Genomic DNA, 54,790 nt, shown 5'->3' on the forward strand with positions numbered 1-54,790 from the left:
GGCTCGTCCACGCCGTCAGAGCGGTACCCGTAGCGGAACCGCAGGGAGCCACGCCAGCGACGTGCTTGATTGCCGGAAACAATGCCGCAGCAGGAGGAATGTCAGCCATGTTGAAGATTTCGACATAGCCTTCACGCGTGCCCGCGGCCTTGGCCGCCGTGGTGGCGAGCGGATTCAGGCGGGAGGTGATGAACGGCGTGCTGTTCAGCGTGGCCTTGCTGGGCTTGGTGCAGGTGTTGTCGGCGGTCGTCAGGTACGACAGGCCATCGGAGTTGGCGCTGATGTTGGCCGTCCACACGTCGCCAGGGGACAGGAACACCTGGAAGTCGAAAATATCGTCAGAGTTGGAAGCGCCGCGGAAACGCACCTTGACGGCCTTGCCGTTGGTGGTATCTGTATTCACGAGGCTCAGCAGCGTGCTGTTGCCCGATTGCGTGGTGAAGTAGGGCACGAACAGCGAGTGGCCGGTACCCGAGGTGCTCAGGCGCAGGTCCGTTGCGGTGCCGCTGATATCTGCGACCGTGATGGCATAGGCGCCGCTCACGAGGCCCAGGCCGGCAACGGCTGCTGCAATGCTCTTGGCGAGAACATTTTTTCTCATAAATACTCCAGTAAAAAAGTTGTTTGGCGCAACTGAAAGAGGTTGATTACGCCTTGTGATACTAGCATGTTGAAACGCCCACAGACTCAAGCAAATAGGCCATTTCGCGAAAATGTTGGCAACTGACAACATAGGCCACTGATTCCCTACTCGATAGGCGCCTCCCTGGGCAGTTTGCAGGGCATGCATGCATACCCCTTTGTACACATCACATCAGACATTGCGGCGGGCATGCGTCACAGCCGCTCGGCTATCCACCACTGGTCGCTCTCGCGCACCCAGGTCTCTTCGACATGGGTGGTGATGGTATCGCCAAATCGGGTGCCCAGGAATGGCTGGGCCTGGATTCGCACCGTGGCGACGCAACGCTCGGCACTGCTGCACTCGACCTTGACGGCCTGCGCCCCGATCCATTTCACAGCGGTTCCTCTGCGGCTGGTGTAGCCCTCGACGCTGGTGAGCGCGCGGTAGCCAGGGCTCGCGAAGCCGTAGGCGGCCTGAAAATCGCGGGCGACGAGCGCTTTCCAGCGTGCGTTGGCACGCGCGGCGACAAGCTGCTCGGGGGTTTGCGCAACGACCGACGCTGCCGCGTCCGATGCGGCTTGTCCGCCCTGCTGGGCAGCACAGCCCGCCACGGCCAAGGCAAGCGCCAGCAGGAGCGCATGGGCGGCGCCCGATGCGGAGTTCAGGTTTCTGTGAATTCGATGGTTCATATTCTTTCTGATCGACCTTGCAAGTACATAAACATAAGACATGGTGGAACGTCATGGAGCCGGTACGGACTGGGCGGGCGCGGCAATGGCGCCGCGTTGCAGGCCGCGCCATTCCGACAGCGCGCGCATGCCCTCGCGCAGTTCGCCGCCGACGGCACGCGCGTCCTGATCGGTGCGGACGACGCGCGGCGTGATGATGACGAGCAGTTCGGTGCGCCCGTTCTGCACCGTGGTGGAGCCGAATGCATTGCCGATGATAGGGATGTCCTGCAAAAAAGGCACGCCGGCGCGGCCGTTGGTGGTGTTGTCCTTGATGAGGCCACCGAGCACCAGTGTTTCGCCGGAACGCACCGCCACCTTGCTGGCGATCTGGCGCTGCAGGAAGGCGCGCTGGCCGGTGGTGCTGTCCGCATCGCCCACGTCGGTCACGGTCTGGCTGATCTGCATGGTGACCATGTCGCCCGCGTTCACCGATGGCAGCACGCCGAGCATGACGCCGGTGTCCTTGTACTGGTAAGTGGTGGTGATGTTGCCGTTGGTGCTGCCCACATAGCTGGTCTCGCCGGTCTTGATGGGCTGCTGGTTGCCGACCATGATGGTGGCGAGCTGGTTGTCCAGCACCATGAGCGAGGGGCTGGAGATCACCTTCACCAGAGACTTGTCGGCCAGGGCATTGAGCGTTGCACGCACGTTGCCCAGCGAGTTGAAAAGCGTATATGCGAATCCGGCACTGGCACCGGCCATGGCATTGGCAGCAGGCTGCCCCACCGTGCCGGAGCCCGAGTAGCCGCTGCGAGCCCCGTTGTTAAAGAACCACTGCAAGCCGTATCGGAGTTCGTCGTTGAGCGTGACCTCGATGATGCTGGCCTCGATCAGCACTTGGGTAGGGGGCACGTCCAGACGCCGCATGGCAGCTTCGATCTTGGCGTACTCTGCCTTGGTGCCATAAATGACGATGGCATTGTTTGCCTCGTCGGCAACGACGCGTAGATTCTGCCCATAGGTGGCGACGGTGACGCGCGGGGCATTCTGGCCGTTTTGCATGGCACTGCCGGCGGATGTGCCGGAGGACGGGGAGCCACCCATGCCGAGCGCCATGGACAGCGCCGAAGACGACGCGCCCGTGCTGGCGCCTAACGAGTTGCCGAAGCCGGAAGTGCTGCCCATACTTTGCGTCAAACCAGGGGCGACGCCTGTATTGGCGCTAGCGCCCTGGGCCGCAGTGGCGGAGCCGAAGATCCCATTGAGCACGCTCGCCAGATGGCTCGCATTTCCGTTTTGCACGGGGTAGACGTACAACTGCGGCTCGGAACCATTGTCGCTGGGACGGTCGAGGCGCTCGATCCACTTGCGAGCCTCGTCTAGGTATGCGGCATATGGAGTAACAACCAACACGCTGTTGATTCTTTCGATGGGCAGGATGCGCAGGGCGCCATACAAAGGATTTGTTTCGGACAGTCCCGCGCCAGCGCCCGCGCCCGCGGCCGCAGCGCCCCCCCCACTTGCCGCAGCAGCACCAGCGGCCGGCGCGCTACCGCTGGTTTTGGCTGGGGCTGTGCCGCCCGAGCCCATGAGTTGCAGAGCCGCTTCGACTTCCTTGGCCGTGATGTACTTAAGTGGGAACACTCCCACGGACATGCCCTTGAGAAGGTTGACGTCGAATGTGGAGACGATGTCCAGCCAACCTTCAGCCTGGGTGCGATTGCCCACCATGATAAGCAGGTTGCGCACGGTGTCGACGCGCAAGATGGCATCAGCCGCAGCCAAGGGGCGCAAAATGATGGCCATTTCGGCCGCGCCTATGTATTGCAGCGGGATGATGATGGGCCCGGTTCCCGGCGGCAGCGGGGTGTTGGCGACGGCTTGGCGGACACCCGGGACAATGCCCTTGAGAACCTCTGGCTTGCCCACATGATAGGTACCGCGTACATCGCGCGCCATGGCCAGACCATTGGCCTGTAGCGCACTTTCGAGCAGGAAAGCCGCCTGGTCGGGCGATACCGGGGCGCGGGTGGAGAGGGTGATGCTGCCCGCAATGGGCTGGTGCAGCACGTAATCGGCCTTGGCAATATCACCCAGAATGGTACGGGCCACTTCAGCGATGGGAGCTTCCTCGAAGTTGAAGGTGCTGGGCGCCCCGGCAATGGCAGGCACGCCGCCCTTGGGCGCAGCAATGACCTGGTCGCTGCCTCGGATGATGCGCGGCTCGCCGACCGGCGCGGGGGGCTGCGGGTCACCCAGCGCATCTGAGGCGGGCGGCTTGCGCGGTGTCGTTTGTCCAGCGGGTACGGAGGATGCCGCCGCATCGGTGTTTTCCTGCTGGGCCCAGGCCCCGTGGCAACCAGCAGCCAAGGCTATGGCGGCAAGCATGGTGCGTTTGAATGTCATTCTGTCTAGTTCGCTGGATGTCAATTGAGTGGACGCAGGCCGGCCGCAGCCCGCAATGCGTTGCGTCGCTGAAGAGTGGCGCGCTGACGCTCCTCTATCTCCTGCCGCTGCTGTTCCCCACCACCACCGCCGCCGCCGGCGGCGGCCCGCTGTTCAGCGGGCGCACCAGACACGGCCGGCGGCTTGGCAGTGCCCGCGGCCACTGCGGGGGGCGGGGGGGTCGCCATTTTCGCGTAGGAGAGGTGCATGGCGCGCACTTCCCCACCACGAGCGAATACAACGTCACGGCCCGCGATGGACTGGACGGTCCAGGGCCCGAGGGTGCCACCCAGAGGTACGCGCTTGTTTTTGCCGCCGATGCTGGCGATGATGCCGCCCGCCTCGCCGCCCGCATACATGCCGTAGAGGCGGATGTCAGCCAGCGGGTCAGATTCGGCCTGCGTGTTTGCCGGCGGCGGTGGAGGCGGTGGGCGGCGCGAGGGCGAGAACAAGGGGCGGTCCAGCGTGACGACGAAACTGGAGGTGCTCGCCGCGACGGGGGCCATGTCAGCGACCGGTGAGAACACGGGTTTTTGCGCGGCAGGAGGCTGCCAGTGCATGTTGCGCAGTCGTCCATCCGGCCAGAGCCACAGCGCAGCCAGCCCCAGCAGCAGTGCCAGGTTGAGTACGAGCAGCGCGGGTTTGATGTAGCGCCTCATGATTTGGCACGCAGCACGAAAAGGTCAAACTGGCCGGCTAGTTTCTGAGGCACATCGGCCTTGACCGCGCCGATGGCCTGGATGTTGAGGCCGTTGACGATGATGGCCGGGCTCTGGCTTGAGAGCACTGCGAGTGCACTCTGGAGGGCGAGGAGGTCGCCTTCGGTGCGCACGGACAGCGGTATGCGGTCGAAGTTCTTCTCGTTCGTGGACGCCAGAACCTGGCTGCTGACGATTTGCAGGCCAGCGGCGGAGAAGACGTTGCGGATGCGCTGCTGCGCGTCGTTGCCGGCCTGGGTGGGGTCTTGGCTGGCCGGATAGACGTAGCGGGCCAGAACTGCATGGGTCTGGATATTGGCCTGGGTGATGGCGTCGCGGCTTTCGCTCAAGCCCTGGAGGCGGGCATAGCGCGGCTCCAGCTCGTCTAGCCGCGACTGTGCCCAAGTGTATTTTTGCGCAACGTAGCCCGCACACAGCGCCAGAGGAACCAGCAGCAGTGCGAGGGATGCGGCCACGAGGAGGTTGTCGCGGTTCAGTAGGGTTCTCATGGGGGCGGGGACGCTCAAGGGGCGCGGGAGGGCGTTTTTTCCTGCGCCGGGGCTGTGGGCTGCGTCAGTTCCAGCTTTAGTTCGATGTTGAATGTTTCCTTGGGCGCTCCCAACGGCCGGGTGGCCGCAGAGGGAGCTTTGACGTCGTGAAAGTCCGGCTGCGAACTCAGTAGCTGCATGAGGGCCGCAGCATTGGCGGTCTGGCCAGACATGGTGATTTTCAGGCCCTGGATGCTGACGGACTGTAGATAGGTGTCATCGGGCAAAACCTGGGTGAGGCGCTCCATGATGCGCAGGGGGTCGATGCGCACAGCCAAAATCGTGCCGACGTCGGCCAATTGTTCGTTGCCCTGCGCAAGTTCGCTGCGCTGCTGCACGATGGGTTGGGTGCGAGCCACCAGGTCGTCGAAACGGTTGACGGCTTCGATGGCGCGGTGGCGCAATTGAATGACCGGGGTGAGCATGATGGCCAGCACCAAGACGACTGCGACGGCCAGCAGCCCGTAGCCGATGCGGCGTCCGCGCGCGTCGAGCCGGGCGCGCAGGGCTTCGCCAAAACCGCTGAGTACGACGGGGCGGCCGTCTTGCGCAATGGCCCATGCCTCTGGCGGGAGTGCGGCCATGATCGAGCCGGGTTCCTTCCGCTGGACAAGCATGTATTGGTCGATTTGCCTGCGCGAGGCCAGGGCGAGGTCCACGCGCAGGCCACGCTGGCCGGCCTCGGTGGCGACGATATAGCCCAGCGCAGTTTCTTCGCGTGCGAAGGGGCTGGCGTTATCCGCCTCCAGGGCAACGGCGTTGGCCACTTCGGCCGCAGGCATGGACGGCATGGTGAGGCGGCGCCAGAGGACGCGGTCATCCGGCACTTCCATCGCCCAGGCCTGAACTTGCGCGAGGCGTGCAGCGCGCGCGGGTGCAAGATTTTTGCCGATGGCCTGCCAGAGTTCGGTACCGCCGGGCTTATGCAGCAGCACGGTGATGGGGGGGGCGAGCCAATCCAGTGCAGGCCGTTGGAGCAACCTGCTCCATGCCTTGCATGTGTCGCGCCAGAGTCGGCGCAGATCGAGACCGAAAAGCTGGGTGCTGAAATCGATGGATGGCATGTCTGTCGTCAATTGGATGGCCTAGCCATACCGGGGTCTATGCGTCGTTCGGCATGCAATGTCTGCCACGGCGGCCGGCCGTCACGGGTGCTGCCATCCAATGTGATCGTCCTGGATACCAGTTGGCCGCCCCCGCCAGGGACCGGTACCCGCGCCTGAAGTCGAAATAGGCGTGAGGCGGTGTGGTCCAGGAAGCTGCCGTCCAGTGCCGTAGTGTCCACGCCGGGCTGCCCCGCCTCGCGGCTGAGGGCAATACTATCAGCAAGGGCGGCGTTGCCACGGGCCAAGAACAACAGCACTTCCCTGGGGGCCGCCAATGGATTGATTCTGCCGGTGCCGCGCAGGTCGGCCGTGATCCATGGGGCCACGCGTGCATAGAGTGCATAGCTCATTCCAGGAACTTGCAATAGATCTTCTACGACGTCGAAGTTCCGTGCGGCGCCCTGCCCGTTCTTCTGCGTGCGAAATTCGATGGTCGCGCGCGCGAGCGCGGCGGCGGTCTGCGGGTCCGCGCCGGCGGCTGTGGCGTACATCTGCACGAGGAGCGGCTCAGGAGCGCCGTTGATGTCCACCAGACCATTGAGCGGCGTGATTTGCACGGCAATGCTGTTGCCCATGTACTGGATGTTCAGATTCGTCTGCCGGTCGAGCCGAAGCACTTGCGGCTGGGCAGACATTTGCTGCAATACCAGCATGATGGCCGCGTCGCCCTGCGCCCCGGCCTGCGTGCCTTGCCGGGCCAGTTGGGCCAGACGCGCCTCGTCCCGCACGACGCCCCCTATGCTCAGCGTGATGAGGCTGAGCGCGGCAATGATCCACAGCACGGCGATCAATGCCAAGCCTGCTTGGGACGCAACGCCCTGAAAATGCCGTGTTCGGGTCATGGCCGAACCACCCCTCCACCGACCACAGTGCCTTCCCCCCCCGCACCGTCAGGGGAAACCGAGCGCAACGGCACGATGATGGCAGGCCATTCGTTCGCCCCAACAGGCTGGACCCTGAGCATGATGGCATCCGGAAGGTGTTTCGGGTCTTGCCATGCCGGCTGCCAGGCAGGCGGCTGCTCGTTCGCGTCGAGATAGGCGATGGTGATGGATTCAATGCCCCCGGCCAGTGAGAGGCGTTCGGCCCCGGCCCAATCAGGGAAGGCCGTCGCATCGAGCCTCCAGGGCGCATAGCGGATCGCCAGGGCGACCCCGTCATCGCCGCTTCCCATGGGCTCGAGCCCGAGATGGAAGAAATACATCCCGCCCGCACCATAGCGCGCAGGCATGACGCCGATCCAACTCAAGGTGTTCGCCCCCCCCTCGAACAGGAAATGCGCCTCGCCGCTTCGCGTGGCAGCGGTGAACTTGCGGGTGGAGACCCGCTCAAGGATGGAGCGCAGGAATCCGACGGCAACCCGCAACTGGTCGATGCGGGACGTGCGCATGTCGATTCGAGTTTCCACCTGGCCGGTGGTCCGCAAGGCGGAGTTCATCGCCAACATGATGAGCGACATTAGCGTCAGAACGACGAGGACTTCAAGCAGGGTGAAGCCTCCAGCCCTGCGCTTGGGCGCCGCGGCGCTCATCGCCCTCCCCCGCCAGGCGCCGGCTTGCGCTGCGGGCGCAAAGTCTGCAGGCGCAGCTCGCCGCCGCCGGGCCAGGTGACCTGCAGTTCTACCTGTTGCAGTTGTGGCGCGTTCAGATCCGCGACCGTCGTGGCAAATGGCTGGGTCTGCACGCGCCACGTGAACTCCGCTGACTTGCCCATCTCGTTCCAGCCATGCACGGGGATGGTTTCGGCCTGCGCCAAAAGGGAGTCTGCGAGTACGGCGGCACGCTGGTACTCCTCAACGCGAGCAATGTTGTTCGCGCTTGCGCCCAAGGCGCGATATAGCATGCCTAGAGCCATGGCCATGATGGCCGAGGCCACCACCAGCTCGATGAGGGTAAAGCCGCGCTGCGCGCGGCGGCGCGCCTGTGCCATGGTCACGGAATCAGTGCTTCCTGGCTGACACTGCCGGAAAGCCAGTCAACACGCAAGCGGATCCCGCTACCAGAAGGGCGGAGCACTTCGATGCTGCCGCCCGTAGCCCCTCCGTCGGGGAGGAATCTGATGGCAGCCTTACCGTCACTCCCAAGTTCGATACCAGCCACGATGGCATGGAACTGCAAGACGGCCGGCAATGGCTTCATCGGCCGCCCGTCAATGCCGTAGTTACGCGCCGACAGGTCGAGATTGAAGCGGATCTCCCGCCCCTCCAGCAGGGCACGGCTGCGCGCCACCCGCAGATCGCTGAGCATTGTGCGCAACGTCTCACGGTACTGCGCTGATTCCTGCAGCTTCTGGAACGCAATCGGTGCCAGCCCTAGCACCAAGCCGATGATGGCGAACACCACCAAGAGCTCCAGAAGAGTAAACCCACGGGCGCGACGCATGACCCCTCCCATGGAGGCTCCTGATCGGTTCATGATCCATCGACACGCGCAAAAAGACAACCAAGGAGCTTACTGCTTGTTTCGGATATCGGCGTTCTCCCCTTCTCCGCCCGGCGCGCCATCCGCACCAAGGGAAAGAATCTCCAGGGTGCCGCCCGTGTTTGTGTAATGGTAGGGATGCCCCCAAGGGTCGGTTGGAACGCTGCCCTTGAAGTACGGCCCTGCCCACCCATTGGCGGAGCCAGGCTGCTTGACCAAAGCATCCAAGCCTTCTTCTGTGGAGGGAAAGCGCCCCACGTCGAGCTTGTAAATTTCGAGCGCCTTGTCGATGTCCGCGATCTGCACGGCGGCCGTCTTGACCTTCGCGCCACCGAGTTGACCGAGGACGCGTGGCCCGACGAGCCCGGCCAGCAGCGTCAGGATCGCCAGCACGACCAGCAGTTCAATCAGGGTGAAGCCACGGATGCGCAACTGGCGCGCACGCGCGGAGGAAGAAATGCGCTGGGTGCGCGTAGTCTCCATAGGGTTGGTTCCTTACGAGGGGTGAAAGTTATACGGCAAGGTCATTGATGGAAAGAATGCCGAGCAGTATGGAAACAATGATGGCGGCGATCATGACGCCAAGCACCAGGATCAACACAGGCTCGACTAGGGTAAGCATGCGTTTGATGCCAATCTCGACATCACGGTTCAGTATGTTCGCCAATTCCAGCATCATGGGCCCGATGCGGCCGGTTTCCTCTCCTACACGGATCAGGTTGACCGCCAATGGTTCAAATATATGCGTCGCAGCCATTGCCTGGGCCATGCGCCCTCCGTCTTTGACAATGGGCGCGACGCGTCCGAGAGCCTGGCGCAGCACCACATTGCCGACGGTCTCGGTGGCGATATGTAAAGCGGTCAGCATGGGCACGCCACTGCCCAGCAGAGTGCCAAGCGATCGGGAGAAAAGCGTGAGCTGATAGCGCAGCGCCAGCCGTCCGATCAACGGCAAATTGAGCAGGCGCGACTGCAACCAAGTGCGCCCGTTCGATGAACGCAGCCAACGGCGTACCAACATGCCAACCAGTACCAGCACGACAAGTATCACGATGCCATAGCGCGTGAACCCATGCCCCATGGCCATCACTAGGCGAGTCGGCAATGGCAGCGCGTCCCCCATGTCCGTGAACAACTTTTCGAACTGCGGAACGACGAATCCCAACATGGCGATGAGGGAAAGGACCGCAACACCTAACAAGATGGCGGGATATATCGTGGCGGAAATGACGCTGTCGCGCAAAGCCCGTTGCCGCGCCATGTGCTCCACCAGCCGCTCAAGTACCACGGATATCTGCCCACTGGCCTCGCCGGAGCGCACCATGTTGATATAGAAGTCGCCGAACAGGTCGCGGTGCTTCGCCAGCGCCCGGCTGAGTGGTGTTCCGCCCTTGACGGAATCGAGAATGTTTGCCAGCAACGCCCCGACACTGGCCTTGTGGCTCATGTCGATGAGCACGCGCAGCGCGTTGTCCAGCGCCAAGCCCGCCCGCAGCATGATGGAGAGTTCGGCAGTCAGGGCGAACACATCAGCCGGCTGGACTCTGCCGCGGGCGCCGCCTCGCGTGGTTCTTCCTGGCAGGAAAGCCCGGTTCGCATCGCTGCCGAAGGGTTGCGTGGCACCTTCACCACCCACCCGCTGGGCTGCCGCCTCGATGCGCAGCGGCGTTAAACCCTGCTGCCGCAGGTGTTTCAATACCATGGCAGGGCTTGCCGCATTCAACTGCCCTTCAACGATTTGCCCAGAAACTGCAGCTGCGCGCCAAGCGAATTCAGGCATCCGACTGATCCTGGGTGACACGTGCGATTTCTTCGAGCGTGGTGAGGCCGGCGGCGACCTTGCACAACCCATCCTCGTACAGGTTCAACATGCCTCTTGCGCTGACGGCGAGTTGGTGCAAGGTGTTGGCGTCCTTTCCGTCAATGATGGCCCGGCGCATGGGGTCGTCGAGTATCAGCAGTTCATGGATTCCTATGCGTCCCCGGTAGCCGGAGCCTCGACAATGTTCACAACCGCGCGCACGGTAATAAGTCTGCACCGGCACGCCGAGGCGCGCCAGTCCGCTGCTGTCCAGCACTTCAGGCGGCAATTGGACAGGCTCCTTGCAGGATTCGCACAGAGTCCGCACCAGCCGCTGCGACAGGACGCCATTCACGGATGAAGTGATCAGATAACGCTCCACCCCCATGTCCTGAAGGCGAATCAGAGCGCCTGCGGCGGTGTTCGTGTGCAATGTGGACAGCACGAGGTGGCCGGTCAGTGCGGCCTGCACGGCGATCTGGGCCGTTTCACCGTCCCGCATTTCCCCGATCATGATGATGTCCGGGTCTTGCCGGAGGATCGCCCGTAGCGCATTCGCGAAGCTCAGGTTGATCTGCGGGTGCACCTGAATCTGGTTGATGCCTTCGAGTTGGTATTCGACCGGGTCCTCTACCGTGATGATTTTCTGAGTGTCCGCATTCAATTTTGACAGGGCGGCATACAGCGTTGTCGTTTTGCCAGAACCCGTGGGGCCGGTGACGAGGAGAATCCCGTATGGGCGGGCCAGCAATTGGTCCAATTTCGCCAGAATGTCGCGCTCGAAACCCATGGTGTTCAGGTCCAGCCTGACGCTGGCGCGGTCCAGCACGCGCATGACGACACTCTCTCCATGCACCGTCGGCACGGTAGATACGCGCAAATCGAGTTCCCGGCCCTTGACGCGGGTCTTGATACGACCATCCTGAGGCAAGCGACGCTCGGCAATGTCCAAATGCGCAAGCAGTTTCACGCGCGAGTTAACCGCGGCACTGTGCCGCGGGGGGACGATTTCCGCTTCATGGATGACACCATCGACCCGGTAGCGCACATGCAGCCCGTCATCGAAAGGCTCCAAGTGGATATCGGATGCGCGCAGGTCGATCACACGGCCGATGATGGCGTTGACCAAGCGAATGACAGGGGCTTCGCTGGCGATGTCCCGGAGATGCTCTACGAAATCCCCTGCATCGGAGTCAATGCCATCTATCTGTTCGCTTTCGCCCCCCTCGACGGAAACCTCCGGGGGCTCGGCAAGCGCCTTCTGGATGTCGCTTTCCAGTGCCAGGAAAGGACGAATAACGCAGCCGGTGGCCAAATGCAGGGCCTTAACGGTAAATACGTCTTGTGGCACGGCCATGGCCATGTCGAGTTGGCCATCGGCCTCACGCAACGGATAGGCGGTGTTTGCCTCCAGAAACTCGCGGCGCAAGCCATTGACCTCGGGCATCAGATCCGGGAAATGTTCCACCGGGACGAGCGGAAACCCCAACTGCACGGCAAGCATGCGCGCAACGTCGATCTCAGCAACCACCCCCAAACGCACCAGCACGTTACCCAGCATGCCGCCCATTTCCTGCTGCGCCGAAAGCGCGCGCTCAAGATCGCGCGCGCTCAACTTACCCGCTTGCACCAATAGCTCGCCGATACGCACATGGCCTGGGGCCGCTCCTTCCTCTCCTTGAGGCGCGAGCATTTCTTCGCCTTCTGCTAATGCCATTTGAGTGAATTCCAATATCAATCGAATACTTCGGCATTCAGGAAAGTCTGCGCGTTGGCGTCTTTCGCGGACAGCAAAGGGGCTCCATCGACTTCGCGCCACTGGATGCCGATGGCCGGGTCATTCCACGCAATGCAGCGCTCATGCTCGGGTGCATAGTAGTCCGTTGTTTTATATAGAAACTCCGCCTCATCGGTGAGCACCAGGAACCCGTGCGCGAAGCCCGCGGGGACCCACATCTGGCGGCGGTTGGCTTCGCTCAGTTGCGCGCCCACCCACTGGCCGAACGTCGGCGAGCTTCTACGAATGTCCACGGCCACGTCGAACACTGCACCGCGCACCACGCGCACCAGTTTGCCCTGCGGCTGCCGGACCTGGTAGTGCAGCCCGCGCAGGACGCCCCTGGCGCTGCGGCTGTGGTTGTCTTGCACGAAGCGGACATCGCGGCAGCCGATGGCTTCCTCGAATGCGCGCTGGTTGAAGCTCTCATAGAAAAAGCCGCGCGCATCGCCGAATACCTTGGGTTCGAGCAAGAAGACATCGGGAATGGCCAGGCGGGTTGCTTGCATGCTGCACCTCTCTCAGTAGATTTTCTTTTGCAGGACGTTCATGAGGTACTGCCCATAGCCGCTCTTGGTGAGCGGCTGCGCCAGGCCCTCTAGCTGGGCGGCGTCGATCCACTGCTGGCGCCAGGCGATTTCCTCGGGGCACGCGATTTTCAGCCCCTGGCGGCGCTCCAGCGTGGCGATGAATTGCCCGGCTTCCAGCAGGCTCTCGTGCGTGCCCGTATCCAGCCATGCATAGCCGCGTCCCAGGACTTCGACGCTGAGCCGGCCCTGTTGGAGGTACAGGCGGTTCAGGTCGGTGATTTCCAGTTCGCCGCGCGGCGAAGGCCGCAGGCCGCGGGCGAGTTCCACCACCTGCGGGTCGTAGAAATACAGGCCCGTGACGGCATAGCTGGACTTGGGCACGGCTGGCTTTTCCTCCAGCGAGAGCACCCGGCCCGCCGCGTCGAATTCCGCCACGCCGTAGCGCTCAGGATCCTGCACGTGGTAGACGAATACGCTCGCGCCTTCGGAGCGCCGCGCTGCACCGGCCAGCAGTTCCTGCAGGTCGTGGCCGTGGAAGATGTTGTCGCCCAGTACCAGCGCGCTCGGCGCGCCGTCGAGGAACCGTTCGCCGATGATGAATGCCTGCGCCAGTCCGTCGGGGCTGGGCTGCACCGCGTATTGCAGCCGGATGCCCCATTGGCCGCCGTCGCCCAGCAGTTGCTGGAAGCGCGGCGTGTCCTGCGGCGTGCTGATGACCAGGATGTCGCGGATGCCCGCGAGCATCAGCGTGCTCAGCGGGTAATAGATCATGGGCTTGTCGTACACCGGCAGCAGTTGCTTGCTGATGGCCAGCGTGGCCGGGTGCAGCCGGGTGCCGGCGCCCCCGGCGAGGATGATGCCCTTGCGGACGGTGTCGGGTGCGGTCATGGAGAGGGGCAGAGAATTTCAGCGAGCATGCGCGCCACGCCAGCCTGCCAGGGCGGCAGCGCCAAGCCGAACGTGGCTTGCAGCCTGCTCGTATCCAGGCGCGAGTTGCGGGGGCGCGCGGCGGGCGTGGGGAAGGCGCTGGTAGGTACGGGCGCCACCTCGGTTGCTCTTATTTTAATAGCATACTGCGCTTGCGCGGCCTGCGCCAGCACGTATTTTGCATAGGAATGCCAAGTGGTGGCGCCGGCGGCTGCCACGTGGTACAGGCCCGCGTCCTGGGGGTGCCGCAGCAGTTGGCGGATGGCGTGGGCGGTGACGTCGGCCAGCAGGTCGGCGCCGGTGGGGGCGCCCCACTGGTCGTCGATGACGGTCAGGCGCTCGCGCTCGCGCGCCAGGCGCAGCATGGTGCGGGCGAAGTTGCCGCCGCGCGCGGCATGGACCCAACTGGTGCGCAGGATCAGGTGGCGCGCGCAGGCGGCCTGGATGCGCCGTTCGCCCTCCAGCTTGGTGCGGCCATAGACGTTGAGCGGCGCGGTGGCGTCGGCCTCTCGCCAGGGCGCGCTGCCGCTGCCGTCGAATACATAGTCGGTGCTGTAGTGGACCAGCCAGGCGCCCAGGCGCGCGGCTTCCTCGGCCAGCACGCCGGGGGCCGCGGCATTGATGGCGTGCGCTTGTCCGGGCTCGCTTTCCGCCCGGTCCACGGCGGTGTAGGCGGCGGCGTTGACGATGATGCCGGGGCGCAGGGTGCGCACGGCGTCGGCCAGGGCGCCCGGTTGCGCCAGGTCGCCGCCCGCGTCGTCGCGGCCCAGCGCGGTGACTTCGCCCAGCGGCGCCAGGCTGCGCTGCAGTTCCCAGCCCAGCTGGCCGTTCTTGCCCAGCAGCAGGATGCGCGGTGCGTCCATCAGGCGGCGCTCTCCACATACTGCTTGTGCACCCATTCGCGGTAGGCGCCGCTCTGCACGCGGGCCACCCAGTCGGGATGGTCGAGGTACCACTGCACGGTCTTGCGGATGCCGGTCTCGAACGTCTCGGCGGGGCGCCAGCCGAGTTCGCGCTCGATCTTGCGCGCGTCGATGGCGTAGCGGCGGTCATGGCCCGGGCGGTCTTTCACGAAGCCGATCTGCGCTGCGTAGCGCTGCCCATCGGCGCGCGGGCGCAGTTCGTCGAGCAGGGCGCAGACGGTGCGCACGATGTCGATGTTGGCCCGTTCGTTGCAGCCGCCGACGTTGTAGGTCTGGCCCGGCGCGCCGGCTTCGAGCACGCGGCGGATGGCGCTGCAATGGTCTTTCACGTAAAGCCAGTCGCGCACCTGCTGCCCGTCGCCGTAGACCGGCAGCGTCTTGCCCGCCAGCGCGTTGACGATCATTAGCGGGATGAGCTTTTCGGGGAAGTGGTAGGGCCCGTAGTTGTTGCTGCAGTTGGTGGTGAGCACCGGCAGGCCGTAGGTATGCGCCCAGGCGCGCACCAGGTGGTCGCTGGCGGCCTTGCTGGCGGAATAGGGGCTGTTGGGCTCGTAGGCGTTGGTTTCGCTGAAGGCCGGGGCGTCGGAGGCCAGCGTGCCGTAGACCTCGTCGGTGGAGACGTGCAGGAAGCGGAATGCTGCTTTTTCAGGAGCTGGCAGCGCTTGCCAGTAGTGCCTTGCAGCCTCCAGAAGCCTGAAGGTGCCGATGACGTTGGTCTGGATGAATTCCTCGGGCCCGAGGATGGAGCGGTCCACGTGCGACTCGGCGGCAAAGTGGACGATGGCGCGCGGGCGGTGGCGCGCCAGCAGGGCGGCCACCAGCGCACTGTCACCGATGTCGCCGCGCACGAAGGCATGACGCGCATCGCCCTCCAGTTCCGCCAGGTTTTCGCGGTTGCCGGCATAGGTGAGCTTGTCGAGGTTGACGATCGGCTCCTGCGACTGGGCCAGCCAGTCCAGCACGAAGTTGGCGCCGATGAAGCCGGCGCCGCCGGTGACGAGGATCATGAAGGGGGGATTCCTGCGGGGTTCTGGGAGGGGAATCTTCTTGCGCACGGAGGCGGGGGATTATCGCATCGGCCCCAGGCCCAGGCCGTGCCGGATTGCGCCCCCCGTATCGGCCCGCCCCCCTGGCAACCCTAGTACGAGGCAGCCCCGGGCTCGGTTAGAGTGGATCGTAACGGGTGCCTGCAGAAAAAACGACACACCACGGAGACAAAGGGATACCACCATGGCGAAGAAGGCGCCGCGGCGCACTGCGGAGCGCATCCTCGAAACGGCGCTGGACCTGTTCAACCGGTTCGGCGAGCCGCATGTGTCCACCACGCTCATCTCGGCGGAAATGCGCATCAGCCCCGGCAACCTCTACTACCACTACCCCTCCAAGGAAGCGCTCATCAACGCCCTGGCTGTTCGCTATGGCGAAGCGCTGGGCCGGCATCTGTCGCGCGCCCCCGAGGTGGAGGGGATGGAGCAGGCCAGCGCGTTCGTCCACGCGCTGTGCGGGCTGGTCTGGGACTACCGTTTTCTCTACCGCAACCTGGCCGACCTGCTGGCCGGCAGCCGCCGGCTCGAAGCCCAGGTGCAGGCCGCGCTCGCGCACAAGGACGCGGCCATGCGCACCGTGCTCGGCAACCTGGCCCGTACCGGCGCCGTGCGGATGCAGGAGCGCGACATCCCCCCCACGGCAGCGGCCATGGTGATGGTGCTCACCTACTGGCTCAGCTTCGAGTTCGTGCTGGACCCGCGCAGTGCGCTCGAAGCGCACGCCGCGCCGCAGGCCGTGCAGCACGGCACGCAGCAGGTTCTGCACCTGCTCGCGCCCTACCTCGCGCCCGCGGCACGCGCGGGCCTGCCCCGCGAATTCGAAAGAGCGGCGGCCTGAGCCCCCGTGCGGCCCGGAACGCTGCAACCACCCGGCAAATAGGAGCGCAACCCCCATGACCGAGTGGACGCCATACCCCTATGCCGGCGAATACGTGTTCGACACCGACCGCGTGCGCGCCTGCTGGCCGCGCCTGCACGCGGGCGATGCCGAGCCCTGCCCCGCCGAGCCCGCGGTCCTGGGCGCCTGGGCGCTCTACCACAGCGGCGAATACCAGAAAGCCGCCGCAGTGGGCCTGGCGCTCGGCGGGGCCGCCGTGCATGCGGCCTACCAGGCAACCGCCGTCCACGCCGCCTACGTCGAACGGCACGCGCAAACCCGCCATGCGCTGTTGCGCCTGGTGGCCGACCGGGCGACAGCGCACGCCCAGCAGCACCCGCGCGACCCGGCGGGCTGGTACTGGCAGGCTTACGCGCTCGGGCACCACAGCCAGGGCATCAGCGTGGCGCAGGCGCTGGCCCAAGGGCTGGGCGGCAGGATACGGCTGGCGCTGCAGACCGCCATCGAGCTGGAACCCGCCCATGCCGACGCGCGCTTCGCGCTCGGCACCTACCATGCGGAGGTGATCGACAAGGTCGGCACGCTGATCGGCGGCATGACCCACGGCGCCAGCAAGGAAGACGGCCTGCGCATGTTCCGCGAGGGGTTGGCGCTGCACCCGGGCTCCGTCTTCGGCATGCTCGAATACGCGGGCGCGCTGCTCATGCTCGAAGGCGAATCGCAGCATGCGCAGGCCACGCGCCTGTACGAGCAGGCCGCCGCCTGTACGCCGCTGGACGCCACGGAGCGCATCGGCGTGGAACTGGCGCAGGCCGCGTTGCGCGAATAGATCAGGCGGCAGCGCCGAAGCGGCGCGCGGCGATCTCCAGCAGCCCGTCGAAGATCAGGCTGTCCACCAGTTCGAAGGGCCGTGTCATGGACGGCGCCATCTTCCACCCCGCGCCGCCCGTCATGATGCAGGCCGGCTCGGCGGCGCAGTGCTGCGCCAGGTGCTGGAACATGCGCTCCACCGCGCCCGCGATCGCATAGGTGCCGCCGCTGGTGAGCGCGTCGCTGGTGTTGGTGGGGAACACGCGCACCTCGCCCGTGGGCACGTGCAGGCCCGCCGTGCCTGACTCCAGGGCGCGCAGCATGATCCCGTGGCCCGGCAGGATCAGCCCGCCGAGGAAGCGCCCGCCCGTATCGATGGCCTCCACCGTGACCGCCGTGCCGACCATGACCAGCACCAGCGGCCGGGCCGGGCCGCGCGCCAGGACGCGCTGGCGCGCGCCGATCATCGCCACCCAGCGGTCCGTGCCCAGGCGCAAAGGATGGTCGTAGCCGTTGACCACGCCGGCCTCCTCGGGCGAGGAGACGACCCACTGCGGCACCACGTCCCACAGCTCCATCTGCTCCTCCACGCGCCGCTTGATTGCGTCGCCCGCCACCACGCAGCCCAGCATGCGCTGCGGCGGCTCCAGCGCGGACCAGGGGCCGTCGGACAGTTTGTCGATGTTCTCCAGGAATTCAGCACCCTGGGCAAGAGGAACAGCCCCTGGCCGCAACGTGCCGTACTGCGCCCACTTGAGCCTGGTGTTGCCAATGTCGATGGCCAGGAAGGTCATGGTTGGATTATGGGGGCAACGCTGGGATGCTCGCGCGCACCGCGAGGTTTTGGCTGCATGCGTCTGCTCCCCGACACGAGGCAGTTCCGGACGCCATCGGGCCAACCATTGTTGACGATCTCCAGCATCTCACGGCGGCGCCCGTGCGCTACAGTGTGCCGTCCACCCATTCATTTCTGGCTGAAAAGGAGCAAGCGCATGGGAATCCTCGGTTTCATCAAGGAAGCGGGCGAAAAGCTGTTCGGCGTCAAGGAGGTCGAGGCCGCCGCGGCCAGCCCCGCCACCAAGCAGCAGCTCGACACGCTCAACACCCAGGCCGCCCACGCCATCCGCGACTACGTGGAAGCGCAGAAGCTCGGCATCACGGGCCTGTTCGTGCTGTTCGACGGCGCCACGGGCAAGGTGACGCTGCAAGGGGAGGCCCCGTCGCAGGAAGCCGCGGAAAAAGCCGCGCTTTGCGCCGGCAACGTGGCCAGCGTGAAGGAAGTGGAGAGCCTGCTCGCCGTCAGCACCCCCGCGCCCGAGGCCCAGTACCACGACGTGGTGCGCGGCGACACGCTCTCGGCCATCGCGCTCAAGTACTACGGCAACGCCAACAAGTACCCGGTGATCTTCGAGGCCAACAAGCCCATGCTCAGCAACCCCGACAAGATCTACCCCGGCCAGAAGCTGCGCATTCCACCGCTGTCCTGAGCCGCCGGCTTGATGCCAAAAGAGCCGCCAGCGCTTTTATAACAAGCGCTGGCAGCTATTTTTTTGATAGCATATCCCGCAGCCTTCAGCCCTGCCGCCACGGCAGCCCGTGGAAGCGCCAGCCGCCCTTGCGGCCGCGCTGGGCGTTTTCGTCGGGGTCGCCCTCGAAGCCTTCGAGGATGTTGTAGGCCGTGATGCCCAGCTCCGCCGCGCGCTTGGCCGCCGCCACCGAGCGCACGCCGCTGCGGCACAGCAGCACGGCCTTGCCGCCCGGCGGCACCGCCGCGCGCAAGGCATCGTCGAAACCGGGGTTGGGCGCCATGCCGGGCCACTGCTTCCATTCGGCCGGCACGGCGCCGGGCACGAAGCCGACCCAGGCGCGCTCGGCGTCGGTGCGCACGTCCACCAGCACCGCCTCGCCCGCCTGCACCCACTGCCAGGCCAGTTGCGGCGCCACGTCGCCCGCGTAGCCTTGCGCCGCCCGCGGCGCGTCGAGCGCGGCGGCACCGGCGTCGTGGCGCAGGCCGGAGCTTTGGTTGGCGGGCACCGCTTCGTCGATGCGGCGGGGCTGGGGCAGGTTGAGGTGGTCCATGATGGAGACGAACTCTGGCAGCGTGCGCCCGGCCACGCGGCGGTTGTTGGCTTTCTCCCAGCCGATGGTGGAATGGCTGCGGCCCTGGTAGTCGTGGCCAGGCCAGACGATGGTGTCGCCCGGCAGCGCGAACAGCACGCGCGTGAGGCTGTCGTACAGCGCCTCGGCGCTGCCGCTCTGGAAATCGGTGCGCCCGCAGCCGTCGATGAGCAGGGTGTCGCCCGTGAACGCATGGCCGCGCCACAGGTAGCACATGCTGCCCGCCGTGTGGCCCGGCGTATGCAGCGCGCGCAGGGTTTCGCCGCCGAATCGCAGTTCGGCACCGTCGGAAAGTTGCACGGCGGCGGTGCCGATGTGGCAGTCCTGCGGGGCGGCCGTGGCCGCGCCGGTGTGCTCGGCCAGCAGGGCGGCGCTGGTGATGTGGTCGGCATGCGCGTGGGTTTCCACGGCCCAGCGCAGTGTGAGGCCGTGTTCGCGCAGCGCGGCCAGGTCGCGCTCGATCTGCGCGTCCACCGGATCGATGATGAGCGCCTCGCGCGTGGCGGGGTCGTGCAGGATGTAGCTGTAGGTGCAGGACGCGGGGTCGAGCAGTTGCAGCGGTTGCAGCGGTTGCATGGCCGCGCGCTTCAGCCGAACTTGGCCAGCAGGGTCGCCACGCGGTCGCCGCCCACGTCGCCGCGCTCGATCATGCAGCCGACCATGGCGAAGAAGGATTTGTCGAGCGCCTTGCGCGCGGCGGCAAGCTGCTGGGCGATCTTCTCGCATTCGGCTTCTTCCTCCAGCAGCCGCTGCACGCCGCGCAACTGGCCTTCGATGCGCGCCAGGCGGGCCTTGAGGGATTTCTTCATCGCGGGGTCTGCAATTTTTGCCATGTGTGTTCCTGTTCCTGTTCCTGTTCCTGTTCCTTGCCTGCGCTTGATTCGTGGGCTTTCCACAACTATACCCTATAGGGTATATTGGCATCAACTCCCCATCGATGCAAAGGACTGGCGATGTTTTCGTCCCATCTGTTTTCCCTTCTCGGCGGCGTGCTCATCGGGCTGGCGGCATGGCTGCTGCTGGCCGCGCTGGGGCGCGTGGCGGGCATCAGCGGCATTGCCGCGGACGCGCTGCTGCCCGGCGCGGCGGAGCGCGCGTGGCGCTGGGCCTTCCTGGCCGGACTGGTGGCCGCGGGCACGCTGGCCGCGCCGTGGCTGGGTGTGCCGGCACCCACGCCGCAACCCGTGCTGCGGCTCGTGGCCGCGGGGCTGCTGGTGGGCTTCGGCACGGTGCTGGGCTCGGGCTGCACCAGCGGGCACGGCGTGTGCGGGCTGGGGCGGCGATCGCCGCGCTCGCTGGCGGCCACGGCGGTGTTCATGGCGGCGGGGATTGCCACGGTGTTCGTGGCGCGGAGCCTGGCATGACGCCGCGCCTGCAGCGCCTGCTGGCGCCGCTGGCCGCGCTGGCGGCGGGCGCGCTGTTCGGGCTGGGGCTGGTGCTGGGGGGCATGACGCAGCCGGCCAAGGTGCGGGGCTTCCTGGACATCGCGGGCATTGCCGACGGCACCTGGGATGCGAGCCTGGCGTTCGTGATGGCGGGCGCGGTGGCGGTGGCGCTGGCGGCGTTCGCGCTGACGCCGCCCACTGCGGCGCACCCCGCGCGGCGGCCCTGGCTGGCGGAGCGGTTCGCGCTGCCCACGCGCCGCGACATCGACGCTCCGCTGCTCGTGGGCGCCGCCATCTTCGGCGTGGGCTGGGGGCTGGCGGGCTACTGCCCGGGGCCGGTGCTCGCGTCGCTGTGGTCGGGGCGCTGGGATGCGCCACTGTTCGCCGCCGCCATGCTCGCGGGCATGGCACTGGCGCGCGGCTGGCTGCGCTGGCGCGCAGGCTCACGCGGCGGCTGAAAACTCAGCCCCAGCGCGGCACCGCGTCATCGCGCAACCGGCTGCGCAGCGCGGCGTGGTCGGGCACCACTGTGGCTACCACGTCCCAGAAGCGCGGGCTGTGGTCCATCACGCGCAGGTGGGCCAGTTCGTGCGCGACCACGTAGTCGATGACCGCCGGCGCGAAGTGGATCAGGCGCCAGTTGAGCCGGATGCTGCCGTCGGCGCGCGCGCTGCCCCAGCGGGTCTGCGCGTTGCTCAAGGCCAGCTTGCGCCAGTGCACGCCGAGCAGCGGCGCGAAGTGGTCCAGCCGCTCGGCGAACAGCGCGCGCGCCTCGCGCATCAGCCAGGCCTGCGCCGCGTCGCGGATCTGCGCCGCGCCGGCCGTGCGCGGCAGCGGCAGGCACAGCAGCGCTGCGGCGCCTTCGGCCTGCGGCGGCAGGCGCCCGGCGCGCGCGCCGGCGGGGTCGAGCCGCAGGCGCAGCGGCGCGCCCAGGTAGGGCAGCTCGCAGCCGTCGGCCCAGGCGATGCGCGCGGCGGCCAGCCGTTCGGCGCGCTCGCGCGCCTCGCCGAGCTTGCGCACGATCCAGCCGGATTTCTCGCACAGGGCCGCGTCCACCTCGCCCAGCGGCACCCAGCGCGGGGCGCTGACGACCAGCCCCTCGGGCCCGACGGTGAAGCCGATGGTGCGTCGCCGCCCACGGCGCAGCAGGTAGGCGACGACCGCGTCGCCCAGGCGGGCCTGGCGGTTGGCCTGCGGGTGCGCGAACACGGCGGGGTGCAGCACCCGGGCCAGGGGTTCGGCGGGCGGTGCTGGTGGAGCCGCCCGCGGCGGCGCGGTTGCCGGGGCGGGCAGCGGGGCCGGAGGCGGCGCGGGCAAGGCCGTGGGCGGCGCAGGCGCCGCGTCGAACAGGTCGAGCGTGAGCTGCACCAGCCGCCGCATCATGCCCATGCCCTCCCGGCGGCGCGAGGCCGCTCAGGCCGCCTTCCGCGGGGCGTCCGTGGCGGCGTAGGCATCGGGGTCGAGCCGGCGCATCTCGGCCTCGATCCAGGCCTGCACCTCGCGCATCAGCTCGTCGGGCGCGCGGCCCGCGCTGGGGATCTGCGGGCCGATGGAGATATCGACGACGCCGGGCCGCTTGACGAACGCCTTGCGCGGCCAGCATTTGGCCGAGGTGACGGCGACGGGGATCACTGGCACGCCGGTTTCCACCGCCAGCCGGGTGCCGCCGGCCTTGTAGTGGCCGGCCTGGCCGCGCGGGATGCGGGTGCCCTCGGGGAACATGATGATCCAGGTGCCCTGCTCCAGCAGCCGACGGCCCTGGTGCACCACCTTGTTGAAGGCCGCGGCGCGGCGGCTGCGGTCGATGTGGATCATGTCCATGCGCGCCATGGCCCAGCCGAAGAAGGGCACGTAGAGCAGCTCCTTCTTGAACACGAAGGCCAGCGGGTGCGGCATGATGGCCGGCATCACGAAGGTCTCCCAGGTGGACTGGTGCTTGACCAGCAGCACCGCCGGGTCGCGCGCGCCCTGGGGCAGGTTCTCCCAGCCGATGATGCGGTTCTGGATGCCCAGGATGGCCGTGCCCGAGCGCACCGCCAGACGCAGCCAGCCGGCGCAGATCCAGTACATGCGCGTGCGGCTGACGAACAGCGATGCCAGCAGCGCGAAGAGGGCCCAGGGCACCACGGTCACCGCCATCAGGAGCATGTGCGCGAGGGATCGGATGAAGGCCATTTTTTATAAGGGTTTTTGGGCTCCAGCGCAGGTAGATCCTGCGGCTGCAGCTATTGTTTCAGGAGCATCTATGCGTGCCGTCAGGCGGCGGTGCCCGTCTTGGCTGCGGCCTGCGCGTCGCGCGCGATGAGGTAGTCGGCAAACGCGGCCAGGCTGTCGTGCACCTGCGTGCCGGCGGGTAGCGATTCGCGCGGCTGCTGGGCGCCGCGGCCCGTGAGCAGCAGGTGCGGCTCGCAGCCCGCGGCCACGCCGGCCTGCAGGTCGCGCAGGTTGTCGCCCGCTGCGGGCACGCCGGCCAGCGGCACGCCGTAGCGCTCGCCGATCTGCAGGAACAGGCCCGGCTGCGGCTTGCGGCAGGTGCAGGACTCTTCGGGCCCGTGCGGGCAGTAGAAGATGGCGTCCACGCGCCCGCCCGCGGCGCCGAGCTGCTTGTGCATCTTGGCGTGCATGGCGTTGAGCGCCGCCACGTCGAACAGCCCGCGCCCCAGGCCCGCCTGGTTGGACGCCACCACCACCGTGTAGCCGGCCTGGTTGAGCCGCGCGATGGCTTCGAGCGCGCCCTGCTCGGCCTGCCATTCCTCGGCGCAGGTGACGTAGTCTTCCTGGCTGGAGTTGATGCTGCCGTCGCGGTCGAGGATGATGAGCTTCATGGTGTACCCCGTGTGATGAATGGCTCAGGCGGCCAGGCGAGACAGGTCTGCGACGCGGTTCATGGCGTCGTGCAGCGTCTTCAGCAGGCCCTGGCGGTTCAGGCGCAGGTCGGCCTGTTCCACATTGACCATGACGGCGTCGAAGAACGCATCGACCGGCGCGCGCAGCGCGGCCAGCGTCCGCAGCGCGGCGGTGTAGTCGCCGGCCTCGAACTGCGCCAGCGCCGGCGGCGCCGTGGCCCGCAGCGCGGCGTACAGGGCTTTTTCGGCGGGCTCGTGCAGCAGCACTTCGCTCACGTGCGCGTCCACGTCGCCGGCTTTTTTCAGAATGTTGGCCACGCGCTTGTTGGCCGCCACCAGCGCCGCGGCCTCGGGCAGCGCGGCGAAGGCGCGCACCGCGGCGAGCCTGCGCGCCACGTCGGCCAGGCGCTGCGGGCGCAGGGCCAGCACGGCATCGACCTCCTGCGCGCTGTAGCCCTGCTCGCGCAGGGTGCCGGCGAAGCGGTCGTAGATGAAGTCGCAGAGCTGCGCGCAGGCGTCATGCACCTTGTCGCCAAACACGGCGTTGGCGTCGTGCAGCAGCGCATCGAGGTCCAGCGGAAGTTCGCGCTCGACCAGCATGCGCAGCACGCCCAGCGCATGGCGGCGCAGGGCGAACGGGTCCTTGTCGCCCGTGGGCAGGTTGCCGATGCCGAACATGCCCACCAGGGTTTCGAGCTTGTCGGCCAGCGCCACCGCCACGCCGACCGGGCCGCGCGGCAGGTCGTCGCCGGCGAAGCGGGGCCTGTAGTGGTCTTCTATCGCGTCGGCCACGGGGCCGGGCAGGCCGTCGGCCAGCGCGTAGTAGCGGCCCATGGTGCCCTGCAGCTCGGGAAACTCGCCCACCATGTCGGTCAGCAGATCGGCCTTGGCCAGGCGCGCGGCCTGGTCCACCTGGGCCGCGAAGGCGGCGTCGCCGCCCAACTGGCGCGCGATGGCCGCGGCGATGGCGCGCACGCGCTCCACGCGCTCGCCCTGGCTGCCGAGCCTGTTGTGGTAGACCACCTTGGCCAGGCCCGGCACGCGGCTTTCCAGCGGCTTCCTGCGGTCCTGGTCGAAGAAGAACTTGGCATCGGCCAGGCGCGGGCGCACCACGCGCTCGTTGCCGCCGATGACGGCGCTGGCGTCCGCCGGGCGGATGTTGCTGACCACGAGGAACTTGTTGGTCAGCTTGTCCTGCGCGTCGAGCAGCGGGAAGTACTTCTGGTTGGCCTTCATGGTGAGGATCAGGCACTCCTGCGGCACGGCGAGGAATTCCCTCTCGAATTCGCACACCAGCACGTTGGGGCGCTCGACCAGGGCAGTCACCTCGTCGAGCAGGGCGTCGTCGTCGATGGGCCGTAGCGCGCCGCGCGACTCCCCATCCTCGCCGCCGCCCACCCGGGCCGCCGCCGCGGCCAACTGGCGCGCGATCTCGTCCTTGCGCGCGGCGAAGCTGGCGATCACCGCGCCATCGAGCTCCAGCGCCGCGGCGTAGCCGTCGGCATCGGCCAGCACCAAGGGCTCCTGCGCGGCCTCGAAGCGGTGGCCGTGGCTCACGCGGCCCGCGTGCAGGCCCAGCGCATGCACGGGCACCACCTGCTCGCCCCACAGCGCCACCAGGCCGTGCGCGGGGCGCACGAAGCGCACGCTGCTCCAGCCGGGCAGTTCGCAGTCGCTTTCGAGCTGGTAGGTCATGACCTTGGGGATGGGCAGCTTGGCGATGGCCTCGTCGAGCGCCTTCTGCAGCCCGTCGGCCAGGATGGTGCCGGGGGCCACGCTGTCGTGGAGCAGCAGTTCGGCCTTGCCGTCGGGCACGCGCTGGAGGCGCGGCAACACCGATTCGTCCAAGCCCAGCGCGGCCAGCTTCTTGCGCAGCGCGGGCGTGGGCTGGCCCTGCGCGTCCAGGCCCACGGCCACGGGCATGAGCTTGTGCTGCACGGCGCGGTCGGGCGCGCGCTCCAGCACGCCGCGCGCCAGCACGGCCAGGCGGCGCGGCGTGGCGAAGGGCGTGAAGCCGGCATCGGGCACGGTCAGGCCCTGGGCGGCAAGCTGCTCGAACAGCACGCCGGCGAAGGCTTCGCCGAGTTTCTTCAGCGCCTTGGGCGGGAGTTCTTCGACGAAGAGTTCTACGAGGAGGGTTTTGGCGGTCATATCCATTCAATCAGTTTCAGGCCCAGGCGCTCGGCGCTGGCCTGCATGTGCGCGTCCAGCGTGGCCAGCGCCGTGCAACCGTGCCGCTGGGCAATGGCCAGGTGCAGTGCGTCGCCGCCGCGCAGGTTGCTGGCCGCGTCGGTGCAGTGGGCGGCGGCCTCGTGGTAATCCTGCTCCAGCACGTTGAGCCGCGTGACCATGTCCAGCAGTTCCGCAAAGCGTTCGCGCGCGGCCTGCGCCTGCTTGCGCGTAAACGCCTTGCGCCGCAACAGGATGCCCAGCGCGCTGGCGAATTCGGTCTGCGTCCACCACGAAGTACCGGCCTGCGACAGATCGGTCTGGCCCAGCCAGGCCACCGCGCGTTCGCTGCCCGGCCCGTTGAAGCAGTAGGCGCACCAGACGCTGGTGTCCACATAGGTGGCTTCGGATGGACGGCGCATGGTCAGTAGCGTGCGCCGTCGCGCAGTTCGCGCAGCACGGACTCGGTGCGCGGCATGGCCGCCAGATGCTTTTGCGCCCGCGCCAGCCATTCGGCCTGGCTCAGCGGCTTGCGGGCGGGTGCGGCCGACAGGCGCAGGCTGTTGTCCTTCTGCCGCTGCACGTGCAGGGTGCTGCCTTCGGCAATGCCCAGCTCGCGCGCCAGATCGGCTGGCAGGCGCACGGCCAGGCTGTTGCCCCAGCGGCCGACGTTGAGGTCGATGGCATCGATGGCGGTAGCCGGGTCGCGTGCGCCCATGAAATGTTCCTTGCATTGTAGAGCCGTGTTTCTACATTCTACCCTGCCGGCCCGCTGCGGCGCCGGGTGCTCAGGCCGCTTTCTTTTCCTTTTCGAGCTTCGCCAGCGTCTCGCCGGCCCAGGCCCTGGGCGCCATCGGAAAGCCCAGCCGCGCGCGGCTGTCGAGGTAGCTCTGCGCGACGCTGCGCGCGAGGTTGCGGATGCGCCCGATGTAGGCGGCGCGCTCGGTCACGCTGATGGCGCCGCGCGCGTCCAGCAGGTTGAAGCTGTGCGCGGCCTTCAAGACCTGCTCGTAGGCGGGCAGCGCAAGCTGCTGCTCCATCAGGTGGCGGGCCTGTTTTTCGTGCGCGTTGAAGGCGGTGAACAGGAAATCGGCGTCGCTGTGCTCGAAGTTGTAGGTGGACTGCTCCACCTCGTTTTGGTGGTACACGTCGCCGTAGGTCAGCCCGTCGGTCCAGGTCAGGTTGTAGACGTTGTCCACGCCCTGCAGGTACATGGCCAGGCGCTCCAGGCCGTAGGTGATCTCGCCCGTGGCGGGCTTGCAGTCGATGCCGCCCACTTGCTGGAAATAGGTGAACTGCGTCACTTCCATGCCGTTGAGCCAGACCTCCCAGCCCAGGCCCCAGGCGCCGAGCGTGGGGTTCTCCCAGTCGTCCTCGACGAAGCGGATGTCGTTCTTCTTCAGGTCGAAGCCGAGCGCCTCCAGGCTGCCCAGGTACAGCTCCAGGATGTTGCTCGGTGCGGGCTTCAACACCACCTGGAACTGGTAGTAATGCTGCAGGCGGTTGGGGTTTTCGCCATAGCGGCCGTCCTTGGGGCGGCGGCTGGGCTGCACGTAGGCGGCTTTCCAGGGCTCGGGGCCGATGGCGCGCAAAAAGGTGGCGGTGTGCGAGGTGCCGGCACCCACTTCCATGTCGTAGGGCTGCAGCAGCGCGCAGCCCCGTTCGGCCCAGTAGGACTGCAGCTTCAGGATGATTTGTTGGAAGGTCAACATGCGGTTTTCTTGGCGCGGGGAGTCCGTGCGGAGTGGATGCGTGGCATGCGCGCACCAGGAGCCGGCGCGCGCAAACGCTCGATTTTACGGGCCCGCGATCCCTGGCGGCCTGAGCCTGTCGGCGCGGCAATCGGTAGAATGCCGAAATCGGTACCGTTTTCAGGGCTTTCCATGAATACCATCACCATTGCCGACATCAAGCGCAGCGGCATGCATGCCATTGATACGGCACTGCAGCATGGGCCCGTGCATCTGATGAAGCGCAACCGCCGCGCCGCCGTCGTGCTGTCGGAAGCCCAGTACGCGCAATTGCTGGCGCAGGCCGCCGCCCACCCGTCCATGGCGGTCACGGCGGATGCCGCACTGGCGTTGTTCCTGGCCGACCAGCCTGCCGGCACGCTCGACGTTCCGGCGCTCGCCGCCCGGCTCGACGACGCCCATGGCGCCTGGGGCGCGCGGTGATCCTGCTGCTGGACAGCAGCACACTGATCTACCGTTTCGAGGGCACGCCCGCCATCCAGGCAGCCGCTGCCGCCCACATCGCGGAACTGGCACAGGGCGCGCCGTCCGCCACGCTCGCCGTGTCGCGGCTGAGCCTGCTGGAATGCAGGGTGAAGCCGCTGCGCGAGGGCGATGGCGGTCTGCTGGCGCGCTACGATGCTTGGTTCGCCACGGTTTCGCGCATCGTGGAGCTCGATGCCGCCGTCGTGGGCGCGGCCACGCTGCTGCGCGCCCGGCATGGCCTCAAGACCCCCGATGCGCTGGTGGCTGCCTGCGCGCTGTCGCTGCCCAGCCCGCGGGTGCTGGTGTCAGGCGATGCGGGCTTTCAGCGCGTGCCAGGCTTGCAGGCCTCCTGCATCACGCTGCCCACGGGCGCCTGAAACCGCCCGTTGCGGCAATCGCCAGCCCCAGCAGCCACAGCGGCGCCAGCCCGAAGCGCGCCGCCCACCAGGCATAGGGGGTGGTGCCGGTGCGGCCCTGCACCTCGCCTTCCAGCACGCCGCGCGTCAGGCGCGGCAGCGCCGCCGCCACGGCGCCGCGGTGGTCGATGATGGCCGTGGCCCCGGTATTGGTGGCGCGCAGCATGGGGCGGGCGAATTCCAGCGTGCGCATGCGGCTGATCTGCAGGTGCTGGTCGATGGCCACCGAGTCGCCGAACCAGCCGATGTTGCTCACGTTGACGAACACCGTGGGCGCCTGCGCCGGGTCGGTGAAGCGCGCGGCCAGTTCCTCGCCGAACAAGTCCTCGTAGCAGACGTTGGGCGCCAGCCGCTGGCCGCCCCAGGCGAACGAGGGCTGGCCCACCGCGCCGCGGTTGAAGTCGCCCAGCGGGATGTCCATGAGGTCGGTGAACCAGCGAAACAGCGGCGGGACGAACTCGCCGAACGGCACCAGGTGGTGCTTGTCGTAGCGGTACGGCGCCGCCTGTCCCGGCGCGAGGCCGGCGACGGAGTTGGTGTAGCCCGCGCGCAGCGAGCCCAGCGGCACGCCCACGAGCGCGGCCTGCGCGCCCTGGCCGAAATGCCCGCGCAGCGCGTCCCAATAGCCGTCGGGCAACTGGAGCGGCAACAGCGGCAGCGCGGTTTCGGGTGCCACGACGAGCTGCGCGCGGGCCTCGCGCAACTGCTCGCCGTACCACTGCAAGGCCAGCGGCACGCCGCTGCCGGGCTGGAACTTCTCGTCCTGCGGGATATTGCCCTGCAGCAGTGCGACCGAGAGCGTGCCCGCGTCGTGGGCCGGCGCGTCCCAGGGCCGCCAGAGCGGCGGCAGCGCCAGCACGGCACAGGCGCCCGCCAGCGCCAGCAGCGCGCCGCGCCGCCCTGCCCCGCGCCGCGCCGCGCCCGCCAGCGCCACCGCCAGGAAAGCCGCCACGGCGCCGACGCCATACGCGCCGACCCAGGGCGCCAGCCCCGCGAGCGGCCCCTGCACATGCGCGTAGCCCGCCGCGCCCCATGGGAAACCGGTGAACCAGCGCCCGCGCGCCAATTCCGCCAGCAGCCAGGCGGCGGCGAACAGCGCCGCGCGGGCCGCCGGCCCCAGGCGCGGCGCGCAGCGCGCATACCACGCGGCGGCGGCGGCGTAGTACAGGGCCAGGCCCAGCGCCAGCGCCAGCACGGCGGCGGCGGCCAGCGGCGCGGCCAGGCCGCCGTAGGTGTGCATGGAGATGAACAGCCACCAGAACACGCCCGCCAGCCAGGCCACGGCGAACGCCAGGCCCAGCCGGGCGCCCCGGCGCGCGCTGCCGGCGCAGTCGTCGAGCAGGCCCGCGAGCAGTGCGAGCGAGAGGAGCTGCAGCCACCACAGCGGGGCGCCGCCGCCCCATGCAGCGAAGGGAGAGGCGATGGACGCAGCCTGGGCCAGCCCGGCGGCCAGCGCCAGCAGCGGGCGGGCGGCGCGGCGCATCAGGCGGGCGCGTCGGCAGCGGGCACGGACGCGACCTTGAACCAGCGCACCGCACCGCCCTTGGTGTGCAGCACGATGAAGCGCAGGCCCGCGAGCGTGCATTCCTCGCCGCGCTTGGGCACGTGGCCCATCTCGTGGGCGATCAGGCCGCCGATGGTGTCGAACTCCTCGTCGAGATCACTGCTGTGGATCTCGACGCCGAACGCCTCGGACACGCGGTCCACCGGCGTGTCGCCGCTGACGCGGTAGGTGCGGTCGGCCAGGCCGAAGATGTCGCCCTCGTCCCCGGCGATGTCGAACTCGTCCTCGATCTCGCCCACGATCTGCTCCAGCACGTCCTCGATGGTGACCAGCCCGGCCACGCGGCCGAACTCGTCGATCACGATGGCCAGGTGGCTGCGCGTGCTGCGGAACTCGCGCAGCAGGTCGTTGAGATTCTTGCTCTCGGGCACGAACACCGCCGGGCGCAGCAGGGCGCGGATGTTGAGCTCGGGCGCGCGCTGGAGCTTGAGCAGGTCCTTGGTCAGCAGGATGCCGGTGATGTTCTCGCGCTCGCCGCTGTACACCGGGAAGCGCGAGTGCGCCGTGTCGATGACCAGGTGCAGTATCTCGTCGTATGGCGCGTCGATGCTGATGAGGTCCATGCGCGGCGCGGCCACCATCACGTCGCCCGCGGTCATGTCGGCCATGCGCAGCACGCCTTCGAGCATGACGCGGGACTCCGCGCCGATCAGCGCGTTGTCCTCGGCCTGGGCCAGGATGTCGATGAGCTCATCCCTGGAATCCGGACCAGGGTGGATGAACTCGGCAACTTTTTGCAGGAAACTGCGCTTGTCTTCGCGTTCAGGCTGGCGCGCAGGGTGGGGGTCTGACACAGACGGGAAGTGCAGGACGTGCGGTAGTGGAGGGAGCCCCAAGGATACCGGAACACCATGACCGGCACCGGGGCCACCACGCCTACTGGGCCGACTTGTGGCGCCCCTGGCGCATGCCGCGGCGGACTTCCTGCATGCCCGCGAGCATGTTCCGGAACTGCTGGGCCTGCACCTTGAGGCCGTAGTCCACCTCGGCGAACTGCTCCTCGACGAACTGGGCCATGCGCGTGTCCAGGCTGGCGGGCGGCAGCTTGAGGTAGGCATCGGACTCGCTGCCGTCGCGCTGCACGCTGGCGCCCGCGTTGCGGGCGATCTTGAGCATGGCCGTGTTCTCGCTGAGCGCGTGGATGAACAGCATGTGCACGCCCGCATTGCGCGCGTGCATCACCGCGCGGTCGAACAGCCGCCCGCCAAAGCCGCGCCCGCGCGCCTGCTTAAGCACGGACACGCCGAACTCCGCGCAACTGTCGAGTTTCGGGTCGGGCGAATAGGCCAGGTGGGCCATGGCGATGAGTTCGAGGCGGCGGTTGTAGATGCCGAAGATCTCGTCGCGGTCGAAGTCGAGGTGCTCCGTGTAGCGGCGGATATGCTCGTCGCTGGCGGCGTAGCCGAAGCGCAGGTAGCGGTCGGCGGGGTCGAGCGCCAGCAGATGCGCGGTGATGCGCTCGCGGTGGGCGGGGCCGAGGGAACGGATGGGCACCATGACGGGAATGGCGGCGCTGCTGCGGCTGTGCGCCATGGGCGTTGGGTCTGCCATGGGGTACAGCATACGGCGGCCCGCTTCGAGCGAGGCCTGCCAAAACGTCTTGGGTGCGAACATGGCGCAAATATAAGGGTTTTCCCTAGCAGCACCAAGACCGTTTGTCGCAATGCACAAAACTCCTGGGGTTTATGTATCAAAAATGCTCCTGGCGCTTGTTCCACCTGCGCTGGTAGCTATTGAAATAATAGCAATCGACAGCCCATCCGCGCCTACACCGGCAGCGCAGTGGTTGCCTTCAGCCGGTCCAGCACGAAGCTCGTCTTGCAGTCCTGCACGCTCGGGTGCTTGAGCAGCGTTTCCATGATGAAGCGGCTGTAGTGCGCCATGTCGGCCACCACCACGCGCAGCAGGTAGTCCATCTCGCCCGTGAGGGCCGCGCATTCCACCACCTCGGGCCAGGTCTGCACGCTGGCGCGAAACAGGTCCATGGGGTTGCGCTTGTGGCTTTCGGTGTGCTTTTCCAGGCGCACGTTCAGGTAGGCCGTCAGGCTCAGGCCCACGGCCTCGGGCCGCACCAGGGCGGCGTAGCAGTCGATCACGCCGGCCTCTTCCAGCCGCTTCACGCGGCGCAGCACGGCGCTCGGCGACAGGCCCACGGCCTCGGCGATCTGGTCGTAGGTCGCGCGGCCATCGGCCTGCAGGCTGCGCAGGATCTGGCGGTCGAGCTTGTCGAGTGCTTCCATGTACCGCATTTTGCAGTTTTCCTGCACTGGCGGCACATATCACACCCGTTTTTGCAGAAAACATGAGGCCGTACGCCCCTACAGTGCAACGATCCCCATCGCATCCTGCCCATATCACGGAGACACGCCATGAACGCCGCCCTGCCCGCACAAGCCACCGCCCCGCTCGCCGCCTGGGACAACCCCATGGGCACCGACGGTTTCGAGTTCATCGAATACGCCGCGCCCGATCCCGCCGCCATGGGCCAGGTGTTCGAGCGCATGGGCTTCAGGCCCGTGGCCCGGCACCGCCACAAGAACGTGACGCTGTACCGCCAGGGCGGAATCAACTTCCTGCTCAACGCCGAGCCCGACTCGTTCGCCCAGCGCTTCGCCCGCCTGCACGGGCCCAGCATCTGCGCCATCGCGTTCCGCGTGCAGGACGCCAAGGCCGCCTACGAGCGCGCCATCGGCCTGGGCGCCTGGGGCTACGCGGGCACGGCGGGGCCGGGCGAGCTGAACATCCCGGCCATCAAGGGCATCGGCGACAGCCTGATCTACCTGGTGGACCGCTGGCGCGGCAAGAACGGCGCGCAGCCGGGCGACATCGGCAACATCGGCTTCTTCGACGTGGACTTCGAATCGCTGCCGGGCATCACGGCACAGGAGGCGCTCAACCCGCGGGGCCATGGCCTGACCTACATCGACCACCTCACGCACAACGTGCACCGGGGCCGCATGGCCGAGTGGGCCGACTTCTACGAGCGGCTGTTCAACTTCCGCGAGATCAAGTACTTCGACATCGAGGGCCAGGTGACGGGCGTGAAGAGCAAGGCCATGACCAGCCCCTGCGGCAAGATCCGCATCCCGATCAACGAAGAGGGCAAGGACAAACCCGGCCAGATCCAGGAATACCTGGACATGTACCACGGCGAGGGCATCCAGCACATCGCCATGGGCTCGGACGACCTGTACGCCACGGTGGACGCGCTGCGCGCGGGCGGCGTGAAGCTGCTCGACACCATCGACACCTACTACGAGCTGGTGGACCAGCGTATTCCGGGCCACGGCGAGAGCGTGGCCGAACTGCAGCGCCGCAAGATCCTGATCGACGGCAAGAAGGATGCGATCCTGCTGCAGATCTTCAGCGAGAACCAGCTCGGGCCGATCTTCTTCGAGTTCATCCAGCGCAAGGGCGACGACGGCTTCGGCAACGGCAACTTCAAGGCGCTGTTCGAGAGCATCGAGCTGGACCAGATGCGCCGTGGCGTGCTATGACCTGCCCCCGTTGCTTGCTCACTTCATCATGTAGCCGCCTCCCCCCTCATGGGGGCAACGCCAGCGGCCCGGCAAAGCCGGCTGCGCGGTGTTCCTGAACGGAGGGGCAACATGGTGGTCAACCCTGTTGTCTACGGCGCGAGCGAGCGCCCGCCGCGCGGCGACTACGCCCGTGCATCCGGCGACTACACCTGCGCGCAGGACTACGCGGCCTACACGGCGCGCGACCACGACACCTACCGGCGCCTGTACGAGCGCCAGTGCGCCCTGCTGCCGGGGCTGGCGAGCCAGGCGTTCATCGACGCGCTGCCCGCGCTCGGCGCGCGCGCGGCCATCCCGCGCTTCGACGACATCAACGACCGGCTCTACCGGGCCACGCGCTGGCAGATCGTGGCCGTGCCGGGGCTGATACCGGAGGTGCCGTTCTTCTCGCTGCTGGCGCAGCGCAAGTTTCCGGTGACCGACTGGATTCGCACGCCCGCGGAGTTCGACTACGTGGTCGAGCCCGACATCTTCCACGACCTGTTCGGCCACGTGCCGCTGCTGTTCAACCCGGTGTTCGCCGACTACATCCAGTGCTACGGCCAGGGCGGGCTCAAGGCCCACGGCCTGGGCGCGTGCGAGTTGCTGTCGCGCGTGTACTGGTACACGATCGAGTTCGGTCTGGTGCGCGAGGCGCGGGGCCTGCGGGCCTATGGCGCGGGCATCCTGAGCTCTGCCGGCGAACTGCCCTATTCGGTGCAAAGCCCCCGGCCGCAGCGGCTGCTGCTGGACGTGGAGCGCGCCATGCGCACGCGCTACCGCATCGACGACTTCCAGGAAACGTACTTCGTGCTCGACGGCCTCGACGGCCTGCTGCGGCTGGCCGGGCAGGACTTCGCGCCCCTGTATGCGCGCATCCGCGGCCTGCCGGAGTTCACCCCCGGCGAGGCCGCGCCGGGCGACAGGCCCGTGCCCGCCGATGACGGCGCGGGGCCTGGCTGACCGGGTCAAGCCGCGCATTCGTCGAGCACCGCCCGCATGACCTGTGGGTGGAACGCCATGCCCACGTGCGCCACGCCGGCGATGAAGCGGTTGTCCGCGCCGGCCAGCGTGGCCGTGGAAGCCGGGAACACCACGTTGTCGCAGTTGGAGTACCAGCAGGTGAAAAGCGCCGCGCGGCCCGCCGGCTCATGCGCGCGCAGCGCGCGCAGCCACGGGCCCCGGCGCCGCATCTGGCGGACATTCTCGCGCCCGCTGAAGCGCGCCAGCCAGGTGCCGTGGTGCGGCGCGCCGATGGTGACGATGCGCCGCACGCGCGCCGCCGCATCGGGCCACGCGCGCAGCCAGGCGCGCGCCGCCAGTCCGCCCATGCTGTGGCACACCAGCACCGGCGGCAGTCCGGTGGCCGCCGTGGCGCGGCGCACCGCCGCGTCGATGGTGGCGGCATAGCCGTCGATGGGGCCGAACGGCGGCTCCAGGTTCACCGCGATGCAGACCTGCCCGCGCGCGCGCAGGGCCTGCAGCCACGGGTTCCAGAAACCCCGGTTGCACAGATAGCCGTGCACCAGCACCACCCCGCGCTGCGGCGCGCCGGGGCCGGGCGACAGCAGGTCGGGCACGGCGTTGGCGCGCAACGGCTGGCGCCAGTAGAAGACGCGCGGCGACATGCCCGCCTCGCCCCACCAGGCGCGCAGCACCTGGGCCAGGCTGGCGCGCGGCGCGGGGTCGCCGCGGTTGGCCCAGTGCATCAGCGCGCACTCGGCGCCCAGCACCGCCGCGTAGCCGAACAAGATGAGCAGCGCGCCAGCGGCCGCCAGCAGCGGCCAGCGCGGCAGCGCCCACGCCAGCCATGCGGCCAGCGCCGCCAGCAGCACCGCCATCAGCGCGCGCTGCAACCGCGCCGTCATGCGGCACGCCGCGGCGTGGGCCCCGGCACCGGGGCAGGCCCGGTGGCGGCCCGCACAGGCGGCTTGGACAATGGGCGTGTACGATTCGCAAGAGAAGACGACATGCCTGTATTCTCACGCAAGCATCCTTGCCGCCTCCGCCGGGCCAAGCCCGCCGTACTCCCGAAACCATAGCTTCCACCGCCCATGCGACAAGCGCTACCGCCCACAATGGCCGTCATCCAGCGGGGCTGGCTGTCGGCCAACGGCGTGTTCTTCGCGGGCCGCGCGGGCACGGCGCTGGTGGACACGGGCTACTGCACCCATGCCGCGCAGACGCTGGCGCTGGTGCGCGCGGCGCTGGCCGGCGCCAGCGGCGGGCCGCTGGGGCGCATCCTCAACACCCACTTGCACAGCGACCACTGCGGCGGCAACGCCGCGCTGCAGGCCGCCTGGCCCGAGGTGCAAACGCTGATACCGCCCGGCCAGGCCGCGCTTGTGCGCGGCTGGGACGCCGACGCGCTGGGCTACATCCCTACCGGGCAGGACTGCCCGCGCTTCCGCTACGACGCGCTGCTGGAGCCCGGCACCACCGTGGCCCTGGGCGACCGGGCCTGGCAGGTGCATGCCGCGCCGGGCCACGATCCGCATGCGGTGCTGCTGTTCGAGCCCGCCTCGCGCACGCTGATCTCGGGCGACGCGCTGTGGGAGCACGGCTTCGGCGTGGTGTTCCCCGAGCTGGAGGGCGCCAGCGCATTCGCCGACGTGGGGGCCACGCTGGACTTGATAGAGCGCCTGGCGCCGGCCACTGTCGTGCCGGGGCACGGCGCGGCGTTCACCGACGCGGCGCGCGCGCTCGGCGCGGCGCGGCGCCGGCTCGACGGCTTCGTGCGCGAGCCGCGCCGCCACGCGCTCTACGCGGCCAAGGTGCTGCTCAAGTACAAGCTGCTCGAATGGCAGCGCATCGGCCTGCCGGCGCTGCGGGCCTGGGTGCAGGCCACGCCCTACTTCGGGCTATTGCATGCGCGCCACTTCGCCGGGGAGCCGCGCGAGGCATGGCTGGAGCGGCTGCTGGACGACCTTGCCGGCTCCGGCGCGCTGCGGCGCGAGGGCGGCATGCTGGTCAACCTGTAGCGCTGCGCCGGGCATTTTCCGCGACACGGAAAATGCCATGGACCCAGGGAGTATGCCTCTAACTCTGGCTTTCTGCCTGCGGTGGCGCATTGCAGCAGGGGGAGTATCCTCACGGAAGATCCTTGTTCGGCTCGGACCGGCCCGCGTCGCGCGGGCCGATGGTGCCGAGCCGGCTTTTCAGCGACTGCGGCTGCCCCGTGATGAGCGCGGCATAGTTCGTGGTGTTGGCCAGCACCTTCTTCACGTAGTCGCGCGTTTCGGCAAAGGGCACGTTCTCGGCCCAGATGGCGGCGTCGAGCACCGGGCCATTGCGCCAGATGCGCGGGCGGCCCGGGCCGGCGTTGTAGGCGGCGGCGGCCAGCGCCATGGAGCCGTCGAAGTCGTCGAGCGCGAGCTTCAGGTAGGCCGTGCCGATGGCGATGTTGGTGTCGTGCTCGGTGAGCTGGCTGGGCGTGAAGCCGGACAGGCCGATCTTCTTGGCCGTCCAGCGCGCGGTGGCGGGCATGACCTGCATCAGCCCCGAGGCGCCCACGCCCGAGCGCGCGTTCATGATGAAGCGGCTTTCCTGGCGGATCAGGCCGTACACGTAGGCCGGCTCCAGGCCGATCTCCGCCGCGCGCTTGAGCACCGCATCGCGAAACGGCATGGGAAAGCGCTGCGCCATGTCGACCACGTCGCGCGTGCGCTCGCTGGTGTTGATGCAGCGGTCCCACACCTCGCGCTGGCAGGCGAAGTCCGCCGCGGCCAGCAGGGCGCGGTCGTCCATGCCGCCGGGAGTGTGCAGGTTGATGGTGTAGTTCCACTCGCGCACGCCTTCGCTGCGCAGGCCCAGGGTGATGGCGTACACGGCGCGGTTCAGGCCGGGGTTGAGGCGCGCGGCCTCCTTCTCCTCGGGCGTGGGCGGCGGCGGGGCCGGCGGCACGGCGATGGGCCGGCCCAGGTCTTCCAGCGCGAGCTGCTCGTAGAAGCCGCGCGGGCTGGCGATGGATTCGAGCCACTGGCGCGCCTGCGCCCGCTCGGCTTCGCCGGGGCGCTGGGCCAGCACGGCGCGGGCGCGCCAGTAGACCCAGGCGCTGTCTTTCTGCGCCTCGGGGCCCATGGCCTCCACGGCCTTCTGCACCACGCGCCACTGGCCCGCGCGCAGGGCGGCGCGCACCTTCCAGGCCAGCAGGTCGTCGTTGAGGTCGGCGTCGCGCGCCACGTTGGCGAAGTACTGCGCCGCCTGCGGCGACAGGCGCTGCGCCGCCTGCTTGCCGATCACGGCCCAGAGCCAGTTGCGCTCCTCGGGCGTGAGCTGCACGCTCCATTTGCTGTCGAGCAGCGCGGCGGTGGCGTCCGGGTCGTTGGCGGCGGCCTTGACCAGCGCCAGCGCCACCAGTTCGCGGCGCAGGCGCGTGTTGGCGGTGGCGCGCCTGGAGAGGAAGCGCACGGGGTTGTCGGTGAGCTCGCGCAACTGGCCGAGCGCCTCGGGCGCGGCGATGGCCACGGCGTTGCGCGCGGCGCGCGGACGGTTGGCCTCCAGCGCCAGGCGGGCCTTGCGCCACACGTCGAGCGCGTCGAACCGCTTTTCGGCGGCGAAGCGGTCCACCGCGGTGGTGCAGCCGTCGTCGGCCTCGCGCAGCGCGAACCAGTTGCGGCGGATCTCGTCGGCCGCCTCGGCGCCGTAGCGGCCCGTCTGCAGCGCATCGACCAGCAGCGCGTAGCAGCGCACCTCGCGGTCGTCGGACATGCGGTACTGCGGGTGCTGGGTGGCAAAGGCGCCCCAGTCGCGGCGCTGGCCCAGCAGCAGCAGCCAGTCGTTGCGCAGCCGGTCTTCCTGGTAGGTGCCGGCATAGCGGGCGAAGAAGGCGGCCACCTCGTCGGGGCTGGCGGTGTCGAGCCGCGCGCGCAGCTCCCAGTAGGCGGCCCAGGGCTCCAGCACATGGCCGCGCGCCTGGGGCAGCAGCGCGGCGAGCTTCTTGGCGTCGTTCTTGCGAAACGCCTGCGCCATGTCGAGCAGCACATCGTCGGCGGGGTTCTGCGCCCATGAAAAAGCAGGCGCCAGGGCCAGCAGCGCAGCCGCCGCCAGCAGTGTCAGAATCTTTGGAAATCGGACCATGGGAGAAATTATGGACAAAACCGCCTTGCGGCAGGCACTGATAGCACAACGCCTGGACATGCCCGACCGCCTACAGCGCGCCGACGCATTGCAGCAGGTGATGCGCATCTGGCTCGTGGGGCGGCCCGACACGGTGATCGGCGCGTACTGGCCGATCAAGGGCGAGTTCGACCCGCTGCCCGCGCTGCACCGCTGGAAGGAGGACGGCGAACTGCAGGGCGAGCCAGAGCGCCGCCGCATCGGCATGCCGGTGGTGGACAAGGTGCACAAGACGCTGACCTTCCACGCCTGGTACCCCGGCTGCCCGATGGAGGAGGACGCCTACGGCATCCCCAAGCCCAAGGATACCGAGCTGATCGTGCCCACGCTGCTGTTCGTGCCCTGCCTGGGCTACGGGCCCGGCGGCTACCGGTTGGGCTATGGCGGCGGTTTCTACGACCGCACGCTGGCCGCGCTGGAGCCCAAGCCCTTCACCGTGGGGCTGGGCTTCACGCAGGGCTTCGTGGACGAATTCGAGCCCGAGCCGCACGACATGCCGCTGGACGCCATATTGAACGACAACGGCGTGGTGTGGCCGGTGGGGTGAGTGCCTGCAAGCATTAGCGTTCAAGGATGCCGGCAAGAAGGTGTCGCCATCCATTCAGCCTGCCGCCGGCAGATGGATCTGCACGCGCACGCCACCCAGGGCGGAGGTTTGCAGTTCGATGTCACCGCCGTATATCTGTACCAACTCGGCCACGATCGCCAGACCCAGCCCGGAGCCGGGCACGGACTCGTCGATGCGCACGCCACGCGCCATCACGGCGGCCCGGCGGGAGGCTTCGATGCCCGGCCCGTCGTCTTCGATGCACACGCAAAGCCGTGGCGGCAAGGGAGATGGCACCAGCGCCGCACTCACTTTCACGGTCGTCCGGGCCCATTTGCAGGCGTTGTCCAGTATGTTGCCCAGCATCTCCTGCAGGTCCTGCTCTTCCCCCGAGAAAGCCCAGGTGCCGGGCAGTTCTTCGCTGGCGATGGTGAGCCCGCGCCCGGCATGCACCCGCCGCATGACGCGAATGAGGCCCGCGACCACCGGCGCCAGCGGCGTGCGCAGGCCGGGCATGCGCAGGGCCGCCGCCGCGCGCGCGCGCGCCAGATGCCAATCGACCTGCCGGCGTGCGACGTCGACCTGTTCCTGCACCAGCCGGGCCAATGCGCCCACGGGGGCCGCCGCAGCATCGAGCGGGACGGGCGCCTGCTTCAAGGCTTGCCCGGCGGCCTGGCCCAGTACCGCCAGAGGCGTTTTGATGGCATGCGCCAGGTTGCCCGCGTGCGTGCGTGCACGGGCCGCCACTTCGGCATTGCGCTCCAGTACGCTGTTGAAATCATCGATCAGCGGCTGCACCTCCGCCGGAAAGTTGCCTTCCAGCCGCTGCTCCCGACCTTCTCGCACCGCGGCGAGAGAGCGTTGCAGTGCGCGCAGCGGCGACAGGCCCACCCCCACCTGCGCCAGCGCCGCCAGCACCAACAGCGCGAGCAACACCGCCAGCGAGGCAGCCAATACGCCGGCAAAGCCGCCGACAGCCTCCTCGAGCGCCTGGGTGTCGGCCGCGACGATCAGCCGCCAGACGGTTTGCGGGTCATCCGAGGACTGGACGGAGCGTTCGAGCATCAGCACCGGCACACCCAGCGGGCCGGTGCCCCGGTGCACGTGGAGTCCGCCGTGCGCCAGCGCATCGGTCTGTAGTTGCAGCGTGGTATCCCACAACGAGCGTGAGCGCAGCACGCCCGAGCGTCCGATGCCGTCGATTTGCCAGTAAAGGCCCGAATACGGTTTTTGCCAGCGCGGGTCGGAGAGAGTCCGGCCATCGAGCACGGGCTCCCCCGCCGCACCGAATTCCAGACGGGCAGTAAGTTGGTCGAGCTGCTGTGCGAGGCTTGCCTGGAACTGCCGTGTCACATGGTCGCGAAACAGGTCGGCGAGCGCGAAGCCCGCCAGCAGCAGCGCCAGGACGATGCCGACCAGGGTGGCCGCCAGCAGGCGAAAGCGCAGTGAAGACACCCAATGGGGCGGCGCCATCATGGCAGCACCAGCCGATAGCCCAGCCCGCGCACGGTCTCGATCAACTCGGAAGGCAGCTTCTTGCGCAGGCGGGCCACGAACACCTCGATGGTGTTGGAGTCGCGGTCGAAGTCCTGGGCGTAGATGTGCTCGGTGAGTTCGGTGCGCGAGACCACGCTCCCCGGATGGTGCATCAGGTACGACAGCACCCTGAACTCGTGGCTGGTGAGATGCACGGGCTGCCCGGCAAGCGTCACCCGGCTGCTGCGCGTATCGAGCGCGAGCGGCCCGCAGGTCAGCATGGGCGACGCCAGCCCGCTGGCGCGCCGGATCAGCCCGCGCAGGCGGGCCAGCAACTCCTCCATGTGGAAGGGCTTGGTCAGATAGTCGTCGGCGCCGGCGTCGATGCCCGCCACCTTCTCGTGCCAGTTGTCACGGGCGGTCAGAATCAGTACCGGCATGCCGAGCCCCGCGTCGCGCCAGCGCTTGAGCACCGTGATGCCATCGAGCATGGGCAGCCCGAGGTCAAGCACCACGGCATCGAAGGGCTCGGACTCGCCCAGATGCTGCGCGTCGCGACCATTGTCGGCGGCGTCCACCGCATAGCCGGCGTCTTCCAGCGCGGCGCGCAGTTGCGCCTGCAACGTGGGTTCGTCCTCAACGATCAGGATGCGCATGCAGTGTTGGGCACCGGCCGGCGCATGGGTCAGCGCGCGCCATCCCGATGCCGTTGGCGCTCGGATGTCTTTTCCTTGCGGCTGAGCACGCGCGCGCTCTTCGCATCGACTTTGAACTCGACCAGTTGGCCGCCGGCTTGCAGCAGCTTGATTTCGTAGAGCCACTGGCCGTCTTCGCGCTCCAAATCCACTTCCATGACCTGCCCAGGCTGCTCGCGCTCCAGGCGTTCGAGCAAGGTGCGCAGCGGCAGGATCTGGCCCGCCTCGACGGCCTGACGCGCCCGGTCGTGGTCGCCTTCGTCCCTGGCATGGGCTGGCGTGCTCATGCCACTCACCGCGGCGACAAGCAGCAGGGCAGGCGCACGAGGCACAAGGAAGCGGCTTGAGCACGAAAACATGACAGGGAACCTCTAAACCGCCGTTTTCAGCCCATCACTGGCCGAGATTGCTTGCAATTGTCGGGTCTGCTCATTTTTTGAGCAAACCCGTCTCTTTTCGGCGGGCTTTTCATGCCCCATTTCTCATGCATTCGGCCAAACTTGATGGCGCCGCGGGCCTGGGACTTGCTCATCGGGTGATTATCGCGTTGGCTGCGGCGGTGCTGGGTGGGAGACGGTTTTTAGAGCCCCCGAAAGCGGGGCTGGTGTTGAGCGGCTGCTGTTGGACGGCTGATCGAGAACCGCATCGTCCCCGACGCGTTCTGAACGCCACATGAACACCTCCTTCAGACTCGGTGCAAGTGGCCGGATGCAGGATGGCGGCACCAACGCAAAAAGACCCCCACCATGTTCGACCCGTGCGCACGCGCAGCACCGATGCAGCGCTTCACCAGCCCCACCCTCGTTTCCATTCTGGCGCTCGCCGCCATGCTGGCCTTTACCAGCGCGGCCCGGGCGGGTGACACCACGGCCACCCAGCAACTCAACTTCTGGAGCGCACAGGCCGGCGCGCCTGGCGATGCCGGGAAGGGGCGCGTTTTCTTCGGCGCCCGGCACGGCGGGGAATGGTCTTGCACATCGTGCCACGGCACGCCGCCGACTGGCCAGGGCAAGCATGCCACCACCGGCAAGACCATCCCGCCGCTCGCTCCCGCTTTCAACCCCAAGGCTTTCACCGACACCGCGCGCGTGGAGAAGTGGTTTCGCCGCAATTGCAAAGACGTGCTCAGCCGCGAATGCAGCGCCGCCGAGAAGGCCGACGTACTCGCCTACCTGTTGAGCCTGCAGCCCTGAATACCTGACGAAAGAAAGAGCCAGCCGCCATGGATACCCTCCCTCCGATTCGCCCCGCCGCCCGCAGCGCCATGGCGCTGCGCCTGGTGCTGGGTTCGCTGCTGACGATGCCGTACCTTGCCCTGGTTTCCCAGGCACATGCCGACGATGGCAGCCAGCTTCCGCCCAATGTCCTGCCCGCCTACAAGCAGGAGTGTGCCGCCTGCCATATCGCCTACCCGCCCGCCTTCCTGCCTTCGGGTTCATGGAGCAGCATCATGAACGGGCTGGGCCAGCACTATGGCACCGATGCGTCCCTAGACGAGGCCACCGTCCGGCAGATCAGCGTCTGGCTGCAAGCCCATGCCGGCACCGCCAGGCGCGTGAAGGAGCCGCCGCCCGAAGACCGCATCACCCGCTCGGCCTGGTTCGAACGCAAGCACCGCAAGATCGATCCGCAGGTCTGGAAACACCCGGCCGTCAAGAGCGCGGCCAACTGCGCGGCCTGCCACACCCGCGCCGACAGCGGCGACTACGACGATGACAACGTCGCCTTCCCCGCGAGCCTGGATGCTCGCTATCGCCGCGCCTGGTCCGACAACGACCACCGGTGAACCGCTCGAATGGATCCGCCCATGAACGCAACGCCTCCCATTGCTTCGACATCCGCCCCGTCTCGCCCGGCGACCGTGCGTCCGCGCCGCGTCATCGACGCGCCGACCCGGGTGTTTCACTGGCTGTTCGCCCTGTGCTTTCTCGGGGCCTACCTCACCGCCGACGGCGAACGCTGGCGGCTGCTGCACGTGACGCTGGGCTACACCCTGGCGGGCCTGTTCGCGTTTCGCGTGGCGTGGGGCCTGGCGGGGCCGCGCCACGCGCGCCTGGCGCTCCTGCTGCGCAAGCTCTCCGGCGGCCCGGCATGGCTGAAATCCGCGGCGCGGGGCGGATCATTGGCGGCAATCAACTGGCGCCAGGGCCAGAACCTGCTCATGGCGCTGGCCGTGGCGGCCTTGCTGGCGCTGGTGGTGCCGGTGACGCTCAGCGGCTATGCAACCTACAACGACTGGGGCGGCGAGTGGCTCGAAGACCTGCACGAAGCCGCCGGCGAAACCTTTCTCTGGGTCGTTCTCGCGCACCTGTCACTGATCGCGGGCCTGAGCGTGCTGCGCCGGAAAAACCAGGCTCTGCCCATGCTGACGGGGCACGTGGAAGGCAGCGGGCCCGACCTCGTGCGCAACAACCACAGCGCCATGGCCATCGTTGTCCTGCTGGCCGTCCTGGCGTTCTGGTCCTGGGAGTGGCAACAATCGCCGAATGGGCTGGTGCCGCTCCAGAACGGGGGCGCCATGACCTTGCAGAGCGACCACGATGACGACTGAGCAACCGTCGCCCTTTGTGGCGTACCGCGCGCCCTGGCACGACTGAGCGCCAGTTGTGGCGCGAGGTGGCCGCGAACCTTGGCACAGGGAGCCGGCACGTGGAAGGCCCGCCACGAAGCCTTCGGCACCGCCTCGCTACACTGCGCGGCATGGACATCTACATGGTGGGTGGCGCGGTGCGCGACCGGCTGCTGGGCCGCCCGGTGCACGACCGCGACTGGGTGGTGGTGGGTGCCACGCCCGCGCAGATGGAGGCACTGGGCTACCTGCCCGTCGGGCGCGACTTCCCCGTCTTTCTGCACCCCGCGACACGCGAGGAATACGCCCTGGCGCGCACCGAGCGCAAGAGCGGCCGTGGCTACCGCGGCTTCGTGGTGCAGGCGTCGCCCGAAGTCACGCTCGAAGAAGACCTGGCGCGGCGCGACATTACTATCAATTCCATAGCTGCCGCCGCAGATAATACGGGCGCTGAGGCCATTTTTGACCCTTACGGCGGCACACAGGATATCGAGCACCGCGTGCTGCGCCACGTCTCCGACGCCTTCCGCGAAGACCCGGTGCGCATCCTGCGCGTGGCGCGCTTCGCCGCCCGCTTCACCGACTTCACCGTGGCGCCCGAAACCATGGCGCTGATGCGCGAGATGGTGGCCGCCGGCGAAGCCGACCACCTGGTGCCCGAGCGCGTCTGGCAGGAGCTGGCGCGCGGCCTGATGGAAGAGCGCCCATCGCGCATGCTGGAGGTGCTGCGTGCCTGTGGCGCGCTGGCCGTGCTGCTGCCCGAGGTGGACCGCCTCTGGGGCGTGCCCCAGCCCGCGCAGCACCACCCCGAGGTGGACACGGGCGCGCACCTGCTGCTGGTGCTCGACATGGCCGCGCGGCTGCAAGCGCCGCTGGCGGTGCGCTTCGCCTGCCTGTGCCACGACCTCGGCAAGGGCACCACGCCCGTCGAGCTGCTGCCGCGCCACATCGGCCACGAGGCGCGCGGCGCGCGGCTGCTGCGGGCCCTGTGCGAGCGCCTGCGCGTGCCCACCGACTGCCGCGAGCTGGCCGACGTGGTGGCGCGCGAACACGGCAACATCCACCGCAGCGAGGGGTTGGGCGCCGCCGCGCTGGTGCGGCTGCTGGTGCGCTGCGACGCGCTGCGCAAGCCCGCGCGCTTCGCCGAGGTGCTGCTGGCCTGCGAATGCGATGCGCGGGGCCGCGCCGGCCTGCAGGACGCACCCTACCCGCAGGCCGGGCGCCTGCTGGCCGCGCTGCATGCGGCGCAGGGCGTGGCCACGGCGGACATCGCGGCCCAGGCGCAGGCGCGCGGCCTGCAGGGGCCGCAGGTGGGCGCGCTGATCGAGCAGGCGCGCGTCCGGGCGGTGGCGCAGGCGCTGGAGCTGCCGCACTGACGCGGCTTGCGGCGCGCCGGGCTGCAAGCCCATGCCCGCGCCCCTCGCGATCCGCCGCCGCGCAGCCCGGCGCGCGCAGTGCTGGTAAGGTTGCGGCAATGATTGCGCCTGCTGCCCTGCCCCTGCTGGATGCGCGCTACGCGCTGTTCCTCGACTTCGACGGCACTCTGGTCGACATCGCCCCGCGGCCCGACGCCGTGCGCGTGCCCCCGGGCCTGGCCGGCGCGCTGGGCGCGCTGCAGGCGGCGCTGGGCGGCGCGCTGGCCATTGCCACGGGCCGGCCATTGGCCGACATCGACCGCTTCCTCGCCCCGCTGGTGCTGCCCGCTGCGGGCGAGCACGGCGCGCTGCTGCGCTTCGCCGACGGTCGCACGGAAAACCTCGCGCAGCCGCCCGACCTCGGCCCCGCCCTGGCCGCCGCGCAGGCATTGGTACAGGCCCACCCCGCCCTGCTGCTGGAACGCAAGCAGGCTGGCGTGGCCCTGCATTACCGCCACGCGCCGGAGCTGGAGGCGCTGTGCCGCGCCGCGCTGCTACAAGCCGTGCAGGCCATGCCCGGCATGGCGCTGCTCGAAGGCAAGTGCGTGCTGGAGGTCAAGCTGCGCGGCATCGACAAGGGCCGCGCATTGCAGGCGCTGATGTCCACGCCGCCGTTCGCGGGCCGGGTGCCGGTGTTCGCGGGCGACGACGTGACCGACGAGTCCGCCATCGTCGCCGCGCAGGCGCTCGGCGGCGCCGGCATCAAGGTCGGAGCCGGCGCGAGCGCGGCGGGCTGGCGCTGCAACGACCCGCAGGCCGTGCGCGCCTGGCTGCTGGGCACGGCGCGTGCTTGGGCCCCGGCTGCATCCATTCCCACGGGAGCCCCCCATGCATGACCCCACGGCGGCGGCCCCCGCGCCCGCCCACCGCTTTGGCCCCGCGGCTGCGCCATCGCTGGCGCTGGGCGTGATCGGCAACTGCGCCTTCAGCGCGCTGGTGGACCAGCACGCGCGCATCGTCTGGTGCTGCCTGCCACGCTTCGACGGCGACCCGGTGTTCAGCGCCCTGCTCGACCCCGGCGCGCACGCGAGCGCGTTCGCGTTCGAGTTGGAAAACCAGGTCAGCACGCGCCAGTGGTACGAGCCCAACACCGCCGTGCTGCGCACCCAACTGCTCGACGACCGGGGCCAGGGCATCGAGGTGACGGACTTCTGCCCGCGCTTCTACAGCCGCTCGCGCTTCTTCCGCCCGCTGATGCTGGTGCGCCGCGTGCGGCCCCTGCACGGCTCGCCGCGCGTGCGCGTGAAGGTGGACCTGCGCTACGACTGGGGGCGCGCGGCGCCGCGCATCACGCGCGGCAGCAACCACGTGCGCTTCGTGGGCGAGGCCATGACGCTGCGCCTGAACACCGACGCGCCGATCGACCACATCCTCTCGCACCAGCCGTTCGTGGTGACGCGCGAGTACAACTTCCTGCTCGGCGCCGACGAGACGCTGGCCGACGGCATCGCCGAGACGGCGCGCACGTTCGAGCAGGAAACCGTGACCTACTGGCGCAAGTGGTCGCAGCGCCTGGCCCTGCCGCTCGAATGGCAGGACGCGGTGGTGCGCGCGGCCATCACGCTCAAGCTCTCGCTCTACGAAGAGACGGGCGCCATCGTCGCGGCCATGACCACCAGCATCCCCGAGGCGCCGGGCAGCCAGCGCAACTGGGACTACCGCTACTGCTGGCTGCGCGACGCCTTCTTCGTGGTGCGTGCGCTCAACAGCCTGTCGGAGATCGGCACCATGGAGGACTACCTGCGCTGGCTCTCCAACGTGGTGGTGGCCGCCGACGGCATGCACATCCAGCCCCTGTACGGCATCGGCCTGGAGCGCGAGCTGCAGGAGTCGTTCATCGACGGCCTGCCCGGCTACCGCGGCATGGGCCCGGTGCGCGTAGGCAACCAGGCGCAGGAGCACTTCCAGCACGACGTGTACGGCAACATCGTGCTCGGCTCGGCGCAGGCGTTCCACGACCATCGGCTGCTGCACCGGCCCTCGCAGGCCGAGTTCGCACGGCTCGAACAGGTGGGCGAGCAGGCGGTGCGCGTGTACGGCACGCCCGACGCGGGCATGTGGGAGCTGCGCACGCGCGCGCGCGTGCACACCTCGTCGGCCCTGATGAGCTGGGCCGCCTGCGACCGGCTCGGCAAGATCGCGGCGGCCTGGAACCAGCCCGCGCGCGCCGCCTACTGGCAGGGCCACGCGCAGCGCATGCGCGAGGAGATCCTGGAGCGGTCGTGGAACCCGCAGCGCCAGGCGTTCGCCGAGAGCTTCGGCGGGCGCGACCTCGACGCCAGCGTGCTGCTGATGGCCGAGGTGGGCTTCATCGACCCGAAGGACCCGCGCTTCATATCCACCGTGGACGCGCTCGAGGCCACGCTCTGCGACGGCCCCTACATGCGCCGCTACGAGGCACCCGACGACTTCGGCCGGCCCGAGACGGCGTTCAACATCTGCACCTTCTGGTACATCGACGCGCTGGCGCGCACCGGCCGGCACGAGAAGGCGCGCGCGATCTTCGGCACCATGCTCGCGGCGCGCAACCACCTCGGACTGTTGTCGGAGGATACCCACGCCACCACGCAGGAGATGTGGGGCAACTTCCCGCAGACCTATTCGATGGTGGGCATCATCAACGCCGCGATGCGACTGTCCAAGCCGTGGGATTCGGTGATCTGACCAGGAGACAACAACCCATGAGCCGTCTTGTCGTCGTCTCCAACCGCGTGGCCGACCCGCGCAAGGTGGCCGCGGGCGGGCTCGCGGTGGCGCTGGCCGAGACGCTCAACGAAACCGGTGGCCTGTGGTTCGGCTGGAGCGGCAACATCGTGGAAGGCGGAACGCCCGGCGAGGGCGAATTGCACACGCAGCAGGCCGGCCCGGCCACGCTCGCCACCGTGGACCTGAGCCGCGAGGATCACGACAGCTACTACCAGGGCTACAGCAACGGCGTGCTGTGGCCGGTGTTCCACTACCGCGTGGACCTGGCGGACTTCGACGCCGGCTACATCGCCGGCTACCGCCGTGTGAACCAGATGTTCGCGCGCAAGCTGCTGCCGCTGCTCAAGGACAGCGACACCATCTGGGTGCACGACTACCACCTGATCCCGCTGGCCGCCGAGCTGCGCGCCATGGGCTGCCGGCAGAAGATCGGCTTCTTCCTGCACACCCCGCTGCCGCCGCCGCTGCTGCTGGCCACCATCCCGCAGCAGGACTGGCTGATGCGCGCGCTGTTCGCCTACGACCTGGTGGGCTTCCAGAGCGAAGTGGACCTGTCGCACTTCGCGCGCTACGTCGAGACCGAGGCCGGCGCGCAGCCGCTGGACCGGCACCGCTTCCGCGCCTTCGGCAGCACGCTGGAGGCGCGGGCGTTCCCGATCGGCATCGACGTGGACGAGTTCGCCGCGCTCACGCACGCGCAGGAAGCGCGCGACACCTACGCCAGCACGCGCGAGGAGTACAAGCGCCGCCGCCTGCTGATGGGCGTGGACCGGCTCGACTATTCCAAGGGCATTCCGCACCGCGTGCGCGCCTTCCGCGAGCTGCTGGCCCAGTACCCCGAGAACCGCCACAGCGCCACGCTGATCCAGATCGCCTCGCCCAGCCGCGAAAGCGTGGACGCGTATGCCGACATCCGGCGCGAGCTGGAGCACCTGTGCGGCTCCATCAACGGCGACTACGGCGACCTGGACTGGATGCCGGTGCGCTACATCCACCGCACCATCGCGCGCAAGCGCCTGCCCGGGTTGTACCGCGCCACGCAGGTGGGGCTGGTGACGCCGCTGCGCGACGGCATGAACCTGGTGGCCAAGGAATTCATCGTGGCGCAGGACCCGGCGGACCCGGGCGTGCTGGTGCTCTCGCGCTTCGCCGGCGCGGCGGAGCGGCTGAAGGAGGCGCTGCTGGTCAACCCCTACGACACCCACGGCACGGCGCAGGTCATCCAGCAGGCGCTGCAGATGCCGCGCGAAGAACGCCAGCAGCGCCACCAGAAGCTGCTGCAGCGCGTGCGCGACGAGGACGTGCACTGGTGGCGGCGCAGCTTTTTGCAGGCGCTGGCCGCGGCGGGCGGGTGATTGAACCTAGAAACGGCAGTTGACCGCTTTGCATCCCTTGCCAGGCCGCAGGAAATCGAGCGTTGCCGGCTTCGACGGGGTTCACCTCGTGGGTGAGAGCGCCATGCACCTGCCAGCACCGCGCTCGGGGCGCCATGCGGCGGCATTGCTCCTCCTTGCGGGCAACCAGCCCGCCGCGTCGTCGCGTCTTGCCCGGCACCCCGATCACGGCACCGGCAGGCGCATCCAACTGCCGTTTCTAGGTTGAAATGGTGGTCAAATCAGGCCCCAACGCTTGATTTTCCTGCGGCAGCAGCTATCCAATCAATAGCACATGACGCTACGCCGCCAGCGTCACCCGCGCGAACTTGCGCTTGCCCACCTGCACGACGTAGGTGCCGGCGCCGAGCTTGAGGCCCTTGTCGCTGACCACGCTCGAATCCACCCGCACGCCGCCGCCGTCAATGAGGCGGTTGGCTTCGCTGGTGGAGGGCGCAAGGTTGGCCTGCTTGAGCAGGGCGCCGATGCCCAGCGGTGCGCCAGCCAGCGCCACCTCGGCAATCTCGTCGGGCACGCCGCCCCGGCTGCGGTTGGCGAAGTCCTGCTCCGCCGCGTCGGCGGCGGCGGCGCCGTGAAAGCGCGTGGTGATCTCGCGCGCCAGCAGCACCTTGGCGTCCTTGGGGTTGCGGCCCGCCGCCACCTCGGACTGAAGCACCGCGATGTCCGCCAGCGATCGGAACGACAGCAGCGTGTACCAGCGCCACATCAGCTCGTCGCTGATGGAGAGCAGCTTGGCGAACATGGTGTTCGGGGCCTCGCTGATGCCGATGTAGTTGTTTTTGCTCTTGGACATCTTGTCCACGCCGTCGAGCCCCTCGAGCAGCGGCATGGTCAGGATGCACTGGGGCTCCTGGCCGTACTCCTGCTGCAGGTGGCGGCCCATGAGCAGGTTGAACTTCTGGTCGGTGCCGCCGAGCTCCAGGTCGCTTTTCAGCGCCACCGAGTCGTAGCCCTGCATCAGCGGGTAGAGGAACTCGTGCACGCTGATCGACTGGCCGGCGTGGAAGCGCTTGTGGAAGTCGTCGCGCTCCATCATGCGCGCCACCGTGTACCGGGCGGCGAGCTGGATCATGCCGCGCGCGCCCAGCGGGTCGCTCCACTCGCTGTTGTAGCGGATCTCGGTCCTGGCCGGGTCCAGCACCAGGCTGGCCTGCTTGTAGTAGGTCTCGGCGTTCACCTTGATCTGCTCGGCCGTGAGTGGCGGGCGCGTGGTGTTGCGCCCCGACGGGTCGCCAATCATGCTGGTGAAGTCGCCAATCAGGAAGATCACCTGGTGCCCCAGGTCCTGCAACTGGCGCATCTTGTTGAGCACCACGGTATGGCCGATGTGGATGTCCGGCGCCGTGGGGTCGAGCCCCAATTTGATGCGCAGCGGCACGCCCGTGGCCTCGGCGCGGGCGAGCTTTTTCACCCAATCTTCGCGCGGCAGCAGTTCGTCGACGCCGCGCAGCGAGATCTGCAGGGCCGCCTCGACGCGCTCGGTCACGGGGTAGTTTGTAACAACAGATTGATTCATAAGGGTTTTCTCAGGTACCGGCCCAAAGCGCGCAGATATACTTTCACGCGATTGACGCAGGCAGGCATTTTAATTGGCCCGCTTTTTGCGAGTTTTGTGACCTTTTGACCGGTCGCGCACCGATCCATTACACCAGGGGCTTGCCACCCGGACATATCCGGGATCAGGCCCACTGAGCGCAATCTTCTGGGGATTTTGACTTTGAAACATGGCTTGATTGCCACCGGCGAAGCATGGCTGCGCCCCATGGCCCTCGGACTCCAGCGCCATCCCAAGCGCGTCACCGCCGCCCTGGCGGCCCTGCTGCTGTGCGGCGGCGGCGGTGCCTTCGCCCTGGCCTCCCTGGCACCCGACCCCGTCGCCGGCATGGTGGTGCGCGAGATCATCCAATCCGTCGAGCCTCTGGCCCCCGCCCCGCTGGCCGACGACGTGCCGCTGGCCGGGCTGTCGCTCTACCGCTCCGACCTCAGCCGCGCCACCGACACCGCCGACGCCCTGCTGCAGCGCCTGGGCGTTTCCGACCCGCTGGCCGCCGCCTTCCTGCGCGGCGATGCGCAGGTGCGCCAGAGCCTGCTGGGCCGCGTGGGCCGTGCCGTGACGGCAGAGGCCACGGCCCAGCACGAGCTGCAGCGCCTGACCGCGCGCTGGGTGGCCGACGACACCACCGGCAACTTCCAGCGCCTGGTGGTCGAGCGCACGCCCCAGGGCTTCGCCTCGCGCATCGAAACCGCGGCGCTCACGGCGTCGAGCCGGCTGGCGAGCGGCACCATCGAATCGTCGCTCTACGCGGCCACCGACGCGTCGGGCATTCCCGACGCGGTGGCCAGCCAGGTGGCAGAGGTTTTCGCCAACGACATCGACTTCCGCCGCGCACTGCGCAAGGGCGACCGCTTCGCCATCGTCTACGAGACACTGGAGGGCGACGGCGAGCCGCTGCGCGCGGGCCGCGTGCTGAGCGCCGAGTTCGTGAACAACGGCAAGTCGTTCCAGGCCCTGTGGTTCCAGGAGCCCGGCGCACCCAAGGGGGCCTACTACACGCTCGACGGCCAGAGCCTGCAGCACGCCTACCTGTCGGCGCCGCTGGCCTTTACGCGCGTCACGAGCAACTTCTCCATGCGCCTGCACCCCATTCTGCAAACCTGGCGCGCGCATCTGGGCACCGACTTCGGTGCCCCCACGGGCACGCCGGTGCGCACGGTGGGCGACGGCGTGGTCCAGTTCGCCGGGGTGCAGAACGGCTACGGCAACGTGATCTTCGTGAAGCACCGCAACAGCGACGTGACGGTCTACGCCCACCTGAGCCGCATCGACGTGAAGCCCGGTCAGCACGTGGGCCAGGGCGACATCATCGGCGCGGTGGGCATGACGGGCTGGGCCACGGGCCCGCACCTGCACTTCGAGTTCCGCGTGAACGGCATGCAGAAAAACCCGCTCGCCATCGCGCGGCAGAGCGAGGCCGTTCCCATCCCCGCCGCCGCCAAGCCGCAGTTCGACCGCCTGGCCGCGATGATGCGCATCCAGCTCGACGCGGCGGCCTCGGTGCAGCAGGCCAGCGCCCAATAAACCCTGTCCCGCCCGTGCCAGACATCTGCATTGGCCTGATGTCGGGCACCTCGCTGGACGGCGTGGACGGCGTGGCGGCAGACTTTTCCGGCCCGCGCCTGCGCGTGCTGGGCCATGCGGCCCTCCCTTTTCCTGCCGCGCTGCGCGCAGAGTTGCTGGCGCTCAACACCACCGGCCCCGATGAACTGCACCGCGCCGCGCTGGCCGGCAATGCGCTGGCGCGCCTGTATGCCGAGGTGGTCGCGCAGCTCCTGCGCGGTGGCGCGCTGGCCCCCTCGGCGGTGCGGGCCGTCGGCGCCCATGGGCAGACGGTGCGCCACCGTCCGCAGGAATTCGATGGCACCGGCTACACCCTGCAGCTCAACCAGCCCGCGCTGCTGGCCGAGCTGACGGGCATCGCGGTGGTGGCCGACTTCCGCAGCCGCGACGTGGCGGCGGGCGGCCAGGGTGCGCCGCTGGTGCCGGCCTTCCACCAGGGCGTGTTCGCGCGCGCGGGCCAAGCGACGCTGGTGCTCAACATCGGCGGCATCGCCAACCTCAGCGTGCTGCATGCGGACGGCAGCGCGACCGGCTTCGACACCGGGCCCGGCAACGCGCTCATGGACCACTGGTGCCAGCGCCATACCGGACGCAACTACGACGCCGACGGCGCCTGGGCCGCGCAGGGCCGCGTGGTCGAGCCGCTGCTCGCCCGCCTGCTGGCGGAGCCGTTCCTGGCCCGCACGCCGCCCAAGAGCACGGGGCGCGACCTGTTCAACCCCGCGTGGCTGGCCGCGCATCTATCCCATGGCGACGCGGCGCCCGTGGACGTACAGGCCACGCTGACGGAGTTCACGGCCCGTACGATCTCGGACGCGATGGCCGCGGCCATCGCCCGCCATGGCGCGGAGGCGGACACCGCCATCGTCTGCGGCGGCGGGGCATTCAATGGGCATCTGATGCGGCGGCTCCAGGCCCTGGCGCCGGCAGGCATGCGCATCGCCTCCTCCGGCGACTTCGGCCTGCCGCCGCTGCAGGTCGAGGCCGCCGCGTTCGCGTGGCTGGCGCGGCAGGCGCTGCAAGGGCTGCCAGGAAACCTGCCCGCCGCCACGGGCGCGCGCGGTCCGCGCATCCTCGGCGCCATCTACCCGGCGCCCACCGCACAGCGCTCCTGAAAATATAGCTGCTTGCGCTGGCAGGATAAGCGCTGCGGGCATTTTTCTTATGGAACCTGGAAACGGCAGTTGGATGCGCCCGCCGGTGCCGTGATCGGCGTGCCAGGCAAGACGCGCCGCGCGCGGCGCTGGCAGGTGCATGGCGCTCTCACCCACGAGGCGAACCCCATCGAAGCCGTCAACGCTCGATTGCATGCGGCCTGGCAAGGGATGCCCCGCGGTCAACTGCCGTTTCCACAGGTTGAAGCCTCACGCCCCCTCGTTGGGCTCGCTGCGTGCGGGCGACGCCCTGTCGGCCAACCCCGCCTGGGGCAGTTGCCAGAAGATCCAGGCCGACGCCATGGTCACCACGCCCATGGTCAGAAAGGTCGCGTGGAAGGCCCGCAGCGTCTGCGCCACGCCATGCCCCGTGAAGTGGGCGGTGTAGCCCGTCAGCACAGTGGCGGCAGCGGCCACGCCCATGCCGATGGCCAGCATCTGCACCATGGACAGCAGGCTGTTGCCGCTGCTGGCCGAATCGCTCTCCAGGTCCTTGAGCGTGAGCGTGTTCATGGCCGTGAACTGCATGGAGTTCACCGCGCCGAAGCAGGCCAGCCGCAGCAGGTGCAGCCACAACGGCTGGTCCGGCCCGGCCCAGGCGAAGGTCATCATCATGAAGCCCACGCACAAGGTATTGCCCACCAGCACGCGGCGGTAGCCGAAGCGCAGGATCAGCCGCGTCACCAGCGGCTTGGCGCCCATGCCCGCGAGCGCCACGGGCAGCATCATCATGCCGGCCTGCGCCGGCGCGTAGCCCATGCAGACCTGCAGCAGCAGCGGGATGAGAAAGGGCATGCAGCCGCTGCCGATGCGCGCGAACAGGTTGCCCAGCAGCCCGATGCGCAGGCTGGGCACGAGGAACAGCCCGGGCGCGAACAGCGGGTCGGGCCGCCGCGCCGCACGCAGCCAGTAGGCCGTGATGCTCACGAAGCCGAACACCAGCAGCACCAGCACGTTGGCCTGCTCCTGGCCGATGCCCGTGAGTCCGTCGAGCGAGAGCGAGACCGCCACCATGCCGAAGGCCAGCAGCGCGTAGCCGCCGAGGTCGAAGCGCTTGACCGCGTAGCCCAGCCCCGAGGGCATGTGGAGCACCGTGGCGACGCAGCCGATGACAGCCACGGGCAGGTTGATGAGGAAGATCCAGTGCCACGAGGCGTATTCCACCAGCCAGCCGCCGAGCGTGGGGCCGAGCAGCGGGCCG

The 54,790-nt window shown here is 68.4% G+C and carries 58 protein-coding genes and 1 pseudogene (2 of these 59 only partly in view); 20 read left to right on the top strand and 39 right to left on the bottom strand.

Annotated elements, in window-relative coordinates:
• From PY257_RS14530 to rfbB, 17 genes are all read right to left on the bottom strand, one after another.
• On the bottom strand, positions 1-601 hold the 5' portion of the coding sequence (locus PY257_RS14530; protein ID WP_275743087.1) for a cell surface protein. The gene continues 950 nt to the left of window position 1, outside the view; the window shows 601 of its 1,551 coding nt (coding positions 1-601); its start codon is at positions 599-601; its stop codon lies beyond the left edge, outside the window.
• A gap of 236 nt (positions 602-837) precedes the next feature.
• Positions 838-1,356 (bottom strand): hypothetical protein, encoded by a 519-nt coding sequence (locus PY257_RS14535; protein ID WP_275743089.1) that lies wholly within the window; start codon positions 1,354-1,356, stop codon positions 838-840.
• 9 nt (positions 1,357-1,365) lie between these two features.
• Positions 1,366-3,702, bottom strand: a complete 2,337-nt coding sequence (gene gspD, locus PY257_RS14540; protein WP_275743091.1) for a type II secretion system secretin GspD — start codon at positions 3,700-3,702, stop codon at positions 1,366-1,368.
• A 20-nt stretch (positions 3,703-3,722) separates the two neighbouring features.
• Complete coding sequence (locus PY257_RS14545; protein ID WP_275743093.1) at positions 3,723-4,400, bottom strand: hypothetical protein; 678 nt, start codon at positions 4,398-4,400, stop codon at positions 3,723-3,725.
• Positions 4,397-4,948, bottom strand: a complete 552-nt coding sequence (gene gspM, locus PY257_RS14550) for a type II secretion system protein GspM (RefSeq protein WP_275743095.1) — start codon at positions 4,946-4,948, stop codon at positions 4,397-4,399. Before gspM ends, PY257_RS14545 begins: the two co-directional genes overlap by 4 nt.
• 14 nt (positions 4,949-4,962) lie before the next feature.
• Positions 4,963-6,051, bottom strand: a complete 1,089-nt coding sequence (locus PY257_RS14555) for a PilN domain-containing protein (protein ID WP_275743097.1) — start codon at positions 6,049-6,051, stop codon at positions 4,963-4,965.
• Between the two features lie 8 nt (positions 6,052-6,059).
• The gene (locus PY257_RS14560; RefSeq protein ID WP_275743099.1) at positions 6,060-6,890 is read right to left on the bottom strand and encodes a type II secretion system minor pseudopilin; all 831 of its coding nucleotides are present in this window, start codon (positions 6,888-6,890) and stop codon (positions 6,060-6,062) included.
• A gap of 41 nt (positions 6,891-6,931) precedes the next feature.
• Complete coding sequence (locus PY257_RS14565; protein WP_275743101.1) at positions 6,932-7,624, bottom strand: prepilin-type N-terminal cleavage/methylation domain-containing protein; 693 nt, start codon at positions 7,622-7,624, stop codon at positions 6,932-6,934.
• Positions 7,621-8,022 (bottom strand): type II secretion system protein, encoded by a 402-nt coding sequence (locus tag PY257_RS14570; RefSeq protein WP_275743103.1) that lies wholly within the window; start codon positions 8,020-8,022, stop codon positions 7,621-7,623. The genes PY257_RS14565 and PY257_RS14570 overlap by 4 nt, the downstream gene beginning before the upstream one ends.
• A gap of 2 nt (positions 8,023-8,024) precedes the next feature.
• Complete coding sequence (locus PY257_RS14575; protein WP_345799250.1) at positions 8,025-8,507, bottom strand: GspH/FimT family pseudopilin; 483 nt, start codon at positions 8,505-8,507, stop codon at positions 8,025-8,027.
• 36 nt (positions 8,508-8,543) lie between these two features.
• On the bottom strand, positions 8,544-8,996 hold the full coding sequence (gspG, locus tag PY257_RS14580; protein ID WP_275743107.1) for a type II secretion system major pseudopilin GspG: 453 nt from the start codon (positions 8,994-8,996) through the stop codon (positions 8,544-8,546).
• 28 nt (positions 8,997-9,024) lie between these two features.
• Entirely contained in the window at positions 9,025-10,293 is a 1,269-nt protein-coding gene (locus PY257_RS14585) for a type II secretion system F family protein (protein ID WP_275743109.1), read from the bottom strand.
• Positions 10,286-12,007 (bottom strand): GspE/PulE family protein, encoded by a 1,722-nt coding sequence (locus tag PY257_RS14590; protein ID WP_275743215.1) that lies wholly within the window; start codon positions 12,005-12,007, stop codon positions 10,286-10,288. Before PY257_RS14590 ends, PY257_RS14585 begins: the two co-directional genes overlap by 8 nt.
• 41 nt (positions 12,008-12,048) lie before the next feature.
• On the bottom strand, positions 12,049-12,600 hold the full coding sequence (rfbC, locus tag PY257_RS14595; RefSeq protein ID WP_275743111.1) for a dTDP-4-dehydrorhamnose 3,5-epimerase: 552 nt from the start codon (positions 12,598-12,600) through the stop codon (positions 12,049-12,051).
• 12 nt (positions 12,601-12,612) lie between these two features.
• A complete protein-coding gene (rfbA, locus tag PY257_RS14600) occupies positions 12,613-13,509 on the bottom strand; it encodes a glucose-1-phosphate thymidylyltransferase RfbA (RefSeq protein ID WP_275743114.1) in 897 nt (298 codons plus the stop codon).
• Complete coding sequence (gene rfbD / locus PY257_RS14605) at positions 13,506-14,411, bottom strand: dTDP-4-dehydrorhamnose reductase (RefSeq protein WP_275743117.1); 906 nt, start codon at positions 14,409-14,411, stop codon at positions 13,506-13,508. Before rfbD ends, rfbA begins: the two co-directional genes overlap by 4 nt.
• Positions 14,411-15,478: a dTDP-glucose 4,6-dehydratase gene (gene rfbB / locus PY257_RS14610; protein ID WP_275743119.1), complete on the bottom strand. Its 1,068-nt coding sequence runs from the start codon at positions 15,476-15,478 to the stop codon at positions 14,411-14,413. The genes rfbD and rfbB overlap by 1 nt, the downstream gene beginning before the upstream one ends.
• Before the next feature lie 223 nt (positions 15,479-15,701).
• On the opposite strand from rfbB, the gene PY257_RS14615 reads away from it, so the two are divergent.
• Both PY257_RS14615 and PY257_RS14620 read left to right on the top strand, forming a co-directional pair.
• Positions 15,702-16,355: a TetR/AcrR family transcriptional regulator gene (locus PY257_RS14615; RefSeq protein WP_275743121.1), complete on the top strand. Its 654-nt coding sequence runs from the start codon at positions 15,702-15,704 to the stop codon at positions 16,353-16,355.
• Positions 16,356-16,410: 55 nt separating this feature from the next.
• Positions 16,411-17,184, top strand: coding sequence for a tetratricopeptide repeat protein (locus PY257_RS14620; protein WP_275743123.1), 774 nt, complete (start codon positions 16,411-16,413; stop codon positions 17,182-17,184).
• A 1-nt stretch (position 17,185) separates the two neighbouring features.
• On the opposite strand, the gene PY257_RS14625 is transcribed toward PY257_RS14620, so the two are convergent.
• On the bottom strand, positions 17,186-17,959 hold the full coding sequence (locus PY257_RS14625) for a type III pantothenate kinase (protein WP_275743125.1): 774 nt from the start codon (positions 17,957-17,959) through the stop codon (positions 17,186-17,188).
• A gap of 198 nt (positions 17,960-18,157) precedes the next feature.
• On the opposite strand from PY257_RS14625, the gene lysM reads away from it, so the two are divergent.
• Positions 18,158-18,652 (top strand): peptidoglycan-binding protein LysM, encoded by a 495-nt coding sequence (gene lysM, locus PY257_RS14630; protein WP_275743127.1) that lies wholly within the window; start codon positions 18,158-18,160, stop codon positions 18,650-18,652.
• A gap of 85 nt (positions 18,653-18,737) precedes the next feature.
• Here the strand turns inward: lysM and PY257_RS14635 are convergent, their stop codons facing one another.
• The 3 genes and pseudogenes from PY257_RS14635 to PY257_RS14645 form a co-directional block, all read right to left on the bottom strand.
• Complete coding sequence (locus PY257_RS14635) at positions 18,738-19,175, bottom strand: rhodanese-like domain-containing protein (protein WP_275743217.1); 438 nt, start codon at positions 19,173-19,175, stop codon at positions 18,738-18,740.
• 174 nt (positions 19,176-19,349) lie between these two features.
• Positions 19,350-19,859, bottom strand: a pseudogene (locus PY257_RS14640) (MBL fold metallo-hydrolase); the annotation flags it as partial.
• Between the two features lie 11 nt (positions 19,860-19,870).
• Positions 19,871-20,116: a metal-sensitive transcriptional regulator gene (locus PY257_RS14645; RefSeq protein ID WP_275743129.1), complete on the bottom strand. Its 246-nt coding sequence runs from the start codon at positions 20,114-20,116 to the stop codon at positions 19,871-19,873.
• A gap of 120 nt (positions 20,117-20,236) precedes the next feature.
• Here PY257_RS14645 and PY257_RS14650 point away from each other — a divergent pair, with 120 nt between their 5' ends.
• Both PY257_RS14650 and PY257_RS14655 read left to right on the top strand, forming a co-directional pair.
• The gene (locus tag PY257_RS14650) at positions 20,237-20,647 is read left to right on the top strand and encodes a YeeE/YedE family protein (RefSeq protein WP_275743131.1); all 411 of its coding nucleotides are present in this window, start codon (positions 20,237-20,239) and stop codon (positions 20,645-20,647) included.
• Positions 20,644-21,126, top strand: coding sequence for a DUF6691 family protein (locus PY257_RS14655; RefSeq protein WP_275743133.1), 483 nt, complete (start codon positions 20,644-20,646; stop codon positions 21,124-21,126). Before PY257_RS14650 ends, PY257_RS14655 begins: the two co-directional genes overlap by 4 nt.
• Positions 21,127-21,130: 4 nt before the next feature.
• Here the strand turns inward: PY257_RS14655 and PY257_RS14660 are convergent, their stop codons facing one another.
• The 7 genes from PY257_RS14660 to glyQ all read right to left on the bottom strand — a co-directional run bounded on the left by PY257_RS14660 (position 21,131) and on the right by glyQ (position 27,395).
• Positions 21,131-22,048 carry a M48 family metallopeptidase gene (locus tag PY257_RS14660; RefSeq protein WP_275743219.1) on the bottom strand — a complete coding sequence of 306 codons (918 nt, stop codon included), beginning with the start codon at positions 22,046-22,048 and terminating at the stop codon, positions 21,131-21,133.
• Between the two features lie 33 nt (positions 22,049-22,081).
• Positions 22,082-22,843, bottom strand: coding sequence for a lysophospholipid acyltransferase family protein (locus PY257_RS14665; RefSeq protein ID WP_275743136.1), 762 nt, complete (start codon positions 22,841-22,843; stop codon positions 22,082-22,084).
• Between the two features lie 80 nt (positions 22,844-22,923).
• Complete coding sequence (gene gmhB / locus PY257_RS14670; RefSeq protein ID WP_275743138.1) at positions 22,924-23,493, bottom strand: D-glycero-beta-D-manno-heptose 1,7-bisphosphate 7-phosphatase; 570 nt, start codon at positions 23,491-23,493, stop codon at positions 22,924-22,926.
• A 24-nt stretch (positions 23,494-23,517) separates the two neighbouring features.
• Positions 23,518-25,665: a glycine--tRNA ligase subunit beta gene (glyS, locus tag PY257_RS14675; protein ID WP_275743140.1), complete on the bottom strand. Its 2,148-nt coding sequence runs from the start codon at positions 25,663-25,665 to the stop codon at positions 23,518-23,520.
• Entirely contained in the window at positions 25,662-26,105 is a 444-nt protein-coding gene (locus PY257_RS14680; RefSeq protein WP_275743142.1) for a type II toxin-antitoxin system VapC family toxin, read from the bottom strand. Before PY257_RS14680 ends, glyS begins: the two co-directional genes overlap by 4 nt.
• Before the next feature lie 2 nt (positions 26,106-26,107).
• The gene (locus PY257_RS14685; RefSeq protein ID WP_275743144.1) at positions 26,108-26,401 is read right to left on the bottom strand and encodes an AbrB/MazE/SpoVT family DNA-binding domain-containing protein; all 294 of its coding nucleotides are present in this window, start codon (positions 26,399-26,401) and stop codon (positions 26,108-26,110) included.
• 70 nt (positions 26,402-26,471) lie between these two features.
• On the bottom strand, positions 26,472-27,395 hold the full coding sequence (gene glyQ, locus PY257_RS14690; RefSeq protein ID WP_275743146.1) for a glycine--tRNA ligase subunit alpha: 924 nt from the start codon (positions 27,393-27,395) through the stop codon (positions 26,472-26,474).
• Between the two features lie 171 nt (positions 27,396-27,566).
• Between glyQ and PY257_RS14695 the strand changes: the two genes are divergently transcribed.
• Together PY257_RS14695 and PY257_RS14700 are read left to right on the top strand one after the other, a co-directional pair.
• Entirely contained in the window at positions 27,567-27,857 is a 291-nt protein-coding gene (locus PY257_RS14695; protein WP_275743148.1) for a hypothetical protein, read from the top strand.
• On the top strand, positions 27,854-28,276 hold the full coding sequence (locus PY257_RS14700; protein ID WP_275743150.1) for a type II toxin-antitoxin system VapC family toxin: 423 nt from the start codon (positions 27,854-27,856) through the stop codon (positions 28,274-28,276). Before PY257_RS14695 ends, PY257_RS14700 begins: the two co-directional genes overlap by 4 nt.
• On the opposite strand, the gene lnt is transcribed toward PY257_RS14700, so the two are convergent.
• The 4 genes from lnt to PY257_RS14720 form a co-directional block, all read right to left on the bottom strand.
• A complete protein-coding gene (lnt, locus tag PY257_RS14705) occupies positions 28,254-29,798 on the bottom strand; it encodes an apolipoprotein N-acyltransferase (RefSeq protein WP_275743152.1) in 1,545 nt (514 codons plus the stop codon). The genes PY257_RS14700 and lnt overlap by 23 nt on opposite strands.
• The gene (locus PY257_RS14710; protein ID WP_275743154.1) at positions 29,798-30,673 is read right to left on the bottom strand and encodes an HlyC/CorC family transporter; all 876 of its coding nucleotides are present in this window, start codon (positions 30,671-30,673) and stop codon (positions 29,798-29,800) included. The genes lnt and PY257_RS14710 overlap by 1 nt, the downstream gene beginning before the upstream one ends.
• 82 nt (positions 30,674-30,755) lie before the next feature.
• On the bottom strand, positions 30,756-31,493 hold the full coding sequence (locus PY257_RS14715; RefSeq protein ID WP_275743156.1) for a GNAT family N-acetyltransferase: 738 nt from the start codon (positions 31,491-31,493) through the stop codon (positions 30,756-30,758).
• 152 nt (positions 31,494-31,645) lie between these two features.
• Positions 31,646-32,119, bottom strand: a complete 474-nt coding sequence (locus tag PY257_RS14720; RefSeq protein ID WP_275743158.1) for an Lrp/AsnC family transcriptional regulator — start codon at positions 32,117-32,119, stop codon at positions 31,646-31,648.
• Between the two features lie 129 nt (positions 32,120-32,248).
• Here PY257_RS14720 and hppD point away from each other — a divergent pair, with 129 nt between their 5' ends.
• Positions 32,249-33,376 (top strand): 4-hydroxyphenylpyruvate dioxygenase, encoded by a 1,128-nt coding sequence (gene hppD, locus PY257_RS14725; RefSeq protein ID WP_275743159.1) that lies wholly within the window; start codon positions 32,249-32,251, stop codon positions 33,374-33,376.
• A gap of 111 nt (positions 33,377-33,487) precedes the next feature.
• Positions 33,488-34,360, top strand: coding sequence for a phenylalanine 4-monooxygenase (phhA, locus tag PY257_RS14730; protein WP_275743161.1), 873 nt, complete (start codon positions 33,488-33,490; stop codon positions 34,358-34,360).
• A gap of 5 nt (positions 34,361-34,365) precedes the next feature.
• Here phhA and PY257_RS14735 read toward each other — a convergent pair whose 3' ends face one another.
• The gene (locus tag PY257_RS14735) at positions 34,366-35,265 is read right to left on the bottom strand and encodes an esterase/lipase family protein (RefSeq protein WP_275743163.1); all 900 of its coding nucleotides are present in this window, start codon (positions 35,263-35,265) and stop codon (positions 34,366-34,368) included.
• 186 nt (positions 35,266-35,451) lie between these two features.
• Here PY257_RS14735 and PY257_RS14740 point away from each other — a divergent pair, with 186 nt between their 5' ends.
• On the top strand, positions 35,452-36,378 hold the full coding sequence (locus PY257_RS14740) for an MBL fold metallo-hydrolase (RefSeq protein ID WP_275743165.1): 927 nt from the start codon (positions 35,452-35,454) through the stop codon (positions 36,376-36,378).
• A 109-nt stretch (positions 36,379-36,487) separates the two neighbouring features.
• Here PY257_RS14740 and PY257_RS14745 read toward each other — a convergent pair whose 3' ends face one another.
• On the bottom strand, positions 36,488-38,476 hold the full coding sequence (locus PY257_RS14745) for a lytic transglycosylase domain-containing protein (protein WP_275743168.1): 1,989 nt from the start codon (positions 38,474-38,476) through the stop codon (positions 36,488-36,490).
• A gap of 10 nt (positions 38,477-38,486) precedes the next feature.
• Between PY257_RS14745 and PY257_RS14750 the strand changes: the two genes are divergently transcribed.
• Complete coding sequence (locus PY257_RS14750; RefSeq protein ID WP_275743170.1) at positions 38,487-39,062, top strand: 5-formyltetrahydrofolate cyclo-ligase; 576 nt, start codon at positions 38,487-38,489, stop codon at positions 39,060-39,062.
• 54 nt (positions 39,063-39,116) lie between these two features.
• Here PY257_RS14750 and PY257_RS14755 read toward each other — a convergent pair whose 3' ends face one another.
• From PY257_RS14755 to PY257_RS14765, 3 genes are read right to left on the bottom strand one after another with little or no spacing between them, the layout of a single operon-like run.
• Positions 39,117-40,538: a sensor histidine kinase gene (locus PY257_RS14755; protein WP_345799251.1), complete on the bottom strand. Its 1,422-nt coding sequence runs from the start codon at positions 40,536-40,538 to the stop codon at positions 39,117-39,119.
• Positions 40,535-41,194 (bottom strand): response regulator transcription factor, encoded by a 660-nt coding sequence (locus PY257_RS14760; RefSeq protein ID WP_275743172.1) that lies wholly within the window; start codon positions 41,192-41,194, stop codon positions 40,535-40,537. Before PY257_RS14760 ends, PY257_RS14755 begins: the two co-directional genes overlap by 4 nt.
• Before the next feature lie 29 nt (positions 41,195-41,223).
• On the bottom strand, positions 41,224-41,520 hold the full coding sequence (locus PY257_RS14765; protein WP_345799252.1) for a PepSY domain-containing protein: 297 nt from the start codon (positions 41,518-41,520) through the stop codon (positions 41,224-41,226).
• 459 nt (positions 41,521-41,979) lie between these two features.
• Between PY257_RS14765 and PY257_RS14770 the strand changes: the two genes are divergently transcribed.
• The 7 genes from PY257_RS14770 to otsA all read left to right on the top strand — a co-directional run bounded on the left by PY257_RS14770 (position 41,980) and on the right by otsA (position 49,278).
• Positions 41,980-42,426, top strand: a complete 447-nt coding sequence (locus PY257_RS14770) for a DUF1924 domain-containing protein (protein ID WP_419095722.1) — start codon at positions 41,980-41,982, stop codon at positions 42,424-42,426.
• Between the two features lie 29 nt (positions 42,427-42,455).
• Positions 42,456-43,019 carry a diheme cytochrome c gene (locus PY257_RS14775; RefSeq protein WP_275743177.1) on the top strand — a complete coding sequence of 188 codons (564 nt, stop codon included), beginning with the start codon at positions 42,456-42,458 and terminating at the stop codon, positions 43,017-43,019.
• Between the two features lie 21 nt (positions 43,020-43,040).
• Entirely contained in the window at positions 43,041-43,784 is a 744-nt protein-coding gene (locus PY257_RS14780; RefSeq protein ID WP_275743179.1) for a cytochrome b/b6 domain-containing protein, read from the top strand.
• A 149-nt stretch (positions 43,785-43,933) separates the two neighbouring features.
• Entirely contained in the window at positions 43,934-45,178 is a 1,245-nt protein-coding gene (locus PY257_RS14785; protein WP_275743181.1) for a multifunctional CCA addition/repair protein, read from the top strand.
• Positions 45,179-45,276: 98 nt separating this feature from the next.
• On the top strand, positions 45,277-46,053 hold the full coding sequence (gene otsB, locus PY257_RS14790) for a trehalose-phosphatase (RefSeq protein ID WP_275743183.1): 777 nt from the start codon (positions 45,277-45,279) through the stop codon (positions 46,051-46,053).
• Positions 46,046-47,881, top strand: coding sequence for a glycoside hydrolase family 15 protein (locus PY257_RS14795; protein WP_275743185.1), 1,836 nt, complete (start codon positions 46,046-46,048; stop codon positions 47,879-47,881). The genes otsB and PY257_RS14795 overlap by 8 nt, the downstream gene beginning before the upstream one ends.
• Positions 47,882-47,898: 17 nt before the next feature.
• Positions 47,899-49,278 (top strand): alpha,alpha-trehalose-phosphate synthase (UDP-forming), encoded by a 1,380-nt coding sequence (gene otsA, locus PY257_RS14800; RefSeq protein ID WP_275743187.1) that lies wholly within the window; start codon positions 47,899-47,901, stop codon positions 49,276-49,278.
• Between the two features lie 319 nt (positions 49,279-49,597).
• Here otsA and tyrS read toward each other — a convergent pair whose 3' ends face one another.
• Positions 49,598-50,833, bottom strand: coding sequence for a tyrosine--tRNA ligase (gene tyrS / locus PY257_RS14805; protein WP_275743189.1), 1,236 nt, complete (start codon positions 50,831-50,833; stop codon positions 49,598-49,600).
• A 201-nt stretch (positions 50,834-51,034) separates the two neighbouring features.
• On the opposite strand from tyrS, the gene PY257_RS14810 reads away from it, so the two are divergent.
• Both PY257_RS14810 and PY257_RS14815 read left to right on the top strand, forming a co-directional pair.
• Positions 51,035-52,396 carry a M23 family metallopeptidase gene (locus PY257_RS14810; protein ID WP_419095723.1) on the top strand — a complete coding sequence of 454 codons (1,362 nt, stop codon included), beginning with the start codon at positions 51,035-51,037 and terminating at the stop codon, positions 52,394-52,396.
• A 14-nt stretch (positions 52,397-52,410) separates the two neighbouring features.
• Entirely contained in the window at positions 52,411-53,550 is a 1,140-nt protein-coding gene (locus PY257_RS14815; RefSeq protein ID WP_275743193.1) for an anhydro-N-acetylmuramic acid kinase, read from the top strand.
• Positions 53,551-53,799: 249 nt separating this feature from the next.
• Here PY257_RS14815 and mdtD read toward each other — a convergent pair whose 3' ends face one another.
• A protein-coding gene (mdtD, locus tag PY257_RS14820; protein ID WP_275743195.1) for a multidrug transporter subunit MdtD crosses the window boundary here: on the bottom strand, positions 53,800-54,790 show its 3' portion. It continues 458 nt past the right edge of the window; 991 of the gene's 1,449 nt are visible here — the last part of the coding sequence; its start codon lies beyond the right edge, outside the window — the gene reads right to left on this strand; the stop codon is at positions 53,800-53,802.

Origin of the sequence: Curvibacter soli, assembly GCF_029211125.1 — a bacterium.
Classification (GTDB): Bacteria; Pseudomonadota; Gammaproteobacteria; order Burkholderiales; family Burkholderiaceae_C; genus Curvibacter_A; species Curvibacter_A soli.

Coding starts and splice junctions, on each gene's coding strand:
- PY257_RS14535 (WP_275743089.1), bottom strand. CDS start 1,356: ATGTCTTATGTTTATGTACTTGCAAGGTCGATCAGAAAGAATATGAAC.
- gspD (WP_275743091.1), bottom strand. CDS start 3,702: ATGACATTCAAACGCACCATGCTTGCCGCCATAGCCTTGGCTGCTGGT.
- PY257_RS14545 (WP_275743093.1), bottom strand. CDS start 4,400: ATGAGGCGCTACATCAAACCCGCGCTGCTCGTACTCAACCTGGCACTG.
- gspM (WP_275743095.1), bottom strand. CDS start 4,948: ATGAGAACCCTACTGAACCGCGACAACCTCCTCGTGGCCGCATCCCTC.
- PY257_RS14555 (WP_275743097.1), bottom strand. CDS start 6,051: ATGCCATCCATCGATTTCAGCACCCAGCTTTTCGGTCTCGATCTGCGC.
- PY257_RS14565 (WP_275743101.1), bottom strand. CDS start 7,624: ATGAGCGCCGCGGCGCCCAAGCGCAGGGCTGGAGGCTTCACCCTGCTT.
- PY257_RS14570 (WP_275743103.1), bottom strand. CDS start 8,022: ATGGCACAGGCGCGCCGCCGCGCGCAGCGCGGCTTTACCCTCATCGAG.
- PY257_RS14575 (WP_345799250.1), bottom strand. CDS start 8,507: ATGAACCGATCAGGAGCCTCCATGGGAGGGGTCATGCGTCGCGCCCGT.
- gspG (WP_275743107.1), bottom strand. CDS start 8,996: ATGGAGACTACGCGCACCCAGCGCATTTCTTCCTCCGCGCGTGCGCGC.
- PY257_RS14585 (WP_275743109.1), bottom strand. CDS start 10,293: ATGCCTGAATTCGCTTGGCGCGCAGCTGCAGTTTCTGGGCAAATCGTT.
- PY257_RS14590 (WP_275743215.1), bottom strand. CDS start 12,007: ATGCTCGCGCCTCAAGGAGAGGAAGGAGCGGCCCCAGGCCATGTGCGT.
- rfbC (WP_275743111.1), bottom strand. CDS start 12,600: ATGCAAGCAACCCGCCTGGCCATTCCCGATGTCTTCTTGCTCGAACCC.
- rfbA (WP_275743114.1), bottom strand. CDS start 13,509: ATGACCGCACCCGACACCGTCCGCAAGGGCATCATCCTCGCCGGGGGC.
- rfbD (WP_275743117.1), bottom strand. CDS start 14,411: ATGGACGCACCGCGCATCCTGCTGCTGGGCAAGAACGGCCAGCTGGGC.
- rfbB (WP_275743119.1), bottom strand. CDS start 15,478: ATGATCCTCGTCACCGGCGGCGCCGGCTTCATCGGCGCCAACTTCGTG.
- PY257_RS14615 (WP_275743121.1), top strand. CDS start 15,702: ATGGCGAAGAAGGCGCCGCGGCGCACTGCGGAGCGCATCCTCGAAACG.
- PY257_RS14620 (WP_275743123.1), top strand. CDS start 16,411: ATGACCGAGTGGACGCCATACCCCTATGCCGGCGAATACGTGTTCGAC.
- PY257_RS14625 (WP_275743125.1), bottom strand. CDS start 17,959: ATGACCTTCCTGGCCATCGACATTGGCAACACCAGGCTCAAGTGGGCG.
- lysM (WP_275743127.1), top strand. CDS start 18,158: ATGGGAATCCTCGGTTTCATCAAGGAAGCGGGCGAAAAGCTGTTCGGC.
- PY257_RS14645 (WP_275743129.1), bottom strand. CDS start 20,116: ATGGCAAAAATTGCAGACCCCGCGATGAAGAAATCCCTCAAGGCCCGC.
- PY257_RS14650 (WP_275743131.1), top strand. CDS start 20,237: ATGTTTTCGTCCCATCTGTTTTCCCTTCTCGGCGGCGTGCTCATCGGG.
- PY257_RS14655 (WP_275743133.1), top strand. CDS start 20,644: ATGACGCCGCGCCTGCAGCGCCTGCTGGCGCCGCTGGCCGCGCTGGCG.
- PY257_RS14660 (WP_275743219.1), bottom strand. CDS start 22,048: ATGCGGCGGCTGGTGCAGCTCACGCTCGACCTGTTCGACGCGGCGCCT.
- PY257_RS14665 (WP_275743136.1), bottom strand. CDS start 22,843: ATGGCCTTCATCCGATCCCTCGCGCACATGCTCCTGATGGCGGTGACC.
- gmhB (WP_275743138.1), bottom strand. CDS start 23,493: ATGAAGCTCATCATCCTCGACCGCGACGGCAGCATCAACTCCAGCCAG.
- glyS (WP_275743140.1), bottom strand. CDS start 25,665: ATGACCGCCAAAACCCTCCTCGTAGAACTCTTCGTCGAAGAACTCCCG.
- PY257_RS14680 (WP_275743142.1), bottom strand. CDS start 26,105: ATGCGCCGTCCATCCGAAGCCACCTATGTGGACACCAGCGTCTGGTGC.
- PY257_RS14685 (WP_275743144.1), bottom strand. CDS start 26,401: ATGGGCGCACGCGACCCGGCTACCGCCATCGATGCCATCGACCTCAAC.
- glyQ (WP_275743146.1), bottom strand. CDS start 27,395: ATGTTGACCTTCCAACAAATCATCCTGAAGCTGCAGTCCTACTGGGCC.
- PY257_RS14695 (WP_275743148.1), top strand. CDS start 27,567: ATGAATACCATCACCATTGCCGACATCAAGCGCAGCGGCATGCATGCC.
- lnt (WP_275743152.1), bottom strand. CDS start 29,798: ATGCGCCGCGCCGCCCGCCCGCTGCTGGCGCTGGCCGCCGGGCTGGCC.
- PY257_RS14715 (WP_275743156.1), bottom strand. CDS start 31,493: ATGTTCGCACCCAAGACGTTTTGGCAGGCCTCGCTCGAAGCGGGCCGC.
- PY257_RS14720 (WP_275743158.1), bottom strand. CDS start 32,119: ATGGAAGCACTCGACAAGCTCGACCGCCAGATCCTGCGCAGCCTGCAG.
- hppD (WP_275743159.1), top strand. CDS start 32,249: ATGAACGCCGCCCTGCCCGCACAAGCCACCGCCCCGCTCGCCGCCTGG.
- phhA (WP_275743161.1), top strand. CDS start 33,488: ATGGTGGTCAACCCTGTTGTCTACGGCGCGAGCGAGCGCCCGCCGCGC.
- PY257_RS14735 (WP_275743163.1), bottom strand. CDS start 35,265: ATGACGGCGCGGTTGCAGCGCGCGCTGATGGCGGTGCTGCTGGCGGCG.
- PY257_RS14740 (WP_275743165.1), top strand. CDS start 35,452: ATGCGACAAGCGCTACCGCCCACAATGGCCGTCATCCAGCGGGGCTGG.
- PY257_RS14745 (WP_275743168.1), bottom strand. CDS start 38,476: ATGGTCCGATTTCCAAAGATTCTGACACTGCTGGCGGCGGCTGCGCTG.
- PY257_RS14750 (WP_275743170.1), top strand. CDS start 38,487: ATGGACAAAACCGCCTTGCGGCAGGCACTGATAGCACAACGCCTGGAC.
- PY257_RS14755 (WP_345799251.1), bottom strand. CDS start 40,538: ATGATGGCGCCGCCCCATTGGGTGTCTTCACTGCGCTTTCGCCTGCTG.
- PY257_RS14760 (WP_275743172.1), bottom strand. CDS start 41,194: ATGCGCATCCTGATCGTTGAGGACGAACCCACGTTGCAGGCGCAACTG.
- PY257_RS14765 (WP_345799252.1), bottom strand. CDS start 41,520: ATGAGCACGCCAGCCCATGCCAGGGACGAAGGCGACCACGACCGGGCG.
- PY257_RS14770 (WP_419095722.1), top strand. CDS start 41,980: ATGTTCGACCCGTGCGCACGCGCAGCACCGATGCAGCGCTTCACCAGC.
- PY257_RS14775 (WP_275743177.1), top strand. CDS start 42,456: ATGGATACCCTCCCTCCGATTCGCCCCGCCGCCCGCAGCGCCATGGCG.
- PY257_RS14780 (WP_275743179.1), top strand. CDS start 43,041: ATGAACGCAACGCCTCCCATTGCTTCGACATCCGCCCCGTCTCGCCCG.
- PY257_RS14785 (WP_275743181.1), top strand. CDS start 43,934: ATGGACATCTACATGGTGGGTGGCGCGGTGCGCGACCGGCTGCTGGGC.
- otsB (WP_275743183.1), top strand. CDS start 45,277: ATGATTGCGCCTGCTGCCCTGCCCCTGCTGGATGCGCGCTACGCGCTG.
- PY257_RS14795 (WP_275743185.1), top strand. CDS start 46,046: ATGCATGACCCCACGGCGGCGGCCCCCGCGCCCGCCCACCGCTTTGGC.
- otsA (WP_275743187.1), top strand. CDS start 47,899: ATGAGCCGTCTTGTCGTCGTCTCCAACCGCGTGGCCGACCCGCGCAAG.
- tyrS (WP_275743189.1), bottom strand. CDS start 50,833: ATGAATCAATCTGTTGTTACAAACTACCCCGTGACCGAGCGCGTCGAG.